This window comes from Clostridium sp. C8-1-8, assembly GCF_009928445.1.
GTDB lineage: Bacteria > Bacillota > Clostridia > Clostridiales > Clostridiaceae > Clostridium_AR.
On record NZ_JAABNO010000006.1, the window covers coordinates 1 to 57,671 of the forward strand.

Sequence of the window (57,671 nt, forward strand, 5' to 3'; positions counted from 1 at the left end):
GTTATTAGTGTGTATACCATCTCCTATTTTAAGCCTATGTATATCCTCTGGTAAGCCAAAGAAATACTCAGGACTATTTACATTCATCCCTTTTGTTGCAAACCAATCTTTAAATTTTTCTGACAACCCATGATGAATTTCCCCTGTTGAATCTGTTCCATATTTTCATCAAATCCCCTTCTTCAATTATGAACTTTTAAAACTCCATTCAAAAGGTCTTTCCTTACGTTTTGTAGTTAGTGTTTAATTTAACTTATATTACATAATTCATTTTTAAAACTTTGTTCTTTATTTACCTTAATGACTTACTCCTTTTTCTTAATGATCTAAAGGAACTTTAAAGTCACTTAAAGGATATTTAGTTCCATTATCATCTATAAGATCTACTTGATACTCATATTCCTTATCTGAGGCTATATCTTTATCTAAAAACAGATTTCCTTCTGCTTTTTCTACTACAGTCTTATAATTTCCCTCACCAACAACTCTTCTTGAAATTGTATAGAACTTTAAGAACCCTATCTTGTCCCAATCTAATTCTATACCTTTAGCCTCTCTTCTCCATCTCAACTTAACCTGAATGCCACTATTATCTTGCTTATTTTCTAAAGCTTTTAGATCTTGTGCTACTACAAGCTTAGTTACAGTCTTATCCTTATAAGAAGCTGTCAAGTAAGAGATACCAGTTCTCACAGCTACTAACTTTTTATCTTCTATAGTAAAATCCTTTTTATTACTAAACTCATATTTAACACCATCTTTTAGCTCTATAGTGCCTTTTTTATAAACACCATAGGTCTTTAAATCCACCTTATTACCTACATAGATATTCTTTGAAGAAAGTTCTATTTTCAATCCAACTAAATCACTGTCTTCAACCGCTAAAGCTGCCAAAACTAGTTCAGACACAGTTACAGTAGTTAAAACTGAGACTAAAAACATAATCACACAATTTCTTAAAAAACTTTTAAAGCTTTTCATAAAATCTCCTTAATAAAAATTAAATTATTTAACATCATATCCTGCTCTATCCAAAAATAGCAGACTTATTGTATCAAAAACACTTCTACCTTACAAGTTATTTTTAATTCAAATTATACTCTCATTAATAGTAAAAACAGCACATTGAAAGTCTTCTACTACTTTCAATGTGCTGCTCCTTATTAAACATTATATTTTCAATTAGCTTTCTATGGAATCAATATTATAAGCTAAGCTTACGAATAAGATGAAGTTAAACACTACTTTAGGTGAAAAGAATAAATCATCTACAAAATTCATAACTAAAAAGCTTACTACAGAAACAAAAAATCCAGCATAAAACTTATTCACTAGCCCTGTACACTTATTTCTTACAGAGAATAATTTTCTGAGTATCTCTAAACATAATATGATAAATAAAACTCCGCCTACAACACCTAATTCAGCAAACATTTTTATATAGCTGTTATGAGGAGGTATAGGTTCAGGCTCAACAATCTGAAGTTCAGGAAATCTTTTAACATAATCTTTAAAGTTAACTATAAAGTTTCCACTTCCCACACCAAAGATTGGATGTTCCTTTAGCATTTTACCTGCAGCACTCCATAATCTTTGTCTACCCAAGTTCATTTCTGCATTGCCAAACTGATTTATACGAGCCATTATATTAGGATTAAAAGGCAAGTACGCTATTGGTATTATGTAAACAAAAATAAACTTCCAATTATATAGTATAGCAATAAGTACAGCACCTAAAGCTAATGCAATCCAGGCACCTCTAGAAAAAGTCATACCTATGTTAACAACTATAAGGACAGATAAACCTGAGTATAGTATCCTTGTTAATCCCTTTGATCTCATAGCTATCATTATTGCGGGAAAAATTGCAAGTACTAAATATGCACCAAGTGTATTAGGATGTCCAAGAGTTGCCTTAACTCTTGCAGTAGTAAGTATGTATTGTATACTTTCATTAGGTTTATAATGCTGTATAAAGTCAGCTATCCCTAATAAAGAAACTATTAAAGCACTTATCATATACCCGCTTATTATACCTTCAAATAACTTCTTTTTATCTATTCTAAATCTTATCAACAAATAGACTCCGAAGTAATACACAAATCTTACAGCTTCTTTTAATGCACTTACACTACTTTTTGCATAAAGTGATGATAAAGTCATAAGTACAATAAGAGCTAGGAAAAGTAACGTAAATCGATCAAAAACTACGCCCTTAAATTTTTCTTTAAATTTCTTTCTTTCATCTTTCAAGAATAAAAGTTCAATTCCATAAATAAGTCCTGCTAATAATATTAATAAAATAAGCAACCACTCTATCTTTGAGTTAGGTGCAAGAGGAAGAAATATTATATATATTAAAACAAGAACAAGAATTAAAAAGTCATTTCTCTTCATATTATCCTCCACGTTTTTATAACTTTTTCTAATTAATTTTACACTCCTATACATTATAAAGTCAAATTAATTGGATGTTCATATATTTTTTATGTAGATAAGCTTTCTCAAAACATAGTATACATAATTTTATCTTGAATTAGTTATGGAAAATAAAGAAAAAATAAGACTCTATGTTAGAATCTTATTTTTATTTATTATATTAGCGCTATGTATCTTAGATTACTTTTCAATATAATTGACAACATGCTTAACCACAAGATTTATACTTCCATCACCATTTCTTTGTATTTCAAATCTTTGAGGATCATGATACGCATCTTCTGTTATGTATAAATCTATATCCTTGTCAATCTTAAGTCTAACCCTTTTAAGCTTTTTCTCAACCCACTGTTTATCTACAGCTATCTCTTCATCGAGGCCTTGCGCTGACACAAATTGACTAAAGCTTTCTTTAGTCTGAGGTTCTTCCTTAAAAAGTTCGTGAGATAGCTCTTGAACATTTATGGTATCTTCTTCTTTTAATTTTGCTTTTATGGTGGTTCTTATCTTTTCAGCCTTATCTGCATCTTCTGTTATATTATTTCTAGTCCAAGCTTCTGCAGCTTTTACAAAGGTTTTGGTCATATCTCTTTCATTGGTAACTATAGAACACCCAAGATAATTATTTATGAAGTAGTTGGATCCATACTCCTCTTCTTCCTTAGACTTCTTTTGCTTATCTATAACCATAAGATTAATAGCATTTTCATCTATTATAGGTTTTATAAACGCACATTTTTGAAGTCTTTGACTACTTGCTGGAAGCCCTGAAGCCTGCTCTATTATGTCTATTCCAATCTTTTCTTCTATAAAATCTATCTTGTGAGTAAAATTTCTTACATAATCCATCTTCATTATTGCAAGCATTGGCCCTTGGTCTGTGCTTATAGCTACTACTATAAGATCGCAGGATGGTATATTGCCATTGCCCTTCATAACTGCAAACATTTGCCTTGCCAGTTCCTTTGACACAGAAACAATGTCAGAATTAATTCCACTTAGATAATCTTGAGAAACTTCCTTTACTATATTTCTTTCTGCATTAAATACCGCATACTTAAGTTCTTCATCCTTAAAGGCTCTCTCGATATGCCTATATAAAAACTTATATGTGTCCTCATTTAGTTCAAGCCTATATTCATTTAATATAGGTTCGTCTCCATTTGTATCTAATATATGAATTACTGCTTCCACTATATTTATGTCATTTACGTATTCCATCTATTCACCTCTGGTACTAGTTTTTCTTTACCACCTTCGGATTGAATAAGTAACAAACATTTACAAAATCTTGATTAGGTGCAAAAACAAGCTGTGATTTTTGATTTCCTTCTGTTATTACAGCCACATAAACCTTATCTTTGTTCCCTTCTGGTATTGCATTTATTATCTTCGAAGGCTTATTATTTAGCTCCTTATATTCGCTACCGTCATATGGAGCCAAAAGCGAAACTTCCTTCATACTAAAAGACAATTTTCTTTTTCTTGTCTTAGTTTCGTATATAACATCAACGTCTACATCACCGTTAGTTATAACGTACTCAAATTCAGTATAGAAGAATCTTTTCACATAAAAAAGTATACCTGTAATTAATGCAAGTAGCAACCCTATTATAATGTTTCCAAGCATTAAATATAATAATGCCATAGCACCAGTTATGAACATAAGTACCTTTACTATTTTGTATTTTCCTACATTTTCTGCTTTGACTAGTTGTTCTTTAAATTGATCCATATAACTTCCCCCTAAACCGTTATTTTTCCTTATCTCATTATAACACAAAATGTAATCCTTTCCGTAAGGATTTTTATTTTGTGCAAATTAACTAAAATCTAAATTATTTCTTATATATTTCATACAATAGCATTTTTCTCAAGCATTGATATCACAACCTAAAAACTATATTTACTTTGGTATAATACTTAACCTTAAGTCTAAAACATATAAATTAAGATATAACTAAAATCAAATGACTAACCGCTTAATTTAAATATAGAACCTTATAATAGCCTATTTTTTTATAATTATCTCATAATCAACATTGAACTTTATACGTACTTTGATAAACTATATATATGTATTTTTATATTTTACAAATATAAACTTAGGAGGCAAACATGCAAGAATTAGAAACAAGAATTTTAGATATTAATGTTGAATACATAAAAAGAAAAATGGTAGATTTGGGAGGTTACAAGGTTAAAGATGAAGACCAGATAAACAAGATATTTGACTTTACTGACAGAAGGTTACTTTCTGAAAAGGGGTATGCTAGAGTTAGAACAGTTAGCGACAAGCTTAACAATAAAATAGTGTATTTCATGACCACTAAGAAGATGCTATCTCAAGAAAAATATAAGATAATGGAAGAAAATGAAATAATCGTTGATGATGGTGATACTGCTGAAAAGCTATTTTTATCTTTAGGCTTAACCCTAGTTGAAACTATAAAAAAATCTAGAGAAAGCTATAAATACAAAAATACTTTAGTTGAAATAGATATAAATGATAAAAGCTATTGTCCTTTTCCATACATAGAGATCGAAACAGCTTATGAGAATGAGCTTAAAGAAGTGGTTGAAGCCTTAGGTTATAGTATGGAAGATACTACTTCTAAAACAATTTATGAGATTTTAGAGGAAAGAGGCCTTTCTAAAGGAACTCAAAAAGGATTATAGAATATATTACCACACTATAGTTATCCAACTTCACCTGTTAATTTATGCATTACCATTGATTCCAGAAGCCAGTATTATCAAAAATGTATAAATTAAATTTTCATAAAAAATATATATTGTAATTGCGACAATCCAATTTAAAAAGATATAAAAAAGGACAGGTAAAACCTGTCCTTTTTTATATTAATTACAGGTGTTTTTTGTGGAAGACATAATTGTTGCATGAGTCTTACGGAGTCCGTGAAATTTCTATTTTACCAATAATGTCATATATGACACCACCATTGTAAATTGACCTACGCAATGCACTAATATTCCTAATTTTAGAGAGTCTTTTTTATATACAAAATAGCATAATGGTAACATCATAGCAATCTTTGTAATAATAGCCCAAGGTGAATAAAAGTGGTAAAGTGAAAATAATATTACATTAAATAAAACACTATATTTTCCCATCCACTTCATTCTAGCTAGTAAAAATCCTCTGAAGTAAAGCTCCTCAATAATTGGTACTATAAGTGTAAAAATGAAGAAGCTTACTAAAATTGCTATGATGATATAATTTTTACTAAACAGACTCAGATCTTGATCAAAATTATACCAACTTGGAATCCAACTAAATACAGTTTTTAACAAGTAATTTTCAAGTGGCTTTACAGCAATTAAAAGTATCAATCCTACTATAATCGATAAAAGAAAGTAAAGTATAAATACTTTAGACTTCAATTTACCCTTTAAACCTAGTATTTTAAATATATTAAAAGTTCCTTCTTCCTTCTTTGATACATAAAATAGATATCCAAGTTCTATGGGAATTGTTGAGAAAATTATAGAAAATCCTAATACAACTACCCTGGGATATTCTGCTAAAACTCCCGCCTTCGAAAAAAATATATACATAATGCTTAGCGCAATTCCAGGGAACAAATGAAGAAATATAAGTTTCCCTATGTTTCTTATTTCTTTGTTTTTATTCAACATTACTCCTCCTTAAAGTTTTGAAATTTAATGGTTAATATTTCATAATTATATATTTCTTAAATACTATAGTCAATAAATTTTGAAATATTATATATATTATTTCAAAACATGTTATAATAATTATACAAATTACTCAAGAGGAGCTTTTATAATGAACAAATTCGAAATAAGAACCAACAAAAAAAAAGAAGCTATTTTACAAGCAGCTCTGGATTTATTTCGTATAAACGGTTTTGTAAATACAAATATAAAAAATATCGCCGCTTTGGCAAAAGTATCCCAAGTCTCAATTTATAATTACTTTGGCAGTAAAAACCTTTTAGTCAAAGAAGCTATATCATCCTTAATGGATGATATGATTAAAACTGCAGAGGAGATCCTCCTTCAGCCTCTCTCCTTCAATGAAAAAGTAAAAAAGGCTCTTTCACTTTGTTCTGAAGATATTGGCCACTTAATTGAGGAATTTTTTTCAGTAGCTGCGTTGGAAGATCCTCAGATGGTGCAAGCTATAGTTGACACCCTTAAGGACAAAAAAAATCAACTTTACATGAAATATATCGAGCTCGGAAAGGCGGAGGCCTGCATAGATACCTCGATACCCACCGAAACTATTTTAAATTTTTTAAATGCTATCGATTATGCAAGTAATACTACAGTTAATCCTGACCACAATGCAAATAATCGGGATGATATGTTGAAACTAGTATTACATGGGTTGTTAATACATAAGGATTTAAGACAACAATGAGCATAAAACTGCGAACTTACTTCAACAGGCACAGCTAAACTTAACTTAATACAAATAATTAAAAGCCCCTCATATAAAACCTTCTGGGGACTTATTTTAACCTATAAATAATCAAATAATAATGGCTGCAACACCCATTATATACAAGGATTTCAGAAATGATGCTGTGTACAATATGCTTTTTATAATGCGTAGATCTATAAAAATAAAGGTTGTGTACACACCATCGTACACAACCTTTTATACTAATATTACCGCTTTTATGGTTTATGCTAATTAGACAAAACCTTTGAAAGCCTGATATAATTCTATGCGAAATATCTTTCTAATAAGCCCTTGAAAGCTTTTCCGTGTCTAGCTTCATCTTTGCACATTTCATGAACTGTGTCATGGATTGCATCTAAGTTTAATTGCTTAGCTAATGTAGCTAATTCTTTCTTACCAGCAGTTGCACCGTATTCAGCTTCAACTCTTGCTTCAAGGTTCTTTTTAGTATCAGCAACTACTACTTCTCCTAATAATTCAGCAAACTTTGCAGCATGTTCAGCTTCTTCGAAAGCTATTCTCTTATAAGCTTCAGCAACTTCTGGGAAACCTTCTCTATCAGCTTGTCTGCTCATTGCTAAGTACATACCAACTTCTGTACATTCTCCAGTGAAGTTAGCTCTTAAGCCTTCTAGTATTCTTTCGTCAACGCCTTGAGCAACACCTATTCTGTGCTCATCAGCCCATACTAATTCTCCGCTTTGTTCGTTGAATTTTGCAGCTGGTGCTCCACATACTGGGCATTTCTCTGGAGCAGCTTCTCCTTCATAAACATATCCACATATTGTACATATAAATTTCTTCATTGTAAAATCCTCCTCTTAATATATATATATTTGAAATATTATTTGATAACTTCCTTACAATCCATATTATATAATAATTATTATTTGTTGTAAAGACTTTTTCCAGAAATTTTTTCATTAAATAATAAACATAACCAATATATGAAATAAAAACACTAGAGTTTTCTATGTAAACCCTAGTATTCTAAACACTTATACCACATTTCCATATTAATATTTTTTAATTCACTTATAGATAATTATTTTCAATTGATAATTAATATTACCATTTTAATAGTTATTATTTCTTAAAACAAGTTTTATATTAAACAATATAACTATAAGCTGTTCAAGCAAATTGCTATTCATAATATATATAAGATTAATGCACAAAATTCTTTTCCTTAAATTCTTGAGGTGTTATTCCAGTTACACTTTTAAAGGCCTTGGTGAACTGCTTAGAGTCAGAGTATCCAACAGCCTCTGCAACCTCATAGACCTTAAGTTCATGGTGCTTCAATAATTGCTTTGCCTTATTAACCCGTATGTTTCTTAAGTAGGTTATAAAGTTTTCTCCTGTATGTTCTTTAAACACTTGTGAGAAATAACTATAGTTAACAGAAACTACATTTGATACTATAGTTAGTGATAAATCCTTATCATAGTTACTGTTTATATATTCTATGGCCTTTCCTATAAAACTTTTATCACATAAGGCTCTTCTCATCTCAAAAAGCAACTCATCTAGATAAATAACTATATCCTTAAATTCATAATAAAAGTCTCTATAGCTGTCAAAAGCTAATATATTATTTACACCTTCAAGCTTATTCTTAAGCTCTATGTTATGCAGTAACTGCTGCTCTAAATATATATTTATATGCTTTAATAAACTCTCACAGGATTTTTCTAAATATACTATCCCATGATGCCTAACTACTTCTTCTCCAAATATAGTGTGAAAAAGCTCCAATATCTTATCTACTTTTTTAGTTCCTATTAAATTAAATAATTTTTCTATTTTATCATTAGGTAAAATTAACTTATCTTTCTCTAGAATAGAATCATATATTATGACTTTTTTATTCTCTTTATATAATATGTTGCTTTTTAATGCAATAGTAGCATTTCTATGACCTACCCTAAAATTAATAAAACTATTAAGTTCATTACTTACACCGCAATAAAAACTGTACTTTCTATTATTGTTTACCCAACCTCTTATATCATTAATTATACTTAGATCATTTAATATAATATTTAAACAGCCTTGATTATCTACAAATGCACGTGCTCCTTCTTCATCTTTAATTATAGTTTTAATGAATTCATCATACTTTTCATTTCTCTCAACTTCAGGAATCTTCATAAGATCTTTATTAAACAATGTAGCTAAGTGATAGGATTTTTCATTAATACCTTCACATAAGCTAGACATTTCAGTTCTAACCTCTTCATCGCTAATCCTTTTGTTTAAAAGCAATATATTAAACCTATTGTTCACATCATTTATAAGAGTAATATTCTTGCTGTTGTACTTTTCAATAGACTCAGAATACTCTTTTTCAATCTTTTCTATACAATCATACAGCTCATCCTTCTTAATAGGCTTTAGTAAATAATCTCTTGCCCCGTATCTCAAAGCCTCCACAGCATAATTGAAGTCATCGTAACCACTAAGCATCAACACCGGAACTTTTCTGTCTTCTTTACTGAGGGTCTTAAGAAGCTCAATTCCATCGTACTCAGGCATCCTTATATCCGTAATCACAAAAAATATCTCTTCATTCTTAAGCCTTTCATAAGCTTCAAGCCCGTTAGAGCATAAAATAGTCTCATACTCCTTACCATATCTTCTATTAATTATTGATTGCAATCCAGTCCTTATAAGCTTTTCATCATCAACTATCAAAACCTTTTTCAAATACCTCGCCACCTTATCTTGGTAATTTTAGTATTATCTTAGTAAAACAGTTCTTTCTACTTTCAATATCTATTCCATAACATGGCCCATAATATATCTTAATTCTCTCATAAACGTTCTTCATACCTAGTCCATGTTTCTTATTTTCCTCGCTGCTATCTAAGAAACCTTTTAGTTCTTCAAGTGATTTTTCATCTATACCACAACCATTATCAACAATAGTTATGTAAGTGAACTCCTCATCTTCTTTACCTTCAATAACTATACTGCCATCTTCTTTTCTAAGCTTGTTACTAAGTCCGTGCTTCACTGAATTCTCAACTAATGGCTGCAAGGACAACTTTAAGACTTCCTTGTCCATTAGCTTTTCATCTATATTAATTTTTAGATTTATATTATAATCAAATCTTATTGCCATGAGAGAAATGTAATTTTTAATATGGTTTATTTCTTCAAACAAAGGAACATAATCACGCTCCCACTTCATATTGTACCTCATCATTTCTCCAAGGCTAGCCAAGGAATCAGATACAGTATAGTTCTCTTCAATCTCAGCCATCATCCTTATATTCTCTAAAGTATTGTATAAAAAGTGTGCATCTAGTTGGTTCTTTAAAGCCTTTAACTCAGCCTCTTTTGTTATTGTCTTTTTAGTTATACTATCTTGTATCAAAACATTTATCTTATTTACTAACTGCCTAAAATGATGAGCTAAAAGACCTATCTCATCATTGCTATACACAGGTATATCCACATTTAAATCTCCACCACGTACCCTCTTTAAGGACTTAATTATTATATAAAGTCTTCTTAGTATTATATTTGTTATATAATATATTATTAAAGAAAGTATGCCTATTAATAATATGACTCCAAACACTACTAAATTTCTAGTATATTTTATACTACCATTTACCTTATCTAGGGCTATTATACTTACAATATAGCAGCCTTCTAAAGGTGCCTCTTTATATACCGCTTTGTAAGTACTAAACCCCTCATTAAAGGATATTATCCCACTTGTTCCTTCAATCTTATCTTGAAAAATCTTAAAGAACTTATTTTTATTGAAATTAGTATTTTGCTCAAAAGCATTATCGTTGTTTCCGTAAATCTTTCCGCTTTTATTTACTAGTAAAATCTCATTGCTATCATCCTTTGGATTCTCAAACATCTTTGGAAAAAAGCTTTTCGAAAGCATATTTACCCTAATAATCCCTATGTGATTATTTTCTGGATACTTTAACTCTCTATTTAAGGAAACCACCAGATCTGGATTTCCATCTGTACTAGTAACCGCCTTATTGATATCGTTATCATAGTGATTTATATCCCAGTAAACTCTAGTTTTGTTTTCAAGAGTCTTTTCATACCAAGGGTTATCCTTTATTCTATTTTCTCTATAAATCAAAGGCCATATCTCATTTACATTATCATTGTCAGTGAATATGTTTATACCTTTAACTGTTGTATTATTGTTTTGCAGATTCAAAATCTCTTTATAGGTTGTACTATTGAATTTTACAAGCTCCTCAGTAGTGTACTCACGGTCACTGGCTATAAATCCAAGCATTTCTTTATTACTTATAACTATTTGCGCGATATTGCCCATTATATCCATGTTTCTAGCCATATTTTCATATTCTGCCTCTAGCCTATAATGGTTTTGTTTTATTATATCCTGAAGATTTCTATCTTGAATGGTTCGAAAAGAAACAGTAGCAAAAACTACTATAGGTATGGCAATTATTGTGACATATGAAATGAGAAACTTCTTTACCAGGGTCATATCGTTAAATTTGATTAAAAGTCTTTTTATCATCTGGCACCCCCATTTAAAGGTTTTCATATTAATTATATCACAATATTTCCATAAAAAGGTCTGTAAGGTGTCAGTCCAAACATAAAATTCAGACCAACACCTTATTATAGTTATTTAATTCCTAACTTTTTCTTGTTGTTTTCATATTGTTTTTGTTTGTAAGCCATTACCTTGTCAAAACCAGCTTCGTCTCTCTTCTTTTTGAAGTCTGCAAACATACTGTCAAACTCTGAATCTGATTTAGCCATCAATAACTTAGGAAGTGTAGCTCCAAAAAGCTGCTCTATCTTTGTGTTAGCTATTCCTTCAGCATTATCTCCTGTTGGCTTAGTATTATCAAACACCGCATAACTTACAGTTTTACCTTTTGTCCAATCCTCCATTGCCTTAATAGGTGCTGTTGATGGTGGTGTCCATTGTAGCTGTAAATTGGTATCCATAAGCATCCAATAAGTATAAGATGCACCATATTGCTTATCAAAGGCAGTTCTATCAGTATTTAATAGGTTAAGAACCTCTGGTTTAAACTGATCTTTACCATCTATAGTGTCATAAGTAACACCTTTTTCACCTAGGAATAAATCCTTATTTCCTTCTTCACTTATTAAATAGCTTAAGAATCTTATAGCTCTCTTAGGATCTTTACAGTCCTTTGAAATAAGAGTTACTGTCCATCCTGCCAAGCTGTCTCCTGCAAGTTTAGGAGTTTCTTTCTTTGAATTTTCTGGACCATCTACAGCTATATATATTGAGTTAGGGTCCTTCTTATATAAGTTCAATTGCTGTGTAGCCATATCTGATCTCTGGTATAACATAGCAAAATATCTACCTTGATTAATTTTCTCTTCCATTTGCGCTCTTTTATCTACAAATATATCTTTTGACAAAAGACCCATTTCATTAGCCTTTCTGAAGGTCTTAAGCCAAGTCACATACTCTGGATCAGTTTGTCTATCATAAAACTTTCCATCCTTCTCCATAGGTATAGCTAAGAAGTTTTGAATATAGGCATCTAAAGAATAATTTCCTGTGTCATTAAATTCATGTAAGCCTATTGGGATTAGCGGTTGTCCATTAACAGTTCCAAACTTCTCCTTAGCAGCTTTTAATGCGTTAAGGAAGCCTTCTGGAGTTGTCATATCTGGTTTTCCAAGTGCTTCATACATGTCTTTTCTTACTAAGAAGGTTTGATTAGATGGTTTCTTTTCCTTATATTTATCAAAGTCATCTAAAGATGAAGATGCATTTGGATACTCATATACATGTCCATCATCTTGCTTATACCAAGCAAGCTTCTGTGGATTTGCAACTTTGGTAAAATACAAATCATATTTCTTTGACAACTCATCTAAAGGTGATACCAGACCGCCTTCAATCATAGTCTTTATTGCAGCAGCTGATTCATTACAGTCTAAAGTCAGCATATCTGGAAGTTTACCTGAAGCAATCATAGTATTTACTTTTTCAGTTTCATTTCCAGCTGGTGTTATAAAGTTTATACTAACACCTGTTTTCTTAGTAACATACTTTGATACAGCATCATCCTGCCATTTTTTTGCGAACCAAGAAAAGTTCATATACCAATCAAGAGTTACAGGCGATGTATCTTCTTTCCAACCTGGCTGATCTGCTGTTAATTTATTAGCATCATCAGCCTTATCTGCTTTTTTGTCACCACAACCAGTAAATAGAGCTATGCTCATTACTGCGGTTAACCCAATGGCTAAAGCTTTACAAATTTTCTTCTTGACCATACTTATTCCCCCCATATATTTATAAAATTTATATAAATTTCTGATTATAGGATTTAGATGTTATGATAAGTTTAGTTGTATTTAATCAGAAATTGCTAACCCTTTACTGAGCCTAAAAGCATTCCTTTTACAAAATATTTTTGAAGAAATGGATAAACACAAACTATTGGGAAGGTAGTCACTACCATAGTTGCTAGTTTTATAGTTTGTTGAGTTACCGTTGTTGCACCTACTGCACCAGGCATATTTGCACTGACAGAATTGGCACCGGCCTGAGCTACAACTTTATAAAGATAAGTTTGTATCGGCTGTAAGTCATTCTTGTTTATATATATCATACCTGTAAAGTAGTCATTCCATTGATAAACACCGTGAAATAGAGCTATTGTCGCAATTACAGGCAGTGATAGCGGTATTACTACTCTTACAAATATCTTAAAATCACTGGCACCATCTATTCTTGCCGCCTCCTCTAAAGAAGCCGGAATCTGACTGAAGAACGATTTAAATATGAGTAAATCATAAAAGCTAAAGGCTGCAGGTATTATATAGACTAAAAAGTTATCTAAGAGTCCTAAGCTTTTAATAAGTAGGTACAGCGGTATCAATCCACCGCTAAAGAATAATGTTATAAGACCTAAGGTAGTATATATATTTCTTCCTATCAAATCCTTTTTTGATAAAGCATAAGCAACCATGGCAGTAAAGAACACATGAACTACTGTCCCAAGTACGGTTTTAGCTACTGTAACTCCTAAGGCCTTAACTATTCCTGAGTTGCTAAAAACAGCTACATAGTTCTGCAAGGTGAACTTTCTTGGCCACCAATATATCCCTCCACGCATGGCATCTTGTCCCTCATTAAAGGAATTTATTATGGTATACCAAATTGGATAGATAGTTATAAAACAGATTACAAGCATGATTAGTATGTTTATAGTATCAAATATAGCTTCACTTTTAGTTCTACGTTTCAAAAAATTTATCTTCATACTCTGCCTCCTAGAATAATGATGTATCATTTAACTTTTTACTTGCAAAATTAGCGCTCCAAAGTAGTATAAATGCTATTACTGACTTAAACAAACCAACTGCTGTTGCATAAGAGAATCTTGCCTGTTGTAGACCCATTCTGTATACATATACATCTAAAACATCACTGGCACTAGCATTCAATTGGTTCTTAAGCACCATTATCTGGTCAAAGTTTGCATTTAGAAGTCCGCTTACTGCAAGTATAAAGAGAAGTGCGATTGTTGGTTTTATACAAGGCAAAGTTATACTAAACATCTTTCTAAGTCTTCCAGCCCCATCGGTTGTAGCAGCTTCGTATAATTCAGGGTCTACTCCTGCTATAGCTGCAAGATATATTATGGCAGACCAACCTATTTCCTTCCACAACTCTGATACTACTGCTATCTGCCAAAAGTATTTTGGTTCTGCTAGATAGCTTATAGGTTCTTTTATTATGTGTAGATCTTTTAATATTGTATTTAATACTCCAACATCTGAAAGCCAATTCATCATTATTCCACCAAGGATTACCCAAGATAGAAAATGTGGTAGATAAGATATAGTTTGTACAAATTTTTTAAACTTTATTGAGGTAAGTTCATTAAGTAGTAATGCAAAGATTATTGGAAGCGGGAAGCATACTAACAGCTTAAATAAACTTATTCCCACTGTATTTTTCATTACATTCATAAAATTATCATCTGCTAAAAATTCTTTAAAGTATTGGAGCCCTACCCATGGAGCCTGTGAAATAGGTTTTATTATGCTGTATTTTTTAAAGGCAATAACCAACCCATACATAGGTATGTAAGAAAATATAATCATCCATATAACGCCAAGCCATGCCATAACTTGCAGTTGCTTTTGGTTCTTAAGCTTTAGTTTTAACCTATCAGACTTGCGTCTGAATGGTGTGTTATTTTTAGATTTATTTATTACTACTGCTACTCCTGGTTCCTGCATTGTTTCTCCCCCTTACTGCACCGTTTACAAGTATTATTCTACATTGGTTTTAACGTTTACATAAGTGATTGTTTTTTGTTTTTGGTGTCATTTTTTTGGTATCTATTTTCCTTATTTAAAGATATATCACTTCAATCTCAAATATATTTCAAAGGTTCCTTTCGGATCTGAGAGCATTTTTAAATATTAATTGGTACATATAATAGCACAAAATGGAGCTGTCAAAACAGCTCCATTTCTATTTCCAATTTATTTAATTGAGAATATATTTATGAATATGGTTAAAATAAGTGGTTCTACAAGAGATTTTACATGTAGAACAGTTATACTTCTCTATCTATATGCTGTAATAATATTTTTATCTGAATCCAAAATCTTAAGCTTATTTTCTTTAATTATCTTTTCAGCCTCATCATTATTATTAAGAAATATAACGCTATTCTTTTTTGATTTTAAGAATGCTTTCACTCCACCATTTTCAGCTCTTCCATCTTTATACATTTCTAAGGCTAAAATATTTCTTTGATTCCAATCCGGTCCTCCATACTGAAGAGGTGTGTATATATATACCTGGTAATCTTTTATAGATATTTTAGCATCTCTTATATATTCTTCTAACACATCTCTAGAAGAATTTCTTAATATGCTCAAAAGCTTATATTCATAAATTCCACCACAAGTAATAATAGCAACTATTAAGATTATAGGTATAATGCTTCTTTTAAAAGTACTAATACTCTCCTCGGCAAGAGCACCTAACAATATAGCTAAAGGTGGATAAATACTAACAATATACCAACTTAGTTTTGTCTTAGCTATAGAAAACATTAGCAACGGTACAATAATCCATAGTATAATACCAATATACTCTGAAAAGTTCGATTTTAAGCACAAGACAAATCCTCTAGAAGCTATCAAAATAAGTATAAGAATAAAGATAGTAATTATATAAATTATATAATTACTGTATAGCAGTTCTAAATAATAGTTCCAGGGCCCAATATGCCCTTCTAAGGCTGTGCTAGTTCTTGAAAGCAAATCATAATTTATCATTTCCTTAATAAATCTATACCCATCATACCTTACTCTAAAAGTGCCCCATAAAAATATAGGTGTAAAACTGCATAAAAAAAATATAATCCATTGTTTTAAATTAATCTTTATTATTAGCTTTGTTGCAAGCAAATAACATCCTACTACACCTACTATAGCAATTGAATGCCAGCTTTTATCTAAAAATGCCAAAGAAAAGGTTAATCCAGATATGTAAATAAACTCAAGTTTATGGTATGCATATATGCAACCAATTACTGCTATGGTAAAAAGCAGAACATATAAAGAATCAGCATCGGCTGACCTAGCGCAATGGGCTCTAAAAAACTGTACAGACGTAGCCATAACCCCTGACGATATCAAGGATGCTATTCTACCAAATCTTTTATAAGTAAACACTGCTACTAAAAATATAGTACATAAAGCACTTAACACTGAAAAGAATCTAAGTCCTACCAAATTATAACCAATAGTTTTAAATCCTATTATGATTGCCCAGTAGCTTAGCGGAGGTTTTAAATTATAATAATCATTTTCGTAGTTAAAGGTATTAACTATATAATTATTATTTTTTATCATCTCGTAGGCATTTATGCCATGCCGTGCCTCATCCCAATCATTTATAGGTTCCGTACCTATTTTATAAAATAGATTTATAATGATAACTGCAAATACCATCATTATAAGTACATAATAATATTTATATAAAAATCTCTTAAGCCTGTTTTCATAAGAATTACTATCTTTCTTTACGCTCACGCTATCACTCTCCACAGTATATATGCCATCGCCTAGCTTTAGCTTATTTAATTACTATAATTATAGTTATTACTATATATAGATTATTACCATAGATTGAAGCTTTGCTACCTATAAAATTTAATTTTCACCAATATCATATAATTACTTCAACCCCCGTATTCAGAAAGCGTGATATATTTAGATATTACCATTGAAATTAATTGGTTATACAGGATGTGCCATATGAGCTAGCTATTAGCGCAAGCATCGGATGATTAAACACTTAATTAGAATTCGATAATCTAAACCACAAAAAAATCACTAATTACAGATTAATTAGTGATTTTTTCTATATCTACTCTTTATTTTTTACTTTATAGAGTTAGGATCATAGTCTTCTTCGTATATAAACTTATGTAATGCTTCTAGATTAGGTTCTTTATCCCAGCCTAAGAAATATGTATTTCTTACATATATAGTTCCATTATGTCCATCTATAGGTAGTCTTAATTGGTCTACCTTACTCATCTTATTTAGCAATATATCCTTAGATAAACTTAATATATCACCTTTATCTAAACTTGTGTTTACATCCGGAAGTATTTCTCCTATTGCATTATTTAAATCCAATATATTCATCTTAGACATCTTTTCAAATACCTTTGTTAATACAGTTCTTTGTCTCTCTGTTCTTTGGAAATCCATATCTCCTACATGCCTTATTCTAGAATATCCTACCGCTTGTTTACCGTTTAACAACTGCATTCCTGATTTAGTAACATAAGTTGGGTTAACTTTTTCAATTTTAGCAACCTCACCCACATATCCGTTTAAATCACTCATTTCAGCAGAAGAAACATTAATCTCTACTCCACCTATTTTATCAATAATCTTCTCAAGTCCAAAGAAATCTACTTCCACAAAGTCCTTCATATTCATTTTAAAGTTTTCATTTATAGTTTTTAAAGTAAGAGCAGCACCGCCATATTGATAGGTATGATTTAATCTATCTTGGTTTAAACCCTCCATAGGCCCATGTCCAGTTGTAGTTACAATCATATCTCTCATTAGTGATGATAGTTTTATTTTATTATGCTTTTTATCTATAGTTGCTATCATCATAGAATCAGAACGAGAACTTTCATTAGGATCTCTTGCATCTACTCCTAAAAGTAGAATGTTTACATACTCTTCTTGAAGCTTTTTATTTTTTTCATTATATATATTTTCATCAATTCCTAAACCCTTATTGTCCGTTGGTAAAGTACTTACCTTAACTTTAGAAAACTGACTACTAAACATATAATATGGAACCCCTAGAATCAGCGCAATTACAACAATAAGAATTGTTAAAACTACTAATATACGCTTTTTCTTGCTGGTAACCTTCTTCACATTTTTCTTATCATGCTTCCCCATAATACTTTTCTCCTCTTGTATTAAAATGTCAATTAATTATAGCACAACTAAATAGTGAATACACTCTACAATAATTACATTTATGTATCATATTTATTACATTATGCAAAAATATATAAATTTATGACATCATAGATCTTTTTATTGCATTTATCCTTAAGAATATTGTTGAATTCGAGTAGTTATAAAAGAAAACAAACCATATTTACCTAACAAGTGTTTTGCCAACTTTAATTTAGAAATACATATAAAAAATTCGCTAAAGTCACTTTAGCGAATTTTTTATATGTATACTATGTAATTTCTATACTCTAAAGCCTGAGGTAATTTCTTTTAGCTTCTTAGACATCTCGAATAATTCATCTGTAGTTCTTTCTATTTCGGACATAGCACTTAGCTGTTCTTCTATACTTGCACTCATGTTTTCTGTTCTTCCAGCTATATCGTTTGAAGTTGAAGCTAGATTTCCTATTGCTTTTTCTATTTCTTTAGTACTTCTCGCCTGTTGCTCATTGGCGTTATCTATCTGCTCTATTTCAGTTGCAATACTTTGTATATTATCTATTATATTTTGTATTGTTTCGCTTACTTCAGTAGCCTTAGCTACTCCAAGAGCAACCTTACTTTCAACTTGACTTACTGATTCTACAGCGGATGCAGATTTCACTTGGTTATCCTTTACTAGCTCTGCTATCTCTCTAGCTGCATTGTTACTTTCATCTGCTAGCTTTCTTATTTCATCAGAGACAACATTAAAGCCTTTTCCTGCTTCTCCAGCTCTTGCTGCTTCGATTGCTGCATTCAATGCAAGAAGATTTGTCTGCTCTGATATAGAAGTTATTATCTTTATTATGTCTCCTATCTTCTTTGATGAGTTATCTAAATCATTTATTATGGATGAGACTTCCTTAGAAGACTTAGCAATTTCTGTTATAGAAGACACTATCTCGTTTACCTTATTCTCTCCATCTTCAGCTGCTTCTTTTGCTTTTCTACTGTTATTAGTAGTATTCTTACTTGCAGTAGCTGTCGCCTCTGAGAAGCTTGCAGCTTCTATTAGACTAGCTGTTGTTTCTTCTGCTGCGGCCGCACCATCTGCAGTTGAAGACGATATTTCCATAACTGTTCTTGATATCTCCTCAAGACTTTCAGTTGAGGTAGTTGTAGCTACACTTAACTGATCACTAGAGGTTGAAATAGTATCTGCTGATATCGCAACATCTTTTATTATTCCTTGAAGCTTGTCCATGAATAAATCAAAGTTCTTACTCAAGTCTCCAATCTCATCTTTACTAGCATAGTTGATTCTTTGAGTTAAATCACCATTACTTTCATTTATATCTTTAAGCTTTGAAGTAACCCTTCTTACAGGAACCGTTACTGCTCTTATTATAACTAGAGATAAGATAATGCTTATTAAAGCAGAAGCCCCTATTATTACAATTAGTACTGTCTTTGTATTTTGATAAACTACCTTGCTGCTTTCATATGTAGTTTTTGCTTCTGCTGCATGCTTATCTATTACTTTATCGAAATCTTTAATTAATATCTCTCTTATTGATTCAAAGTTTGTCATAGCTGTAGGAGGTCCTTGTGCCTTATCACCTTGAGCTCCTTGCTGTCCCAATACTCTTTCACTAGCTTGCTTTTCATTTTCTGTTATAAATGCAGCTTTGTCCTCAATAAAGCTTTTATAATCTGCTATTAATGTCTTAAAGTCAGAATCTGAGCTGTATTTATCCAAAGCCTCGCTAACAGAAGTCTGAAGCTTTTCTATATTTGCCTTTGTTGTTGTAATAACACTTCCATCTGTTTCATCTCTAAGAGAATTAGCATCATATCTTATTGCATCCACATCTGTCTTTAAATTCTCTAATTCTATTATAGGCGTAAGCCTTTCATCATTAAGCTCAATAATCTTAGAATTTAAGTCTGACAGCTTCACTATAGAAGTCACACCTATAATTGCAATAAAGATTAAAAAGCTAACAGTAAGTACCATCATTTTTTGACCTAATTTCATTTTGTTTAAAATTTTCAACCTGTCCACACTCCTCGATGACTTTTTTAATTAGTTTTATATTGTATAGACATATTTCTTAATAATTAAATCTATCAAAATAAAGCTTCTTAGATTCATCTACAGCTATATTTTGATTCTAAAGATTGAATAAGTATGTCTTAGTACATGTATCACTTCATAATAAAACTTATACTTTCGGTTTGAAATGTTACACCTTTATATATCGTAAAATAAAACAATTTCTTAACTTAAGTAAGTTAACAACTTAATACAACGCAATCAACTATTTCATCATATATGCTGGTAAAGTCAAAAGCGGAACATATACCAGCATATATAATTTAATATTTTTTGTTTCCTGCTTATATTTATTGTACATATAAATTTTCAGATTAATATCGAACAATTATGTGAAATATATGTGATTTGTATACAATCGTATATAAAAGGCTATTAATAAAAATATATGAATACAATAAATTATGATTATTGACTTACTAGCTACAAAACTGTATAATATCGTATAAATAAATATATTAAAGCTGTGAAATGTAGTAGTAGTATTAAATTCATCTTCAGAGAGCTGCGGGTTGGTGAGACGCAGTGATGTAAAGATATGAACTCGACATGGAGCATACCTGAAGAAAATCAGGTACGGTTTTTCCGTTATAATATTAAGTGAGAGCAGTAGATATTTAACTATGTATTGCTCTAATAAGAGTGGTACCGCGAACTATACCCTTCGTCTCTTTTTCATAGACGAAGGGTTTTTTTATTCTTAAAAAGACAGCTATGCAAATAAAATTCACTAAAGAATATTGCTTAAGCAATTATTTATTCTTTATGAATTTATATGATATTTCACTAAGAATTCTTTGATATCTTGGTGCTTTAAGGGAGGAAAAGTAATGGGAAAGTACAGTACAGCCACAGATAAAAAGTGGCAAAAGAAATGGGAAGAAACAAAACTATACAAATTTGACAAGGATAATTTAGATAAAAAGCTTTATGTGCTTGAAATGTTCTCATATCCATCAGGAAGCCAGCTTCATGCAGGTCACTGGTTTAACTATGCACCAGTAGACTCCTGGGCTAGATTTAAGAAAATGCAAGGCTTCAATGTATTTCAACCAATGGGATTTGATGCCTTCGGTCTTCCTGCTGAGAACTATGCTATAAAAACTGGAATACATCCTAAGGATTCTACTTATAAAAATATAGAAACTATGGAAGAACAGTTAAAAGCTATGGGCGCTATGTTCAACTGGGATAACGAAGTAGTAACCTGTTCTCCTGAATACTATAAGTGGTCACAATGGTTATTCTTAAAACTATATGAAAAAGGATTAGCCTACAGAAAAAAAGCTCCTGTGAACTGGTGTCCTTCTTGTAACACAGTTCTTGCAAATGAACAAGTAGTTGATGGTTCCTGTGAAAGATGTGGAACAGAGGTTACAAAAAAGGATCTTACTCAATGGTTCCTAAAGATAACAGATTACGCTGACGAATTATTAGAAAAACTTGATACTCTTGATTGGCCAGAAAAGACAGTTTCTATGCAAAAGCATTGGATAGGAAAATCAACTGGAGCAGAGGTTACTTTTAAAGTTAAAGATTCCGATATTAAGTTTGATGTTTTCACAACCAGAGTAGATACTCTTAACGGAGTAACTTATGTAGTTTTAGCTCCTGAAAATCCACTAGTTGATGAGCTAACTAAAGAGGAATTTAAATCTGCTGTTGAAAGCTACAAGGAAGAAGCTAAAAAGCAATCTGATATCGAAAGACAGTCAATAACAAGAGAAAAAACTGGTGTATTTACTGGCTCTTACGCTATAAATCCTATAAATAACAGAGAAGTTCCAATTTGGGTTGGAGATTATGTACTTGCAACCTATGGTACAGGTGCAGTAATGGCCGTTCCTGCTCATGATGATAGAGATTATGCTTTTGCAACTAAATATAACCTTCCTATTGAAAGAGTAATAAACTCAAAAAATGGTGAAGGTGCTGAACTTCCATATACAGAATACGGTGTTCTTGTAAATAGTGGAGAGTTTGATGGTTTAACTACTGAAGAAGCTAAAGTTAAAGTTGTTGAAAAGTTAGCAAAGAACGGAACTGGAGAACAAAAAGTAAACTTCAGACTTAGAGACTGGCTAGTATCAAGACAAAGATACTGGGGAACTCCTATTCCAATAGTATATTGTGAAAAATGCGGTACTGTTCCAGTGCCAGAAAAAGATCTACCAGTAGAACTTCCATACAATGTAGCATTTACTCCAGATGGAAAATCACCACTGGCAAAGAGTGACGAGTTTATAAACACTACTTGTCCTTGCTGCGGAGGTTCTGCAAAGAGAGAAGCAGATACTCTTGATACCTTTATATGTTCTTCTTGGTATTACTTAAGATACCCAGATAACAAAAACAGTGAAAAACCTTTTGACACAGACACAATCAACAAGATTCTTCCTGTAGACAAATACGTGGGCGGCCCAGAGCATGCTTGTATGCATCTACTATATGCAAGGTTTATCACAAAAGCACTTAGAGATATGGGATATGTTAATTTTGATGAACCATTCAAATCCTTAACCCATCAAGGCTTAATCCTTGGAACAGATGGGCTTAAAATGAGTAAATCAAAAGGAAATACAATTTCTCCAGATGACTATATATCTAAATACGGTGCTGATGTATTTAGAATGTACCTAATGTTTGGCTTTGCCTATACAGAGGGTGGAGCATGGAGTGATGATGGAATAAAGTCAGTTCATAGATTTGTTGAGAGAATAGAAAGAATCATAGAAACCTCTAAAGAATTGATTGACTCTGAAACCAACAAAAAGACTTCTATAGATAAGGCAGAAAAAGAACTTAACTATTGGAGACACAACTCAATAAAAGCAGTATCCGATGACACTGAAAAAATGCAATTTAATACAGCTATAGCTAGAATGATGGAGTTTATAAATGCTTTATCTAAATATACTCAAGAAATTGAGATAAACGCTACTTTCCTTAAGTCTGTATTAGATGACTATTTGAAACTACTTGCTCCATTTGCACCTCACTTTGTAGAAGAAAACTGGGCACTACTTGGCAACAACTTCTCAGTATTTAATGAAGCATGGCCAGTATTTGATCCAAAGGCGCTTATAAAAGATGAAGTTGAAATAGCTATACAAATTAACGGTAAGATAAAATCTAAAATAGTTATTCCAAGCGATTACAATGATGATCAAATAAAAGCAGCTTCCTTAGAAGATGAAGCAATAAAAAATGCTACCGAAGGAAAGACTGTGGTTAAGGTTATAGTAATAAAGGGTCGTTTAGTTAATATAGTAGTAAAGTAATAATAAAAAAACACACTGAATCTATTTTCTTCAGTGTGTTTTTTTATATTGCTAAAATAAGTCTGAGAACTCTATCTCTTTACTTTCACTATCTATAAGATTCTTCATGGAGTCAATACCTAAATCCATCTCTTTATTATCTGGTAAATATACCTTAAAAGTACTTCCTTCATTAACTTTGCTTTCCAATACAATTTTTCCATTGTGCATTTCTACAAGCTCTTTTACTAAAGATAGCCCTATTCCACTACCTTCATTTTCTCTTACAAGGGTGCTAGAAACTCTTGTAAACCTATCAAAAACTTTATCTTGCATATCCTCTGGAATACCTTCTCCATCGTCTTTTACGCTTATAACAATATACTTTTCTTCCTGTGATAAAGCTACTTCAATATTACCACCAGCTTTTGTATACTTAAATGCATTAGATAATAAATTAAGCATTATTCTTTCTATTTTTTCACTATCAAAAGCTAACATTTTCTCTTCAAAATCCGTATCAAATATTAATTGTATTTTCTTTTCATGCGCTGTATCCAGAGTCGATAATGTTAGTGACTCAATAAATTCAACAATGTCATAACTTCTTATATTCAACTTCATATAACCTGTATCTATTGCACTTATATATATGAAGTTATTTACAAGCTTTATAAGCCTTCTAATGTTTACTTTCATGCTAGATAGGTAATTTCTAACAGTTTCTTCATTTTCATTAAGGTCAGTATATTCAATTAACTGCAAACTACTATATAGAACATTTATAGGAGTTCTAAGCTCATGTGATATATTAACTATGAATTCATTTTTTATCTTATCTACCTCATAAGCTTCTTCTAACATAATGTCCTTATGCTCAACCTGACTTCTTAATTCCATAAGCTCCGTATTCATATTCTTTTTAGATTCCTCTATAGAAATAGCTATAAGCAGCAACGATAATATAAAACTTTGCAGTACATAGGCTACTAAATCTATTTTAAACCTACTTATATCGATGAATATATTTATTATATAATAAATGATTTGCAAACTTGAAAGACTTATAGCAACTAGTCCAAAAGCTCTTCTACTGACTATATGCCTATATTTCATGAATTGTATACCTATATATATGTATATTGACATCAAAAACACCTTATGTATAAAGCTACTTACTGAACTGCAATTATATGTAAAAAATACATCTATAAGCATAACTATCGTCATAATGGTTATGTATTTATTCTTTATAGGTTTCTTTGAAAACTCAAGTATTGCTATATAAATAATAAAATGGCAGGAAAAAAAGAAAAAAACAGCTAATCCTTTAGCCAAACTATTTCCATAAACTTCACTAAATAAAGTAGACACCGTAGTTAAAATACCTATAATATGACTTAAAGATATATATCCTAGATATTTCTTAGGCTCTATGATGTTATAAACCATGAATATCATGGCAAAAATAGCATACGATACAATAATTATAATAAAATAATTCAAACTTCCCATACTTCATCCTTTACTATGATAAAACAAAAAATTTTAATACTTTCAAATTATAACATAATACTAAAAAAAATTACATAATTGTGTATAAAATATAATATTTCATTTTTATGCATTTTAAAAAGGTAGCTAAAACTATTTTTTCAGTGAGCTTTTTTGCGCAAGCTCATCTAAGCATCGGATGACTGGCCACTTAATTTCAACAGTACTTTATCAAAACCTAAATTTTATACTACCTAGTACAGTAAAAAATCACCAATGTTATTTTCATTAGTGATTTTTCGATCATTTACACTTTTTTATAGTTTATTAAAGCACTTTTGAAAACTTATCTAATATACTCTCAACAAGTTTTTCATCTAAAGTTTTAAAACAACCTATATATCTAGAGTCATTAAACCGTTCAAATAGATCCTTAGCCATCTCCATCCAAACCTCTGGTATATATATCCAAGCTATTTGCTCTATTCTGCAGCTCAATAAGAAATGTTCCATTCCCCAAAACAAATAGTTTTCTATATTATGTAACTCATTAAATTTAATATAGTGTTCTACAACATCTTTTGATAACTCATATCCATAAATATCTACAAAGAAATAATCAAAAAACTCTTTTTCGGCTTCAAAGGCATCTACATTTATAATTGTGACCTTTTCATTCTTGCCAAAGTTAGACTCATATAAATTTATTATATCTTCATCTATTTCATAAACAATTATTTCTTCTACCTCTTCTTTATTTAATATTTCTTGAAGGAAATATCCCATTCCCAAACCTACAATACCGACTTTTCCTTTTACTTTTCTTATTGCTTCAAAAGATCCCTGAACTTCTTTAGGTGAAATCTCCATATAGGCTTTTCCATTATAACTCAGTTCTAATATGTTCAGATTCTCATCACTATAAGAAAGGCCATCCTCTAAGAAAAGATAACCTTCAAGTTTGCTTAGAAATTTTTCTTTTATTATCTTCCCATTAATGCCTGAACCATTTAATTTATCATAGTATTTCTTTAGTTTATCAATATAAAATCCCTCTTCAAATGGAATCATTCTGTCCCCTCAATTCTATAATTATATTTATATTGTATCATTTTTTCCAACATATTCAATAAATATAATAAAGTAAACCTATTGCAATTAATGGCTATTAGGTATATACTGAAAACAAGTTTTAAATACTATTTATTATCAAGTAGGTGATATTTATGGAAAAAATAACAATAAGCACTCCAGCTTACGAGGAATTCAAAGGATTTCTAGATGAAAATGAAATCGACAATTACAGTATTAGAATAAATCTTGCAGGCTTCGGATGCAGTGGCCCTGTGTTTAATATTTCTGTTGATGAATCACATGAAAATGATATTGTAGAAAAAGTTAATGATATTACTTTCCTAGTTGAACCTAATTTAGTTGACGAATTCGGCGGCTTCATAATACTATCAACAGAAGAAAATGATGGTAGAGGTTTATCTTTAAAACCTGTAATCGAATCTGAAGGCGGTTGTGGAACTTGTGGCGGTTGTCACTAATCCATAACTCTTTACCAAATAATTTTCCTCGTAAAAGGAAGAGATAAATGATATCTCTTCCTTTTATTTTTTACTATTTAATAAATTTTAATCTTACTATATACATTGAAGCTCGTACAAATTATAATGTTACGCTTTAAATTCAAAATTCGAATACTTGTTACTTATATTAAAAACATTATTCAACATATCTATCCAGTAGTTTTTACCTTCTAATTTATCTTTCATACCATCATAAGTTCCATCACTAGAATTTTTCTTTATGGTATTCTTGAAATAACTATCTAGCTCTTTTGAAAAATCATTCATCTTTTGAAAGTTTAACAAATCATTGGTTTTAAGTTCGATCTTATCCCCACTTAAGCTAATATTACTTTCAACAAATTTATTCATATATAATTTAATTTTACTAACAGTATCATTAGTTACATCATAATCTATATTTCCATCATCCTTAACCAAAAGCTTTTTGGAAGTTTTATAATAAGAATAATCATCCATCAACCCCCAAATTGAAAGATACAGTTGATCATATTGAGAAGACATTTTTACAAGATCTGTTTTCAGTATACACTTACTCTGAATAGAATTCGTTAAGATATCCTTTATAGTTTCATTTCGATGAACTATATCTTCAAGCTCGTCAGAAGATTTTTTACCTATTCTTTCCTTATATCCCCCATTATCAAAGCTTAAGAAAACATTTACAATAAAACTTATTAGTAAAATCATCACAATAAAACTAATGTATTGTGAATTTTTAATCTTGCCCATATAAATCTCCCCCCGAGTTTACAAGGTTTAAGACAAACCACCCTATATTATAAAGTCTCTTATTCCCCTACGTATCAACATCAACTCTATAAACTACATTTTATCACATCATATACCCTTCATCTATACCATGTAATAAGAAGATTATGAATTTTTTATTAATTTAGCTATATAAGGTTACATAATGTAACTTTATATAGCTATATGATAAATTATATTAATATATCACTTTATATTAAAATTTATAATCCATAGAAGTTTCCCATTAATGTATACAAAATCACCTTGCCCAGTCATGTATAACTTCTCTCATTGCTTGAAGCCCGTAATCATATCCATACTTTTCTGCTTCTCTCCTTGAAAGTCGCTTAATTACCCCGTAAGACTTCTTCAGACTAAGCTCTTCTTTTCCTGTAAGTACCCAAAGTATATCTTTATTTATAGGTTTAACTGAAAGCTCCACCTCTCCTACTCCATCAGTAAAATATATTAGAATATGATTTCTCATATTCTCTCTCTTCATATATTCAAATACCGGCGAAAATCTAGTAGCACCACTTTTATTGGAACGCTTTTTTATATCCTTTGGTGATGATAGCTCATATATTCTCCTTATATCACTGTCACACTCAATTACAGTTATATCGGCACTTCTACTCTTTGATATCGCCAGGATTTCAGTCATTATATTATTTACCTCTTCATCAGACATAGAAGCACTTATATCTATAGCAACTAAAATCTTTGGCAATATACTTGGAAGCTTACCTCTTAAATCTAGCCTTTCTGGCTGTCTTCTATCTTTTCTTGTTATGGTTTTCTTATAGCCACATCGCACAGATGGTATGAGTTTCTTTAGATAATCGTTCCACTGTATCTCAGGTTTTGCATCAAGCGATAATATATACTTTTCTATATTCTTAGGAGCTTTTCCTTTGTAAGCATTTAAGGCAGTCCGTTTCTTTATCTCTTTTAGAAGATCTTGAGAAACACTAACACTCTCCCAGGTATCATGAGCACTTTCTACATCAATACTTGTAACTATATTATCTTTAGTCTTTACTATAGCTTTCTTCCCTTTCTTAACTATGGCCTTTTGCAATTCCTCTGTATATTGCTCCATAGTCATATCCTCTTTCAGCTCAAGATCATACTCCAAATTTACTGTATATAATCTATCGCACCAAGATGGTAAATGCTCTATATACTGGTTAACCGCAATATCCATGGCTTTGCTTAATGCAATCCTAGAATACTTATCTCTTAAACCTCTTTGCCTTTCATAATGGCCAAGCATTATATGATATATCTCGTGTTTTAATAGAGCCTGTATTTCTTTTAGCTCACACTGAAGTAATAGCACTGGGTTAAAGTACATGTTGAATCCAGAAAGCGTGGGTTCAGTAGCTATAGGCCAAAATATATCCAATCTTATTCCTCTTTTAACCTGAATTAGAAACTGACCAAAAAAGTTATCTTCTTTTTCCAACATACTTAGTATTACTTGCTCCAAAAGCTCATTGAAGTTCCTTATAAAGCTTTCAGTTACATCTTTTTCACTTTCCCACTGAGTGGCTACTCTAAGTAATTCTCTTCTCCTTATATCGAAGTTCATTGATTATCACATCCCTACATAGAGAAACTTATTCGTATATATCAAAGAAAGCCTCTAAAAAATCATCAGTATCTAAAAACTCCTCATAAAGGCCATCGGAATAGTAATCGCTTTTTATTTCCTTCATTATTCCAAGTCTTAGATCTTTAGGATATACCTTTAAAAGCTCTGAAAAGACAGATAGCTTATTCTTCCTAGAGTCACTTATTCCTTGTAAAAATTCTAAGCAATTTTTAGCTATTATATATAACCTAGAATGGCTTTCATTTTTTATTCTCTCTTTAATTTCAAAAGACAACACATCATCCTCAAATATGTCCTTAGCTGTAATAAGCGGAGTTTTTAAACTGTTTATGAAATTAATAAAATCACCTGCGATATTAATTCCTACATTCCCCTTTACTACATTATAAAAGACATCAAAAGCTATGATATCTTTATGATTTAGATAAACCTTATATGCTTTAGATATTCTCTCCCAGCTTCTAGGCGTAGCCTTTATGCTATCTTTAGAGTCTGGTGTGTGAAGATATTCCGGGAAAGTTGATATAAATTGAATTATATCTCCGTGAACTTGTCCTTTTCTCATGGCCCATTTTATCCAAGACTTCACATCTGACTCCATATTAATCCAAACGAACCTATCTTCTTGGGCAGGATCCATATCTACAACTTGATAATCACTTTCTTCAAATCCATCATATTTATTGGAAGGATTCATTGCTGCTACAACATTAACCCTATCAGAAAGCTTGTAGCCGTTTATCTCTCTATTTAGTATTAAATTCATAAGTTCTTGCTGAACTGCATGTTCACATCTATTAAGTTCATCTATAAACAATAATACAGATATATTTGCTGCCCCCTCTAATGCATCGTCAACCTCAACTAGTTTTGAGTGAGTTGCATATATAGTAGTTCTCCTCTTAACCTTCTTGCCATTTATGATATAATCCCTGTCTTCAACAGTAGGCAGCCCACCAATTTCACCTTCCTTAAGAAGATTTGCATCAATATTAACCAAATAGTATTTATTTTCTTCACAGAGCTCTTTAATAAGAGAAGTTTTTCCTATTCCACTCTCCCCTATAATAAGAGGTACATCTCCCGCCTCTAGAACTAACTCTACTGTTTTTAATGCTTCTCTAAAATTCATTTCCAGTCACCTTCTCTACATAGATAGCTTATAATCAACTAATATTTTTTTTGCAGTTTTACTTCCATATTCACAAATAAATTTAACTTTATTCATATCTAAAATCTCAAGTTCTAGATAATCTCTTACATAAACCGGGCTTATATCCTCTTTCTCAAATTCCTCCATTAGCACTTCAACTACCATATCAACATCTATACTATCATGAATATACTTAACTACCTTTATATTGTCTCTTATAAATAGCTTTATATCTTCATAATCAAAGTTAGAAATATAGTTTATAGCCTCTTCACTGGACTTAACAGCAGCCCTTTTTGCATTAATGGTTGGATTATCTATAAACCTTATAGCTCCCCAGTAACTTTCTATAGCTTTAAGCTGAACTTCTTCAGAAGGATTCTTTATATACTTAATAGCATCATAATCCTTTGATACAGCTGAGAGTTGTAATTCTACATTAGGATTTTCTACAAACTGTATAGCCCAGCCTTTGGCTTTAACAGCTTCCGCCACAATCCTGTCAGTCTTCTTTCTTATAACCTTAAGCGAATTCCAAAGACTCTTTACAGCCATTATAGCTACGTCTTCCTGCACATCTTCAATATATTCTATTGAAAGAGGGTTGTTTTTGACGGCTTCGTATTGTACTTCATGTTCTGGATTTTTTATATATTGTATAGCGAACCCATTTTTCTTTACAGCAGCTAGTTTTAATTCTAAGCTTGGGTTCTCTAAGTTTCTTATGTAGATAGGGTTATCTAATACATTTCTTAATTCATTATCAGCCATAACTTAATTCCTCACTCTCTAAAATACATATACTTTAATTCATCTCTTAATGCAAAGTGGCATTTTTCCAATAAATTCTTAACTTTTTAAGTTTCTAAATTTTTAAGTTCTTAAATTCTTAAATTCTTAAATTCTTAAAAATCTAACACCATAAACTATAAAATATAGCCTAACAATAATATAAAACAGAAAAATTTATTTATATGCAAACTTTACCTTATAATATAACTATATATTACTTAATAGTAATTATCAAATATTTGTAATAAACTTACAATCCTTTTTTCTTTTCAAAAAGATCTATCCATATACTTTTTTATTGTTTCTAGTATAAACATGGTTTTACATTGAAAAAATACAACAGATGGATCCTTATCTGAAGCGTTGTGATTCATCAATAATATAACAATAGGAGGATCTTTATGAATCATTTAATAATTTTTGCACATCCAAATCAAAAAAGCTTCTGTAAAGGAATACTGGATACTGTAGTACAGACTTCTGAAGAAGCAGGCGCTGCTGTAAGGGTTAGGGACTTATATCAAATAAACTTTAATCCAGTGCTAAAGCCAGAAGATTTCGTAGCTTTTCAAAGTGGTAATACTCCAATGGATATTAAAGAAGAACAAGAACAGATAAACTGGGCAGATGTAATAACCTTTGTATTTCCTGTGTGGTGGGCATCAGTTCCGGCTATATTAAAAGGTTATATAGACAAAGTCTTTTCCTATGGCTTTGCATATGAATACGTAGACGGAGCTCCAAATGGTCTTTTAAAAGGTAAAAAAGTAGTTATATACTCAACAACTGGAACTTCAAATGAGATGTATGCTGCCAGTGGAATGCATAAATCCATGGAACAAACTATAGGTCAAGGTATCTTTAACTTTAGTGGTATAAAAGAGGTTGATCATACGTTCTTTGGAGCAGTACCTTATGTTACAGATGAAATTCGTAAGGATTATCTAGCAGATGTAAGAAGAATAACCATGCAAAATTTAAGATAATTATAAAGTATGCTCATTAAATCATTAGGCTAAAAACAAAATGAGCCCCTATAACATCAGCTAAATTTAATAAATAATGAAAAATAGAAGTACTAATCTGTACTTCTATACTTTTCTATATCTCTTTGGACCTGGTGAAGAAGACTATTCAACTCCCAGACCTCACCTTCTTCTATTAGTTTATTTAGCGAAACTTGATACCTAGATGCCTCAGCAAGCTTACCAATAGACATAAGGCTTAGAATATTATTCATTATAGTTGATATAAGGTCTGATTTTACTTCAAATAACTTTTGCGCATCCTTTATTTCATCCTTTATCTCAAGCATTTCTTCATCTAATCTAAAGGCCGCATCTGCTGCACTTTTAAGTTTTTGCTTTATCTCAGCAGGAATCTCCTGCTTATATTTATAATTTAAAGAATGTTCTATGGTTGCCCAGAAATTCATAGCCAAGGTTCTTATCTGAAATTCTGCTAATATGACCTTTTGTCCTTCGGCCATATTTACAGGATACTTTATTATCATATGATAGCTTCTATATCCACTGTTTTTAACATTTGCAACATAGTCTTTCTCGTACAATATTTGCATATCTTTTCTTTCTCTTATGATTTCCACAACCCTTTGTATATCATCAACAAACTGGCACATTATACGAACACCAGCTATATCCTCCATCTCATATTGGAGTCTATTCAAAGGAATGTTAAATTTATTTGCCTTCTCTAAAATACTGGAAACCTCTTTTACTCTTCCTGTAATAAACTCAATAGGTGAATATTCATTTTTTCGTCTATATTCTTTTCTTATACTCTTTAGCTTAACTTTTAATTCCTCAACAGCCTGTTCATAAGGTGTTAGAAATTCCTTCCAGTTTTTTATCGCCATAATATCACCTTTTCATAATCACTTTTATATAAAACAGTTTCAAATAGAGATTTTACTTAATCCATACATTTCATAGCAAACTAATACTTACTAACAAATTGTAATATTTACATAATTGCAAATGAAATCAACTTATATAATTATATCAAAATATAATTTATGTGTAAAAATTTTTATAAATATTACGATAATTAATTATACTCCAAGTAGAAAAGTATATAAATTTAGAGTAAAATTATATTAAACTTACGATTAAAATTTGTATTTTGTGAATAAAAAATAGTTAGCAAATCTTTAGCCCACAAATGCTGATTTTAAAGCACTTTACAAAATATGTCAACTATTTTTTAAAATTCACTTATATTAAGAGGTGTAACTATGGATAAGATTTTTTCAGGATTAGAGAACTTGGGATTTGATAACTTGAATAATATAGATTTGTATAAAAAAGAGGACAAACCAACTGGTTCAGTTATAAAAAGTAAAGAAATTGATCCCGCTTCTTTTTTATATGACAGAGAGTGCTTTTGCCCAGTATGTGAAACAAAATTCAAGGCTCGTTCCACAAAAACTAATGGTCCCAGAGTTCAAAGTAAGGATTCTGACTTATTTATAAGGTATTCTGTGGTAAACCCATACTTTTATGATGTTGTAGTTTGTCCAACATGTGGCTACAGTGCTATGAAGGCTGATTTTGATAAACTAAAATCCTATCAGATTGAAGCAGTTGTAAAAGGAGTTTCTACAAAGTGGAACAGAAAGAATTATCCTGCTATTTACGATGAAAAAATAGCTATTGAAAGATATAAGCTAGCACTGATAAATAGTGTAGTTATGGATGGAAAAGTTAGCACTAAAGCAATGATATGCCTAAAAATAGGCTGGATGTATAGACTTTTAGAAGATAATTCAAACGAAAAGGCATTTTTAACTAAGGCAGTTGAGGGCTTTGAAAAAGCATATATTTCTGAAGATTTTCCTATATACGGCATGAATAGATTTAGTCTTATGTATCTAATCGGAGAGCTTTATAGAAGAATTGATCAAAACGAACTTGCAATACAGTGGTTCAGTAAGGTTATAACCAGTATACAATGTCCTCAAAAAGTTAAGGATATGGCTAGAGATATGAAAGATTTAATCAAGGAAGAGCATTTGTAATTTTAGTGGTTCTTTTGTTAAATAATATAAAATCGCAGTTTATTTTTTTATATTTATGATATAATTATATTAAATATATTTAATATAATTAATTTTTTCATATTATAAACTCATCGTAGAAAAATACTTTAGCTAGGAAATATAAATTAAGTTTCTAACTCAACTATTTTTCATACGCTCTAAACTTGTAGGGATAGGGCAAATATAAATAAAATGTTGCTTTAGGAACCTTTATATAAAATCTATTTTAAACCTAAGACAAAGTATATTTTAACAAAATAATTTCGGTATACTTGCAATTACTTAATGTTGCAAGTATCTATGGACTTTATTTAATAAAATAACAGGATTAACATTAACTATTAGATCAGGGGGGTTCGCAATGGGATTATTTTCAAAGAAGAAGGAAATTCAAAATGAAATCGCAGTTACCCATACAGAAGCTGAAGTTACAAGTGCACCAATCAATAGTATTGACTCGGTTGTAATGGACAAACTAATTAGGCTTTCTGATAATGCTTCTAACGTTTCTCATAATATTGAGGGGATAACAGATTCTATATCAAACTTAACCGCATCTACAGAATCAGTAAACGAAGAATTACATACTGCTGACGGAATGCTAAGAGGCTTTAATGAATCCATGGAAGCTTTAGCAATGAATATTAACAATGTACATATTTCTGTTCTTGATACTGATGAATTGGCTGACAAAGGGATTGTGACTATAAATTCCTTAGATTCATCTCTTAAAGAACTTCAACAATCTTTCCAGGTATCATATTCTACAGTAAATGAACTTGTATCAAAGCTTGAATCTGTTAATATGATAACTGACTCAATCAGCCAAATAGCTAGTCAAACTAACTTACTTGCTCTAAATGCTGCAATAGAAGCTGCAAGGGCTGGTGAAGCTGGTAAAGGCTTCTCAGTAGTAGCTGGTGAAGTAAAAAAACTTGCCGAGAACTCAAAGCAAGCTGTACAAAGTATAACTAAAATTTTGGATGAAATAAAAGTAGATATCCTTAACGCTTCTTCTGCAATGACTGGAGGTAATACAGCAATAGTTGCACAACATGACACAATTTCTGAAACAAAGGAAACATTTACAAATATAAAGAACTCTATAGATGGAGCTACTACAGAAATCAGTGATTGCTTGGTTAACCTTGTTTCTACTGCTGAGCAAAAGGACAACCTGATAAACTTTGTAGGAAATATTTCCACACTATCTAAAGAAAATGCAGCTTTAGCTGAGGAGATAGCTGAAACTTTAAATAATCAGGTACATTCATTATCAGATTTTTCTAATAATGTTAAGGAAATCGAAAGAGATATAAAGAGATAGTAATGAAACACTTCAGCTTAAAAACTGAAGTGTTTCATTATTTTTATACAAATAAATTTACATTGGAATCCTCAGCTTCTCCTAAATAGTATCCAACACCGCCATAGTTTATTCCATCTAATAGTTCTTCTTTTTTTATTCCCATAACGTCCATGGACATGGTGCAAGCCACTATGTTAATACCATTATCAAGGGCAGCTTGTATCAGGTCTTCTAAAGATTGTATATTTTTATCCTTCATTACTTTTCTAATCATTTTAGCACCTAAACCAGCCATATTCATCTTAGAAAGTGTAAGTTTTTTACTTCCTCTTGGCATCATAATGCCAAAGGCTCTTTCTATAATATTCTTATTAGATTTAACCTTTTCTGGCTTTCTGAGTATGTTTAATCCCCAGAAAGTAAAGAACATAGTTACATTTCTCCCCATTGCTGCAGCACCATTTGCTATAATGAATGAAGCTATGGCCTTATCTAAATCACCTGAAAAAACCACTATCGTCTTTCCATCATTTACAACCTGATTACTTGTGATTGCTGTTTCGTTGCTTTCGAAAACACCCTTTCTAATAGAAGCTTCAATTATACCTTTAGACTTTCTTATATCTATAACTTCATTGTTTGTTCTTTTACTCCATGCCTTAATATCCTCATAAAAGCCAGGGTCTGAAGCTCTAATGTTAAGAACATCCCCTTTATCTAACATATCAATAGAAGCCTTAACCTTCATCAAGGGTCCTGGACAGCTAAGTCCACAGGCATCTAACTCTACAGTTTTACCTTTACCAATAAGACCTTCAGCTTCATCAGATATATCTAAATTACAGATTTGTTGCAATCCATCTTCATTGTTAAAACTTTTAGTTTCTAACAATTCTTCATCAACTTCATATTTCGATTGTATATAACTCTTATAGCCTCCAGATAAATTTTTTACTATAAACCCATTTTGGCTTAATATCCTAGATGCTACGTAACCTCTTATACCAACAGCACAATATACCAGAATTTCTTTATTCTTATCAAGTTCATTCAGTCTCTCTCGTAAAGTATCAAGAGGAATATTTCTTGATCCTTCTATTGCTCCATTCTCTACCTCGAGCTCTTCTCTAACATCTAGTAAAATCTGATTTTTATTATCAATTTTATCAAGTTCCTCGGATGAAACTACATTAGATAAGCCTCTGAGATTATTTTGAGCTATAAACCCAATCATATTTGCCGGTGATTTCGCCGAAAGATACGGAGGAGCATAGGCAAGTTCAAGTTCTGCAAGATCACTAACTTTTGCATTAAACTTTATAGCAGTTGCTATAACATCAATAAACTTATCCACACCTTCATATCCTAAAGCTTGCGCACCTAGTACCTTACCATCAAAATCATATAAAAGTTTTATTGAAAGCTGAGTTGCTCCAGGATAGTAGCTTGCATGAGACATAGGATGTGCATACACTTTATTATAGTTTATCCCTATTCTCTTTAGAGTTCTTTCATTGTTGCCAGTAGAAGCTGCTGTTAAAGAAAATATCTTTAAAATAGATGTACCTATAGTTCCATTGTATTCTGAACTTACTCCGCATATATTGTCAGCCGCTATTCTTCCTTGTCTATTGGCAGGTCCTGCTAAAGGTATAAAAGTTTCACCTCCATTAATATAATCCTTAACAGCAATGGCATCTCCTACAGCGAAAACTCCTTCCACGGAAGTCTTCATATGAGAGTCTACTAATATATGACCTCTTTCTCCTAACTTTATTCCCGACTCTTTTATAAATGCAGTGTCTGGAGAAACTCCTATAGCCAAAATAACCAAGTCTGCCTCAACTTTTTTACCGTCATTTAACGAGATTTCTACTCCTCTTTCATTATCTCTGAAGCATTTAACTCCATTATTCAATATTAGAGATAGGCCGCTATAGATAAGCTCCTTCTCTGCTATAGCTGCCATTTCTGAATCAAAAGGTGCAAGTATATGAGGAGCAGCCTCTACTAATGTAACCTGAACCCCTCTTTCAGTAAGACTTTCAGCCATCTCTATACCTATAAATCCACCACCGATAACAGCTACCTTTTCAGCACTGTTTTTATCAATAATAGCTTTTATCTTATCAGTATCTGCCACATTTCTTAACGTATATATCTTATCATTGCTAATCCCTTCTATATTTGGTCTTATCGGCTTTGCACCAGGTGAAAGAATAAGGTAATCATATGTTTCTACATACTCACTCTTATCATTACACCTCACTCTCACCTTTTTATTAGTAGTATCAAGCTCAATAACTTCACTATTAACTCTCACATCTATATTAAATCTTCTCTTCATCGCTTCAGGAGTCTGAACTAATAACTTTTCTCTCTCTTTTATAGTTTCTCCTATATAATATGGCAATCCACAGTTAGCAAAGGATATATGCTCTCCTTTTTCGAACATTATAATATCAGCAGTTTCATCTAGCCTTCTAATTCTCGCTGCGGCAGAAGCACCACCAGCTACTCCCCCAACTATTAACACTTTCTTATTCATCTTGCACCTCACTAATTTTATTATTTATAGATGTAAACAGTTAGTACTAAATCAACTTAATGCTAATTAGTTTTAATATATATAAAAACTTTTGCTAAATATAATGTTTTACTATAAAGCTAACTTATCAATTTGCATTATTGCTTTAACTATACTAGCTATCTTTCTATCACATACCCTATAAAACACCTCGCTTCCACTTCTCTGACCTTCAATAATTCCATAAGCTCTGAGTTTCTGAAGATGCTGTGAAACTGTAGATTGCGGCAAGCCTAAACATTCTTGCATATGACTTACGTTACACCCTTCATTCTCTACTAATCCTTTTATTATGCAAAGTCTAACAGGATGAGCAATTACTTTAAGCAACTCCGATATATCTTCTAGTTCTTTATAATTCATATCCATAAATATTCTTCACTCCATTTAACATTTGTATATTAATATATTTATATATTAGAATATTCTAATATACTTGTCAATAGCTTTTCTTTTATATATTTATTGCTAGCAACATCCCATTAATTCTTTCACTTTCAAACAGTAAGGTCAACCAGATATTATGACTTTATACTTTCCTATGCATAAAAAATTCGCTGAAGCAATTTTCTTCAGCGAATTTTTTTATTTTTTGTATAACCTATATCTTTCAGAGAATTCATAATAAATATCTTAAATGAAATCTAAGTTTTAGATCTATAGTATCTTTACGGGATTAAAATTTATAAAATCACAAGAAGTCATCACATATTCAACACCATCATGCATACCATTGATAACCCTAGAAAGTGCTGGACCATGTAGATGACCATATATAACTCTCTCCACCTTGTATTCTTTAAATATCTCTGTAAAAGCAGACTTTTCAAATTTTTCATTGGTAGGAGGATAGTGTATCATACATATAAATTTTTCGTATCCAGCCTTCTTTGCAGCATCTAGTGATAACCTTAATCTTATTTGCTCTCTGGAATAAATTTTTTCATCACGAGCAGAAAACTTATCACTTCCTGGACAAATCCACCCTCTAGTTCCACAAATTGCAAAGTCTTCATAAGAGAAGAAGTTATTCTGGATAAAATGCATGCCTTCATACATTGAATTGAGCTTAGATATACTGCTCCACCAGTAGTCATGATTTCCCTTTATGATTATCTTTCTCCCTGGAAGATTATTAATCCAATCAAGATCATCCTTACTTTCATCTGCAGTCATGGACCATGAAATATCTCCACCTATTAAAACCGTGTCTTCTTTACCTATTTTACTTATCCAGTTTTCTTTTATCTTTTCATCATGTTTATACCAATTCTGGCCAAAAATATCCATAGGTTTATCAACATTTAATGCAAGATGAAGATCCGAAATAGCATATAGCGCCATATTAAATTCACCTTTCGTCAATTAGTTTATCTATATCAGTTACATAGGCTATTACATGGGCTACAGCTTCATAAAGTTCATAGGGTATACTATCTCCAACATCCACATTTGATAACATATCTGCTAACTCTTTATTATAAACGACAGGTATTTTACTTTCTTCTGCCTTCTCTATTATCTTATCAGCAATTACACCAATACCTGCTGCAGTTACTATAGGAGCTTCCATATTACTTTCATACTTAAGTGCAGCAGCTTTTTTCCTTTGGTTCATATCATCACACCCTTTGCCTATTGCATCTATCGACATGTAACCTTACAGCCTGATTAATATTTATAGTTATAGAATAATTTATCTCATATATAATTATAACAGATAAATATATAAATTATATATATTAAACAGTGACATTTATGGCAGATATATTCTTATCATCGAAAAAGTTTCTACAGTTCACCAACGTAACTTCTTCAAGTTTCTTAGATACTACTATATTAGATACAAAACCCATATCTTTCAGTGCATTATTCAATTTAGCTTTTCCTAGCTCTAGAGGCTTAACAAATCTTTCTTCACACTTAATATCTACATTAAGTATCTTATTTTTAAGATTTAAGTATCCATCTATATTACCTAAATTAAATGTCTTTACAGTTACTACCAGCTTAACATTAGTAGAATCAACTTTTTTACCGTCTTTTCTATTATCCTTTATTATAAGCTTGCATGGATAGTCCTTTTCTCTAAGCTGTAAGGGAAGATCTAAGCAATAGTATTGATTATTTATACTATTAAACACCTTAAAATCATTTATATTATTCTTTAATAGTTCCATGACTTTTTCTCCAAGCTTTTCAGAAAATACTCCTTCAAGCTGGCTCTTTATGTTACTGTTGATTTTATCCAAAACCTTAGCTTTTGTATTTTCATCTAAGTTTTTTATCTTATCTCCTAAAAGCTTGTCCAAACCGTCCTTATTTAACAGGTTTTTAACTATATCAGTTTTCGAATCAATATCAGATAGATCACTTTTATTTGTATCTATAACTGTTTTAACATCATTAGCTCCAATGTCTACTTCTTTATATTGATCTTTTAGAACACTCTCAACTATATCATCTAGAGATTTACTCAAACTACCCTTAGAAACACTTGTAACGTCTTCTAATTTAGATAATATACTTTTAAGCATATCTTTTATTTCAACATTTCTTCCAGATATCTGATTTTTTATAACTTCATTACTAGAAAGCTTAGCTCCTACTTCTATTTTCCCATCCTGTTCAGAATTAGTTTCTGTCATAAAATCATTGTCAGTAACAATTTCTTTCTCTAAAACTGCAACTGCAGAATTATTAGTTTGAGAATCTGATAAACCCCTAGAGCTATTGTTATTATTTATTTTATTAGTAGAGTCGTTAAATTTATTGTTCTCTACCTTAGATTCATTAATAAGTCTTACTACATCTTGTAGCTTATTAAAATCCTTATTAGATATATTAATTCTTCTATCTAAAATCTTATATATAGCATCCTCAACATTTGCTTTAGTAACTTGTCCATGTTCGTTATCAGCCGAAACCATAGCTTCCTTAATTGTATTCATTATATCTTTATCAGAAAGAGCTGCTACCTTGTTATCTAATGTTTCATATTCGCCATTCAATACAAAGCTACTCTTATTATTAGATAGTACATCTCTCAATGTATATCTCAATATATCGTTGTCATTTGCAGTCATGGATTTAAGAAGCTGAAGTATGTTTATTTTATTATTTCCAGAAGAATACAGGGTGTTAAGCATCTTTGCTTTTACATTATTAGAAGCTAATTCGCTTGGCGTTGCCTCAGTGCCAAATTTAGCATCCGAGATGATTTTATCCTGCATTATTGCTTTAGGTGTGATTTGTTCCTTATAAGTTGAATTATCAGGTGATTGTAACTCTAAACTTTTAAGTTCAGTAGTTATACTACTTATGTCCTCAAAAACTTTAGAAAAATTTTGTGATAGTTTTTTAAAACTTTCTATATTATCCGAAGTTAAATCTATACCACTTTCCATCATCATCATCAATTCATCTTTATTTAAAGAATTAAAACCAACGAAAAAGTCTCTAAGAAGCTTTTGTGCCTTTTTACCCTCTTCACTGTTTTTATCCATTCCCTTTATAGCAAGATATCTTTCTATAAAAATATCTGCTTCTTTTGAATTGCCTTGAAGCTTATCTTTAAAATTCATAATGCTTTTAAGTCTTACTATGTTCTCTCTAGTAATGTGCATATCAAACTTTATCATAAGCTTTACTACATCCTTATCTTCTGGAGACAATCCTTCTGATTTGATAAAATCATCTATGGGATCAGATGCAGTGCTTCCACCTTTATCATCCCCACTTATAAGCTTAAGTTTTAACTTACCATCTACAAAACCCTCAACTTGAAATCTAACTAAACCCTCTTTCATTTCCTCTATAGGCGTATCAACTTCAGCGGCAAACTGCCAACCATCTACTAGTTTGACCATTACCTCTTTTTTGTCATCTAAAGCCTTTACCACTCTTCCAGAAAACTTTTCTCCTACTTCAAATGTAAGTTTTGAAGATAGCTTCTTATTCCCAGTGCTATATACATTATTTACATTCCAAATCGCTGGCATAAGCTAATCTCCCCCACAAAAATTATAACTTTTAACTATTTCAAACTACGAACTAATTAATTGCATTTTATACTTTATACCCTCCAAATAGCCCCACTACACTATTATTTTTTAAATTATTACAGCTCCATTCATAATTTTATTATCGAGTATAAGAGGAGCTTCCTTTAATAGTAAATAATGTCCTATATCCATAATCCTACTAACAATTTTTCTTTTTTGCTTTCTCCAATATGTACGGGACATCAACACATAATTATGCACAGCTTTATCTAGGATATAATTTTCTAGGAAAAAGACGAGGTTTTTAATTATACTTTTATCAGTGCTTTAAAATTCATGTGACATTCCTAAAAAATAAAAAACAACCACTTCAACACTAGATTTTTTAATTCTAAAAGTTTCTTATAGAAGTCTAAAAACATAAATCTAGATATGAAGTGGTATATCTTTATATAAATTTATTCTAATCCAATTTTATTGTAGTTTTTCTTGCCTCTTTTTATAAGAACCGCCCCGTCCTTAAAGTCTTCAGCAGTTAATTCTCTCTTAAAGTCTGTAACCTTCTCACCATTTATTGATAGGCCACCTTGTTGAACTAGCCTCTTTCCTTCAGCTTTTGAAGGTATTATTGCAGTCTCAGCCAAAACCTCTAAAAGTGATGTACCAAGCTTTTCTTTGGTTATAGCTACTGTTGGCACATTAGTCATATCACTTCCAGCTCCGAATAAAGCTTCTGCAGCACTTTGAGCTTTTAAAGCTTCTTCTTCTCCATGAATTAACTTTGTAACTTCAAAAGCAAGAACTTTTTTAGCGTCATTTATAGCAGCATCCTTTAAAGCTCCTAGTCTCCTTACTTCATCCATAGGTAAGAACGTTAATAAAGCTAAGCATTTTTCAACATCTGCATCTCCTACATTTCTCCAGTACTGATAAAAATCATAAGGAGAAGTTTTCTCAGGATCTAGCCATAAAGCTCCATTTTCAGTTTTACCCATTTTCTTTCCTTCACTATTAGTAAGTAAAGTACAAGTCATTGCAAAAGCTTCTTTTTGCGACTTTCTTCTTATTAGATCAACACCTGCAATCATATTTGACCACTGGTCATCTCCACCAAGCTGCATCTTACAGTCATACTTTGTATTCAGCTCATAGAAGTCATAGCCTTGCATTAGCATGTAGTTAAATTCTAAGAATGAAAGACCTTTTTCTAATCTCTGTTTAAAACATTCTGCAGTAAGCATTCTATTTACAGAAAAGTGTGTACCAACTTCTCTAAGGAAATCTACATAATTTAAGTTGAGAAGCCAATCAGCATTGTTAGCTAGAATAGCCTTTCCCTCTGAAAAGTCAATAAATTTCTCCATTTGCTTTTTTATGCAGCTTACGTTATGTTCTATTTGTTCCTTTGTAAGCATTTTTCTCATGTCAGTCTTACCACTTGGGTCCCCAACCATAGCAGTTCCACCACCAATAAGCGCTATTGGTCTGTGGCCAGCTTTTTGCATATGAGCCATAAACATCATAGCAATAAAATGTCCTACATGAAGACTATCAGCTGTTGGATCAAAACCTATATAAAAAGTTATTTTCTCTTTCTCTAATAATTCCCTAGTTTCATTTTCATGAGTAAACTGTTTTATGTACCCACGCTCCATTAACTCATCAAGCACTTGCGCCATTAAAATCCCTCCAAATCTTGAGACATAAAATTGTTTAATTATATGTCCATATGAAAACCAATAATTATAGTATATAAATATTCCAATTATTTATCAATTAAAAATTATTTAAAGTGAATAAAAAAGTAGCTGAAATACACTAGGATAAAATTGTAATTGACCTAGACAGTAAAAAAATGTAGCCATTATGTAGTACTATTACTAATTCTACATAACGGCTACCCAATATATAAAACCTTAATTGGCCACCAATTCATATTTATTGTACTTTTTAATAAAATCAGGAGTTTCATTTTCATGATTAATACTAATGTATACGTTTATGCCAAGTCTATCAGCAAGCTCTTCTAACCTATAAAACAAATGTGCCGCATCTTCTATCTCACAATTAACAATATTACATAGTCCATCTACATAGATGTTCTCAATATCGTAATCTTCTGAAATTATGCCGCACAAAAATCCATACATACTATCATAGCTCATCAGTTCCAATTCGCTAGTAGATATAAACCTTATTTTTTTGTCTAGTTGTAGCATGCATCTGCTATCATCATCGATAAAAACAGAATTACCTTTTTCGGTCAATACGTTTCTGTTTGCAAGACTTATTAGTTCCTTAGTTTTTCCAGAACCTCTCTTATTGCAGAATACCTGAATCATTAGAATCACTCCTTAAATTTTATTATAATTTGGCTCAAGATTTTTCATAACCTATCACTTCGCTAACTAAAAACTAGTAAGATTTTACGAAAAATCTTCAACTACTATTTAAGCTTATATAGATTATTAACCACAATTATCCAAAAAAATCATTATTTATTATGATACCTAAAAATTAATATAATATTCAGACTTCTTTAACAATAGTAATATATTTTTAATTATTTTAAACTAAGTAATAAAACTTATATATGTTCATTAATTCCTGGAAATATAACCTTAAATACATTCTCTTGCCTAGAATTGATAAACATTATCTTTCCCTTTCCTTTAAAGGCCTTTTTCATATTTGAGAAGCCATTATTACTTTTTAAAAATATTCCCTTTGTATCTAAAGTTATAACCTTCTCATATAGCCACATATTCCTTCTATTATACTCCCTAGTGTCGCCATTTCTTTTATTTGTTTTCATAAGCTCACCTGGGCTAGTAACAACTATAGAATTAAAACCTATATGAACCTCTATTATCCTAGAAAACTCCGAATATTCCCTATATAAAACAGCATTCTTTATTGCTTCTAATACTGCGGTGTAAGGATATCTTTCAGGAAGTATATCTTTTAGATGAACTTCGCATAACTCAATCATTTTTATTACATTGCCCTGTACCACAATAACTTCAGGTTTATTCTTATTTACCTTATTTATTATCTTTATCATATTGTGCGGTATATACATGCTATTAGTATCAGAAAACACTAATAGCCCACCTAGTGTACATATAGTTTCTCCTGTTTCTCTATCTCTAGAAGTAATTGAGCTTCTACGAAGTAAAAATTCAATATTTTCATTATTTATATCTATAGATTTAGATCTAAAATACTGATTTATTATACTCATATTTAAGGCACTTATATCACTTTTCAAAATCCCGCACCCTTCAATGTTAAGGTTTAGACTCTCTTCAAATGCAGCTACAAGTTCTTGCTTTCTCATAATATCTGTAGTAGAGCCTCTTCTTATATAAAACGCTCCACTTTCTCTTACCTGATAGGGTTTTTGATCCCAATTATAAATTGTTATTACACCTATATTCTTATCTTCTAGAGTTAAATACTCTACTGAAACAGGTATAGGAGGATCACATCTAGAAGCTATTATTTGCTGAATTTGCTCTTCACTAAATATATCTTCCTTCTTTAATCCTATAATCTTCTTAGTCTTGTCTTCTATACCTACTATTATATAGCCTCTTCCTCCATTGGAATTGGCAATAGCGCAAATATCTTTAGTCAATTCCTTCTTACCTGTCTCGCCACTTAGCTCTATTCGTAGTTTGAAGTCTAATTTTCTTCCTTCTTCCCTGTGAAGCAGGTTTAAAAGCTTTTTCTTGTCCATGGATAAATACCTCTCAAAGGTTAAATAAAATTTTACACTTATGTAACTGAAAATATTTAAGCTTTAATATATTATATTCCAAAGTCTATATATAAGATACCAAGAAATCTTTCTATACCATGTTTTTTTATTTTTTTACTGTTTACCCTAACTAGCAGTTATAAACCCTTGGCATCATTAGGTTTAGCTCGCAAAAAAATTTACTTTTCTAGACAGTAAAAAACAGCCTGGAGCACCACGCTGTTCTATCTAAATATCAATGAACTTATAACTCTATTTTTACCAGATCCCTTTGCCTTATACAAAAGGGCATCAGCAACCTCCACCACTGCGTCAACAGTTTGTCCATCAGCAGGATAAAAGCTTAACCCTATACTTGCTGTTACAGTCTTTATTATATTTTCTCTTATTACAGGACTTTGCTCCAGCATTCTCCTAGTCTCTTCTACCCTGACTTCCATCTCCTCTTCAGTTTCATTGCTTCTAAGACAAATTATTATTTCTTCTCCACCATATCTGGCTATTATATCTTCACTCTTCAAACAGCTTTGTATCACTGTTACTACATGCTGTAGAGTCTCATCACCGAACTGATGTCCAAAGCTATCATTAACCTTTTTAAAATTATCTATATCTATCATAACTATACCAAGACAATTATATGGATTTTCTTTTATCCTCTTATCTAATATCTCAAAAAAGTATTTTCTATTATATATTCCAAGCAAAGGATCTCGTTTTGATGCTTCTTGTATCTTAGTATATAAAATGCTGTTTTCAATAGCTATCGCTATCTGATTAGCTATTGACGCTACGAATTTTATATGAGCTCTCGTAAAAAATCTATATAAGGTATGTTCAACCATTATATAGCCAATATACTTTTCTCTTATTTTTATTGGGAAACCTATTACAGAATGTATGTCTCTTCTAATTTGTTGGTCAGTAAATATATTATCCTTCGAGTTCACTACAAATTCTTCTATATTTCTAATATATTTGTTTATACTATCGGGAAATATAACTTCTTGGGAGTTTGAGTTGGTTGCCTTAACTTCTAGCTTGCCATTTTCTACAAAATATATAGTAGAGTAGGTGCCTCCAAGTATACCCACTATCATATCATTGATCATAGGTATGAGATTTTCATCAGAAATATATGAGTTGATATACTTGCTTACTTCAACAATATTAGCAAGCGCATCTAAGTCTCGTTCTAACCTTATATTCTTTTCATTAAGCACCTGCAATTGCTTTTCAGCAAAATTTTGATAAGTTTCAAACTCTTCACGTATACGTTCATACATCAATCTGTAATCGTCCATAAGCAACTCTCCCAGTATATTCAATTTACTACACAACAAAAATTCTCTAAAGAAACTTCCTTTAGTGAATTTTTTAATGATCTGCCATATAAATTCCTAAATAATAAAAAAACAAGCCCTAATATGTAATTATTAGAGTCATAAAAAGCATTACAATAACTTATGGCATACAATATTATTTTATCTTATAAATTTTAATTTGTAAATCAAAAAAACAGTAACATTTTTACATTTTTGTTTTTATTCCACTAATTATTGCTTCTTATTGAATACATACGGTATGTCGACTTTTGCTATAAACTTATGCTATTGTTATTTTACATTACATAATAGATTAATTCAAGAATTTAGGGGGCTCTTTTATACATCTCCGCCCCTTTTTTTTACATCTTAAATACTTTCTTTAATTATTGTTAATATTAAGTAATAATTTTATTAAATATATGTACATTAGAATGTATGTTTTCTAACACTAGGTCCCTCTAAATTAACATTAACATTAAGAATTAAGTCAGTCCTCTCCATAATTTCTCCCTGTATCTTAGCATTAGGATATTTCTCTTCTAGAAGCCTACCAACCTTAAACAAATCCAAATCTTGAAGCTTATATCTATCAAATATCATAGTAAGATACTTCTTAACATTTTCTTCTTCAGACCTTTTTATATATCCTCTTACGTTATCATCTATTATAAGACGAGCTTGAGATTCTGCCAAGTCACACCTTATATCAATATTCTTATAAAGTTTTATTCTTTCTCCATCGTACCTTAAGTCCGTATTTGTTTTAGAATTAAGTATTTCTAATGTTATGTATTTATCAGGGTTTTGAGGATTATTTATCTCTAAAGTACCACTCTTAACATTATTACTTAAAAAACTATAACTAAGAGCCTCATCTATACTTAACTTTGTAGCAAGTTTATCATCCTTTAGAACTGCAGCACCTTTTATCTGCACTCTATCTTCCATTATATCTTTAACAACCTCAAGCCCTCCGAGTACTGCTATATTCCCACCATTTATTCTATTAGTTAGATAATCATTCAAGTTAGTAGCTATAGTTCTAGGACTAGACTTCATCTTATATACAAGTTGATCTAAGTAAATACCAAGATATTCTTCGTCTGATTTAACTGTTTTAAACAACTCTTCTACTTCACCAAATAAAACGAATACATAAGGCCTTATTAAAAATTCTTGATCTCTTGCCATTATATCTACGAACTGGCCTACACCTTCTTTTGCTGCTCTTTCCGAAAAAATATATGCTCTGCACTGAGTCATATTTATTTTAAAGCTTGAAAAATTGCTAGCATTTCTTATGGCTTCAAGTACAGTCTTTCCTCTACCTTTATAAATCACCCTTCTTCCTTTTTCAGAGCTTTCATTTGTGCTTCTGTATGGCATTACACAATCTAAATAAAGTATTGTATTTTTATTTTCATCAATATCATAGATTATACTTGTAACAAAGGTGGCTCTATTTATGTCTCTATAATTGAAACAACTTGTAAGACTGGAGGAAAAACATATAATTATTATAAATGAAACTACTCTATTTGCTCTTTTCATTAGTATCATCCCCACTTAAAAAATCATTTGATATCTCTTCTAGCGGTCCTCTCAAAATTATATCCTTCAAATTAAGCTTTTTAAGAGTTCCAACAGGAAACATATAATAGTATCCACAAGACTTTAGATTACATATATGTGCAAACAATACCATTACTGCGACAAAAAAGCCTGGAAGTCCCAAAAGACCGGACATAATCACTATAATTAAAGACCAAGCAGACATTGCCCCGTATATCCTAGGAATCAAAAAATAAGATAAGGAACTTATAGCAACTACCAATATAGTTATTCTAGATGCTATACCTGCACCAACAGCAGCATCTCCTAGTATAAGTCCTGCCACTATACTCATAGCTGCGCCTATAGGCTGCGGCAGTCTTAATCCTGCTTCTTTTATTAACTGGAAGAATATCATCATAACTATGACTTCTACTATAGTTGGAAACGGCACTCCAGCTCTCGATACTGCTAGTCTAAAAACAAACAACGATGGAATCACTCCAAAATGATAAGTTACTATAGCCAGATATAGTCCTGGTAAAAATGCGGCAAAGAAAAAGGCCAACCATCTAATAATTCTTGTGAAATTAGCGTAATATCTGTTCAGATAATAATCATCTTGAGCTTGAAAACTCTCTATAAAAAAATATGGTGCAGTAAGAACAAAGGGAGTTCCATCTACTATTACTGCAATTCTTCCTTCCATCAATTTTGCAACTACAGTATCTGGTTTTTCTGTATACCCTACAGTATCAAATATAGTATTTTCATCTCTTAGCTTATTCTCTATATAGTTTGTATCTAGTATAAATTCATAATCCAGCTCTTTTATTTGCTTTCTAACATTATCAACTAATTTTTTAGGTGCAGTATCCTTTATATATGTAAGACAAACTACAGTATTAGATTTTTTCCCTACATATATTGGTTCAAATTTAAGATTTGGATCTTTCACTCTTCTTCTTATAAGTGCTACATTGTCTACAAAGGCTTCTGTAAAGCCTTCACGTGGTCCCTTAAGCACTGCCTCTGCAACAGGGATTCCAACACCTCTTCTTACATATCCTTTAGCCTCACAGAATAAAATCTTATCAGTATAGTTATCAAAAACTATAACTACATCTCCCGATAACACATGAAGTACTGCATCATCATTGTCCTTAGCATAGCCTACAAGATTAATATCAAGAACCTTGCTTGCTATATCATCAATTGAATTTACATTAGACTTAATATTTTTAAGCGGTGCTACTATATATTCGCTTATAAATACCGTTCCACAAAGATCGTCAACAAATATTGCTGTAGCTCTACCTAATGCAGTATCTACCTCCCTTGCTTTTACATCAAAGCTATCCTTTAGTTTCTCATTAATATATTCTTTTGTATTTTTCATAAGCATCACCTAAAAATATTATCTTCACTAAAAATGTTTAATATTCACTTTTTAGAGAATAATAAATTAAGGAAATTATAGGATTTAAAAGAGGTGAATTTTTTTGGAAGGATTATCATCAAAGCATTTAATACTTTTTATCGCAGGGTCTATGATAATATCTATGACCACCTATTCATCAATTTATATAGAATTAGGAGGGAGAGACACTTGGTTTATTGCAATAATTTCAGCAGCTATTTTTATTTTCCTTATCTTATATATAATAAAAACTTTTATCAAAGCTGATAGCTTTGATTTTAGACAAATTATAAAAGGATCAATAGGCAAAAGATTTGGTGAGGTTTATTTATGGCTTTTTGCAATAGGTTTGTTTATAGTTGCTTCAGAAAGTGCAGCAGTAGAAGCAAGCTCCATACATGTAAATCTATTTATAGAAACTCCAGTTTGGTACATAATGTTATTCTTTATAGTACCAGCTATCTATATAGCTTCTAGAAACTTCAATAGTATACTTAATATAGTATTAATATCAATTTCCATAATGCTTATCGCTATCATCATAATAGAAATTTTAGTTCATAAGTATAAGAGCTTCGATTTTTTATTTCCTTTTTTAAAGAATCGCTCTCTCAAGGATTTTACAAACTGTTTTATCGAGTTTTTAGGGGGCTTTAGCTGTATAGCTATTATATTTCCTTTATTAAAGAACTTGGAAAGAAGTAAAAAACTTACTTTTCATTTTTTTATAGGTATTCTCTTGTCTCTAGACATTGTTTGTTTTTCAATAACCGGTCATATAACAAGCTTAGGGGCTATGAGAGCAAAAAATATACTCTTTCCAATATTCCGTCAGGTGCAAAGAATATCCTATGTTAACTTTATAGAAAATGGTGAAATCTTAGTACTACTAGTTTGTGTCCTTGGTTTTATGGTAAAGTATATATTAGCTATGAACGGGATTGTATTTCTATTCAGAGATAAGATAAAAAACAAGCTAGCTGTTGTAGCAATACTTTCAGCAGCATCTTATATATATGGTTTATTAATAGCAAATAACGCTTTTGACTTCATGAAAGTTTTAAATATAAACCAATACATATACATAGTTCTATTCTTAATAATGCCACTTATATTTTTCACAATTTATAGAGCAAGGAATTCTAATAAAGTTGAGTAAAACTAACGGCTAAGAAGCATTTTTCATATAAAAAAACCAGTTGAAAATTTACTAAAATATGCTATAATATATCTGTGAATATTATTAAAATGTTATAGGAAATTTTCTGTTTACTAACCTACCCTCTTAATACTGGTAAGGCAGTAAATCATCAAAATTGCCTATGAGTTTTAAAGGAGGTTTTTTTAATGGAAGATAAGAAGATAACATGTAAAGACTGTGGAAAGGAATTTGTTTTCACTGCTGGAGAACAAGAATTCTACAAAGAAAAAGGATTTGAAAATGATCCTGTAAGATGCCCAGAATGCAGAAAAGCAAGAAAAGCTCAAAAACAAAGAGACAGATTCTAAGCTTTTAAAATTTTGAGTATAACCTCTAACCCTATGGGCTAGAGGTTTTTTTATTCTGTACTTTAGAGTTTAAAGAAAACTACATACTAAGCAGTTGGTTATACCGTTAAAGAACTATGAGATAAAACTAAGCCCCACATATTATAATAAAAAGCTTGTTTTCTCAGTAAAAATTATGCAATACTACCTTTTTTCAGTTTTACCACTACTGCTGATAGTGGCAGTGCAACAACAATCCCAAAGGTTGCTTGAAGTATATTTCCTACTATATCCTTAGCAGAATTTATAAAGGCTCCTACTATAACGGTTTTTAATGCTCCATTTGTAGTAATAGCAGTTATTATTCCTCCAGCTATAAAATACCCTATTACCATAAAAACCCCACCTAATACAAAGCCTATAACATATACTATCCGCTTTCCACTTCCATTGCTTATTACAACAGCAGCTATATAAGCCATAACAAACTTAATAACCAAAGTAAATGGAGCCCAAATATAGAAACCTCCGACCATATCTACCAATGCCATCCCTACTGCAGCTGCAAGAGCGCCTCTTCTCTTTCCAAGAACAACAGCAGATAGAAATACCATACTATCTCCCATGTGAAGATAGCCTCCTCCTACAGTTGGTATCTTAATTATATTTCCTGCTATAAACACCAATGCTATCATAAGCCCTGTAAGAACCAAATCTGTGCTTTTAATATTGCTTGAACTTTCCAAAACAATCCCCCCATTAATATAGAAATAACTACATAAATGATAATATAATACAAAATTTCCACATGCAAATGTATCGATACAATATTAATGAATTATTATTGTATTTTTTACTAATACTATGTTATATGACATTCTTAATTTAGTTTTTATTTATAAAAAACATTATAATTCAGGTAAGAATTTATACATGCATAAAAGTAAGAATGCAAAAATCTATAATAAATTACGATTAAGAATCTTTTTCACAACTTAAAAGGAGGTGATCTTTATGGCTTTCTTAAGATGGATAGGCGGCATAGTTATATTCTTTTGGTTACTTGGAATAATCTTTAGAGTTGGCGGCTACTTTATTAATGCACTTCTTGTAGTAGCAGCTATTATATTTATTGTCGATTTAATATTTGGAAGAAAAAATAAAGTCTGAGTTGACACTTTACTATATTTGTCATATTATAGAATTAATAAAAATAATTAATATCAACAATCAAAGAAGAGAGATAGTATGCTTAAATCCACATTGTATAGAGAGCTGTAGGCGGTGAGATTACAGTAATGATGATTAAGTTGAATGGTTCTCAGAGATACTATGATGAAAGATTATTAATATAATAATCAAGTATTCTTAGTCGTGTTCTCACGTTATAGAGATAAGATATTATTGTATCTTATTTAGAGATGAGAAAATACTTTTCTCAAATATAGGTGGTACCGCGTAATTATACGCCCTATGGATTTTATCCATAGGGCGTTTTTATTTTTTAAGAAATTATATTTCAAATAAAGCTATGGATAAATATAAAAACTTTACTAATGAACACATCCTTAGTGAATTTTTATATTATACCAAATGTAGGAGGATAAAAAATGGATGACAAGAAAAAAGTAATATTTAGTGGAATTCAGCCTTCAGGTGAACTTACTATAGGTAACTACCTCGGAGCAATAAAAAATTGGGTTAAGCTTCAAGACCAATATGACTGCTTCTTCTGTGTAGTTGATTTGCATGCAATAACTGTAAGACAAGTACCTGGAGACCTTAGAAGAAGAACTCTAGAATTATTAGCTATTTATATAGCTGCTGGTATAGATCCCGATAAGAACACTCTTTTTATACAATCTCATGTACCTGCACATAGTGAAGCTGCATGGCTTCTAAACTGCAATTCTTATATGGGTGAGCTTGGAAGAATGACTCAATACAAAGATAAATCTCAAAAGATGGGTGACTCAATAATAGCTGGTCTTTTCAACTACCCAGTACTTATGGCTGCAGATATACTTTTATACAATACAGACCTAGTACCAGTTGGTAAGGATCAAACTCAACATCTAGAACTAGCTAGAGATATCGCTCAAAGATTTAACAATACCTACAGCCCAACCTTTGTGATTCCTGAAGGATACATTCCTGAGGAAGGTGCAAAAATAATGAGCTTACAAGAACCAACAAAGAAGATGTCTAAATCTGATGACAATCAAAACAGCTTCATACTTCTATTAGACCCTCCAGAGGTTATAAGAAAAAAGGTAAGTAGAGCCGTTACTGATGGAATCGGAGTTGTAAACTACACAGATGAACAGCCAGGTGTTAAGAACTTAATAAATATTATCTGTGCTATAAAAGGACTTAAACCTGAAGAAGTGGTTGAGACTTACAAAGGAAAAGGCTATGCTGAGTTAAAAAGTGATGTAGCTGAAACTTTAATAAGCGAGCTCGCTCCACTTCAAGAAAAGGTTAAATCACTTCTAAGTGATAAAACTTACCTAGAAGACATATATAGAAAAGGCGCTGATAAAGCAAACTATATAGCAAATAAAACCTTAAGAAAGATGCAAAAGAAGATTGGATTTATACCAAGATAAAAAAGTCGCTTTAGCGACTTTTTCTTCTAGTGAACTTTTGTCTATCTACCCCTACGAATTCATGTAAAAAAATATGACAGGCAAATAAGTTTTCTTTATTTATCTTTTTCTTCAAAGTTTATCTTTTCTTTTACTATATATAAAGGTCTATTCTTACTTTCATCATATATTCTAGCTATATACTCACCAATAATTCCAAGTGACAATAGCTGCACTCCACTGAAAAGGGTTATTACCACCATAAGAGAAGTCCAACCTGGCTCAGTTCTTCCCCCAAAAAGTTTAACTAGAATAGAGTATACAAGCATTATAAAGGATATCATTATAGTTATAGTTCCTATCAAGGATACAACCTTTAACGGTCTTGATGAAAACGCCACAATTCCATCTGAGGCAAACTTAAGCATCTTTTTCAAAGGATACTTAGTTGTACCTGCAAATCTTTCACTTCTATCATATTCTATATAGGTTTGGTTAAATCCAACCCAGCTAACCATTCCTCTAACAAACCTATTTCTCTCAGGCATGTTCTTAAGAGCTTCTACAACTGTTCTATCAATCAACCTAAAATCTCCAGTATCTTTTGGTATTTCAATATCAGACATACTGGCTAAAAACTTATAGAAATACTTTGCAGTTATTAGTTTAAACCAAGTCTCTCCGTCTCTCTTTCTTCTCTTTGCATAAACCACCTCATAACCTTCTTGCCACTTATTTACCATGTCAACTATAAGCTCTGGCGGATCTTGTAAGTCAGCATCTATTATTACTACAGCATCTCCTGTAGCATTGAATATACCTGCCGTTACTGCAGTTTGATGACCAAAGTTTCTAGAGAATCCTATCACCTTAACATTACTATCCACTGCTGCTATATCTTTAAGTATAGGCAAAGTTTTGTCCGTAGAACCATCATTTATAAATATAATTTCATAATTGTATTTATTATTTATCATAACTTCAGATATTCTTTTGTAACACTCTTCGGCAACCAACTCTTCAAAATACATTGGAACCACAATAGAAATCTTTTTATTAACCATTCTTTACCTCCTCAGAAAAAGTCCACATTCTATTTAAGAAGTAGTTAAGCACCATACATACACCCGTAACAATAATCAGTGCTATAAACTTGTTTAAGCCTACTTTATCTACAAAAATCATCATTAGACAAGTATTTATAGCAAGTATTACAAGGTTTATTACTAAGAACTTTACACCTCTTGAACCTTTTTTAGAATCTACCTTAAATACCCATCTACTATTAAAAAAATAGCTATTTACTACTCCAATTAGATAACTTGTTACATAGGCCGTAGTATATCCAATGCCTAATTTACTAAATATCCAAAAACATACAAAGGTAAGTAAGGTGTTCATTCCTCCAACTATACCAAATCTTATAAATCTAAATAATTCCTTCATCATCATCACCATTCAAATTAATCAGAATCTTAAATAATTCTGTATTATATTTAATTATTTTCCTCTTTGATTATTGCCATAAATTAAATTTAAATTCTAGGCTCTGTCAGGATACTGTGCTAAAATTAAACGTAGGCAAATTCTAAGTCTATTATATATATAAATTTGTTAAAAACTATGAGATTATTATGTGAACTTTTTGTGATTTAAGCTTATATATGTACGAAACATAAATCAGGAAGCTTCTTAAAACTGATTAGCAGTAAAAAATAGGAGTATATTTATATATCACCTAATAAAAGCTCATATTTCATGTAGTTCCCATTAAATTTATGAGAGCATTTAAAATATGTTTTCAATTAAAGTGGTACATACTAATAACCCCTATTTCTATATGCCTATGTTAAATTTTAAGAGTTTTCCCAAGGTCTGCTGTTAAGGTATTCTGTGAAAGTTTCTCTTAAATCATCTCTTCTAAGTGCATACTCAACAGTAGCTTGTAGGAATCCTAATTTGTCTCCAACATCATATCTATTTCCTTCAAAGTTATATGCATACATAGCTTCTTGCTTTATTAATGTCTTAAGAGCATCTGTTAGCTGTATCTCTCCACCTTTTCCTGGGTTAGTATTCTCAAGTATATCAAATATAGCAGGAGTTATTATATATCTACCAAGTATAGCAACATTACTTGGAGCCTCATCTACTGAAGGTTTCTCCACTAAATCCTTTACTTTATATACTCTATCTTCTATATGAATTCCATTTACTATACCATACTTATTAACATTCTCATGAGCAACCTCTTGAACACCCAAAATTGTAGTGTTATACTCACTATAGCAATCCATAAGTTGCTTTAGACAAGGTTTTCCATCATTGTAAACCACATCATCCCCAAGAAGGACCGCAAAAGGTTCTTTACCAACAAAGGCTTTTGCACAGTGAATAGCATGACCTAACCCCTTAGGCTCTTTTTGTCTTATATAATGAATATCTACTAAATCAGTTATGTCTCTTACCAGTTCAAGAAGTTCACTCTTACCAGACTTCTCCAACTCAACTTCAAGTTCAACAGATTTGTCAAAATGATCTTCTATACATTTTTTATTTCTTCCAGTTATTATAAGTATCTCTTCTATTCCAGAAGCAACAGCTTCTTCTATTATATATTGAATTGTTGGCTTATCAACTATGGGAAGCATTTCTTTAGGTTGTGCCTTTGTAGCCGGTAAAAATCTAGTTCCAAGTCCAGCAGCAGGAATAATAGCTTTTCTAACTTTCATCTTTAACTCCTCCAATTAATAGATTTACCATAATATTTTAACACAATGGCAAAAATATAACAATTTGTTTTGCTCAAATCAATTTATATTATTGTAACCTTTTGTAAGTTCATTCTATTATATTACTAGTTACTAAAAAAATTATAGAAACTATAAAAAAATATATTTTTTTCATATCCCTATTGTATATGTTAACCTTAATGTTCTAAAATATAGATATTAATCTAAATTTTATTATAACTCAAGAGGAGGCATAAGATGTTAAACTTTAATTACTACAATCCTACAAAATTAGTTTTTGGTAAAGATACTATAAAGACTATTGGAGGCCATGTTAAGAGCTTTGGTATTAAGAAAGTTTTATTTTTATACGGCAAGAACTCAATATTTAAGAATGGGGTATATGATACAGTAGTTGCATCTCTTAAAGAAAACAACATTGAATTTGTAGAAGTATCCGGTGTTAAACCTAATCCTGTACTTTCAAAGGTGCATGAAGCAATCCAAGTGGTTAGAGAAAACAATCTCGATGGTATAGTTGCTGTAGGAGGCGGAAGCGTAGTTGACTCAGCAAAAGCAATAGCTGCTGGTACTTTCTACGAAGGAGATGTATGGGATATATTTGAAGGTAAAGCACAAGTAACTAAAGCCTTACCTATATTCCCTGTACTTACTATATCAGCCACTGGTTCCGAAATGAACAACGGTGG

48 protein-coding genes and 2 other annotated features (1 of these 50 running past the window's edge) are annotated in these 57,671 nt (G+C 31.1%); of the genes, 12 read left to right on the forward strand and 36 right to left on the reverse strand.

All coding sequences use genetic code 11. The annotated features are described in order from the left end of the window. Window positions 1-318 precede the first annotated feature (318 nt). The 4 genes from GXK57_RS08100 to GXK57_RS08115 form a co-directional block, all read right to left on the reverse strand. Window positions 319-981, reverse strand: coding sequence for a hypothetical protein (locus GXK57_RS08100; protein ID WP_160674174.1), 663 nt, complete (start codon window positions 979-981; stop codon window positions 319-321). 201 nt (window positions 982-1,182) lie between these two features. Further along, the gene (locus tag GXK57_RS08105) at window positions 1,183-2,397 is read right to left on the reverse strand and encodes an O-antigen ligase family protein (protein ID WP_160674177.1); all 1,215 of its coding nucleotides are present in this window, start codon (window positions 2,395-2,397) and stop codon (window positions 1,183-1,185) included. A gap of 222 nt (window positions 2,398-2,619) precedes the next feature. Then, the gene (locus GXK57_RS08110) at window positions 2,620-3,660 is read right to left on the reverse strand and encodes a nucleoid-associated protein (protein WP_160674180.1); all 1,041 of its coding nucleotides are present in this window, start codon (window positions 3,658-3,660) and stop codon (window positions 2,620-2,622) included. Between the two features lie 16 nt (window positions 3,661-3,676). After that, the gene (locus GXK57_RS08115) at window positions 3,677-4,174 is read right to left on the reverse strand and encodes a hypothetical protein (protein ID WP_160674183.1); all 498 of its coding nucleotides are present in this window, start codon (window positions 4,172-4,174) and stop codon (window positions 3,677-3,679) included. Window positions 4,175-4,557: 383 nt separating this feature from the next. Between GXK57_RS08115 and GXK57_RS08120 the strand changes: the two genes are divergently transcribed. Next, window positions 4,558-5,118 (forward strand): CYTH domain-containing protein, encoded by a 561-nt coding sequence (locus tag GXK57_RS08120; protein WP_160674186.1) that lies wholly within the window; start codon window positions 4,558-4,560, stop codon window positions 5,116-5,118. A 249-nt stretch (window positions 5,119-5,367) separates the two neighbouring features. Here the strand turns inward: GXK57_RS08120 and GXK57_RS08125 are convergent, their stop codons facing one another. Beyond that, on the reverse strand, window positions 5,368-6,099 hold the full coding sequence (locus GXK57_RS08125) for a CPBP family intramembrane glutamic endopeptidase (RefSeq protein WP_243156392.1): 732 nt from the start codon (window positions 6,097-6,099) through the stop codon (window positions 5,368-5,370). Window positions 6,100-6,250: 151 nt separating this feature from the next. On the opposite strand from GXK57_RS08125, the gene GXK57_RS08130 reads away from it, so the two are divergent. Further along, window positions 6,251-6,847, forward strand: coding sequence for a TetR/AcrR family transcriptional regulator (locus tag GXK57_RS08130; RefSeq protein ID WP_160674189.1), 597 nt, complete (start codon window positions 6,251-6,253; stop codon window positions 6,845-6,847). Window positions 6,848-7,155: 308 nt separating this feature from the next. Here GXK57_RS08130 and GXK57_RS08135 read toward each other — a convergent pair whose 3' ends face one another. The 9 genes from GXK57_RS08135 to GXK57_RS08175 all read right to left on the reverse strand — a co-directional run bounded on the left by GXK57_RS08135 (window position 7,156) and on the right by GXK57_RS08175 (window position 20,408). Further along, window positions 7,156-7,698, reverse strand: coding sequence for an NADH peroxidase (locus GXK57_RS08135; protein WP_160674192.1), 543 nt, complete (start codon window positions 7,696-7,698; stop codon window positions 7,156-7,158). Between the two features lie 361 nt (window positions 7,699-8,059). Then, window positions 8,060-9,601: a response regulator gene (locus GXK57_RS08140; RefSeq protein ID WP_160674195.1), complete on the reverse strand. Its 1,542-nt coding sequence runs from the start codon at window positions 9,599-9,601 to the stop codon at window positions 8,060-8,062. A gap of 13 nt (window positions 9,602-9,614) precedes the next feature. Continuing rightward, complete coding sequence (locus GXK57_RS08145) at window positions 9,615-11,423, reverse strand: sensor histidine kinase (protein ID WP_160674198.1); 1,809 nt, start codon at window positions 11,421-11,423, stop codon at window positions 9,615-9,617. 110 nt (window positions 11,424-11,533) lie between these two features. Then, on the reverse strand, window positions 11,534-13,177 hold the full coding sequence (locus GXK57_RS08150) for an ABC transporter substrate-binding protein (protein WP_160674201.1): 1,644 nt from the start codon (window positions 13,175-13,177) through the stop codon (window positions 11,534-11,536). Window positions 13,178-13,272: 95 nt separating this feature from the next. Continuing rightward, window positions 13,273-14,169 carry a carbohydrate ABC transporter permease gene (locus tag GXK57_RS08155; protein WP_202127696.1) on the reverse strand — a complete coding sequence of 299 codons (897 nt, stop codon included), beginning with the start codon at window positions 14,167-14,169 and terminating at the stop codon, window positions 13,273-13,275. Window positions 14,170-14,179: 10 nt separating this feature from the next. Continuing rightward, complete coding sequence (locus GXK57_RS08160) at window positions 14,180-15,154, reverse strand: ABC transporter permease subunit (protein ID WP_243156393.1); 975 nt, start codon at window positions 15,152-15,154, stop codon at window positions 14,180-14,182. A gap of 333 nt (window positions 15,155-15,487) precedes the next feature. After that, window positions 15,488-16,966, reverse strand: coding sequence for a glycosyltransferase family 39 protein (locus GXK57_RS08165; RefSeq protein ID WP_160674204.1), 1,479 nt, complete (start codon window positions 16,964-16,966; stop codon window positions 15,488-15,490). A 351-nt stretch (window positions 16,967-17,317) separates the two neighbouring features. Continuing rightward, the gene (locus GXK57_RS08170; RefSeq protein ID WP_160674207.1) at window positions 17,318-18,367 is read right to left on the reverse strand and encodes an LCP family protein; all 1,050 of its coding nucleotides are present in this window, start codon (window positions 18,365-18,367) and stop codon (window positions 17,318-17,320) included. Window positions 18,368-18,671: 304 nt separating this feature from the next. After that, entirely contained in the window at window positions 18,672-20,408 is a 1,737-nt protein-coding gene (locus tag GXK57_RS08175; protein ID WP_243156394.1) for a methyl-accepting chemotaxis protein, read from the reverse strand. 517 nt (window positions 20,409-20,925) lie between these two features. After that, window positions 20,926-21,143 (forward strand) — a binding site (T-box leader). 155 nt (window positions 21,144-21,298) lie between these two features. On the opposite strand from GXK57_RS08175, the gene leuS reads away from it, so the two are divergent. Further along, window positions 21,299-23,749, forward strand: coding sequence for a leucine--tRNA ligase (leuS, locus tag GXK57_RS08180; RefSeq protein ID WP_160674210.1), 2,451 nt, complete (start codon window positions 21,299-21,301; stop codon window positions 23,747-23,749). Between the two features lie 51 nt (window positions 23,750-23,800). Here leuS and GXK57_RS08185 read toward each other — a convergent pair whose 3' ends face one another. Continuing rightward, on the reverse strand, window positions 23,801-25,243 hold the full coding sequence (locus GXK57_RS08185; protein WP_160674213.1) for a HAMP domain-containing sensor histidine kinase: 1,443 nt from the start codon (window positions 25,241-25,243) through the stop codon (window positions 23,801-23,803). Window positions 25,244-25,549: 306 nt separating this feature from the next. Continuing rightward, window positions 25,550-26,293 carry a hypothetical protein gene (locus GXK57_RS08190; RefSeq protein WP_243156395.1) on the reverse strand — a complete coding sequence of 248 codons (744 nt, stop codon included), beginning with the start codon at window positions 26,291-26,293 and terminating at the stop codon, window positions 25,550-25,552. Between the two features lie 155 nt (window positions 26,294-26,448). Here GXK57_RS08190 and GXK57_RS08195 point away from each other — a divergent pair, with 155 nt between their 5' ends. Beyond that, on the forward strand, window positions 26,449-26,775 hold the full coding sequence (locus GXK57_RS08195) for a HesB-like protein (protein WP_128215368.1): 327 nt from the start codon (window positions 26,449-26,451) through the stop codon (window positions 26,773-26,775). A gap of 129 nt (window positions 26,776-26,904) precedes the next feature. On the opposite strand, the gene GXK57_RS08200 is transcribed toward GXK57_RS08195, so the two are convergent. From GXK57_RS08200 to GXK57_RS08215, 4 genes are all read right to left on the reverse strand, one after another. Beyond that, window positions 26,905-27,549 (reverse strand): hypothetical protein, encoded by a 645-nt coding sequence (locus GXK57_RS08200; protein WP_160674216.1) that lies wholly within the window; start codon window positions 27,547-27,549, stop codon window positions 26,905-26,907. A 280-nt stretch (window positions 27,550-27,829) separates the two neighbouring features. Continuing rightward, on the reverse strand, window positions 27,830-29,164 hold the full coding sequence (locus GXK57_RS08205; RefSeq protein WP_160674219.1) for a VWA-like domain-containing protein: 1,335 nt from the start codon (window positions 29,162-29,164) through the stop codon (window positions 27,830-27,832). A gap of 28 nt (window positions 29,165-29,192) precedes the next feature. After that, complete coding sequence (locus GXK57_RS08210) at window positions 29,193-30,320, reverse strand: AAA family ATPase (protein WP_160674222.1); 1,128 nt, start codon at window positions 30,318-30,320, stop codon at window positions 29,193-29,195. A gap of 15 nt (window positions 30,321-30,335) precedes the next feature. Beyond that, a complete protein-coding gene (locus GXK57_RS08215; RefSeq protein WP_160674225.1) occupies window positions 30,336-31,112 on the reverse strand; it encodes a hypothetical protein in 777 nt (258 codons plus the stop codon). Window positions 31,113-31,534: 422 nt separating this feature from the next. Between GXK57_RS08215 and GXK57_RS08220 the strand changes: the two genes are divergently transcribed. Beyond that, window positions 31,535-32,119 carry an NAD(P)H-dependent oxidoreductase gene (locus tag GXK57_RS08220; protein ID WP_160674228.1) on the forward strand — a complete coding sequence of 195 codons (585 nt, stop codon included), beginning with the start codon at window positions 31,535-31,537 and terminating at the stop codon, window positions 32,117-32,119. 92 nt (window positions 32,120-32,211) lie between these two features. On the opposite strand, the gene GXK57_RS08225 is transcribed toward GXK57_RS08220, so the two are convergent. After that, complete coding sequence (locus tag GXK57_RS08225) at window positions 32,212-33,009, reverse strand: GTP pyrophosphokinase family protein (RefSeq protein WP_160674231.1); 798 nt, start codon at window positions 33,007-33,009, stop codon at window positions 32,212-32,214. A gap of 378 nt (window positions 33,010-33,387) precedes the next feature. Here GXK57_RS08225 and GXK57_RS08230 point away from each other — a divergent pair, with 378 nt between their 5' ends. Then, window positions 33,388-34,170 carry a DUF2225 domain-containing protein gene (locus tag GXK57_RS08230; RefSeq protein ID WP_160674234.1) on the forward strand — a complete coding sequence of 261 codons (783 nt, stop codon included), beginning with the start codon at window positions 33,388-33,390 and terminating at the stop codon, window positions 34,168-34,170. Window positions 34,171-34,552: 382 nt separating this feature from the next. Next, window positions 34,553-35,518 carry a methyl-accepting chemotaxis protein gene (locus GXK57_RS08235; protein WP_160674237.1) on the forward strand — a complete coding sequence of 322 codons (966 nt, stop codon included), beginning with the start codon at window positions 34,553-34,555 and terminating at the stop codon, window positions 35,516-35,518. A gap of 43 nt (window positions 35,519-35,561) precedes the next feature. On the opposite strand, the gene GXK57_RS08240 is transcribed toward GXK57_RS08235, so the two are convergent. The 11 genes from GXK57_RS08240 to GXK57_RS08290 all read right to left on the reverse strand — a co-directional run bounded on the left by GXK57_RS08240 (window position 35,562) and on the right by GXK57_RS08290 (window position 50,132). Next, window positions 35,562-38,048, reverse strand: coding sequence for a DsrE/DsrF/DrsH-like family protein (locus GXK57_RS08240; protein ID WP_160674240.1), 2,487 nt, complete (start codon window positions 38,046-38,048; stop codon window positions 35,562-35,564). A gap of 111 nt (window positions 38,049-38,159) precedes the next feature. Beyond that, entirely contained in the window at window positions 38,160-38,456 is a 297-nt protein-coding gene (locus tag GXK57_RS08245) for a metalloregulator ArsR/SmtB family transcription factor (protein WP_160674243.1), read from the reverse strand. A 288-nt stretch (window positions 38,457-38,744) separates the two neighbouring features. Beyond that, entirely contained in the window at window positions 38,745-39,431 is a 687-nt protein-coding gene (locus GXK57_RS08250) for a metallophosphoesterase (RefSeq protein WP_160674246.1), read from the reverse strand. A gap of 7 nt (window positions 39,432-39,438) precedes the next feature. Continuing rightward, window positions 39,439-39,705, reverse strand: a complete 267-nt coding sequence (locus tag GXK57_RS08255) for an EscU/YscU/HrcU family type III secretion system export apparatus switch protein (protein ID WP_160674249.1) — start codon at window positions 39,703-39,705, stop codon at window positions 39,439-39,441. Window positions 39,706-39,829: 124 nt separating this feature from the next. Beyond that, complete coding sequence (locus tag GXK57_RS08260) at window positions 39,830-42,088, reverse strand: hypothetical protein (RefSeq protein WP_160674252.1); 2,259 nt, start codon at window positions 42,086-42,088, stop codon at window positions 39,830-39,832. Window positions 42,089-42,549: 461 nt separating this feature from the next. Beyond that, a complete protein-coding gene (tyrS, locus tag GXK57_RS08265; protein ID WP_160674255.1) occupies window positions 42,550-43,770 on the reverse strand; it encodes a tyrosine--tRNA ligase in 1,221 nt (406 codons plus the stop codon). A 237-nt stretch (window positions 43,771-44,007) separates the two neighbouring features. Then, window positions 44,008-44,433: a hypothetical protein gene (locus GXK57_RS08270; RefSeq protein ID WP_160674258.1), complete on the reverse strand. Its 426-nt coding sequence runs from the start codon at window positions 44,431-44,433 to the stop codon at window positions 44,008-44,010. 245 nt (window positions 44,434-44,678) lie between these two features. Next, window positions 44,679-45,833, reverse strand: a complete 1,155-nt coding sequence (locus GXK57_RS08275; protein WP_160674261.1) for an RNA-binding domain-containing protein — start codon at window positions 45,831-45,833, stop codon at window positions 44,679-44,681. Between the two features lie 245 nt (window positions 45,834-46,078). Next, complete coding sequence (locus GXK57_RS08280; protein WP_160674264.1) at window positions 46,079-47,158, reverse strand: sensor domain-containing diguanylate cyclase; 1,080 nt, start codon at window positions 47,156-47,158, stop codon at window positions 46,079-46,081. A gap of 450 nt (window positions 47,159-47,608) precedes the next feature. After that, window positions 47,609-48,733, reverse strand: coding sequence for a Ger(x)C family spore germination protein (locus GXK57_RS08285; RefSeq protein WP_160674267.1), 1,125 nt, complete (start codon window positions 48,731-48,733; stop codon window positions 47,609-47,611). Continuing rightward, on the reverse strand, window positions 48,717-50,132 hold the full coding sequence (locus tag GXK57_RS08290) for a spore germination protein (RefSeq protein ID WP_160674270.1): 1,416 nt from the start codon (window positions 50,130-50,132) through the stop codon (window positions 48,717-48,719). Before GXK57_RS08290 ends, GXK57_RS08285 begins: the two co-directional genes overlap by 17 nt. Before the next feature lie 103 nt (window positions 50,133-50,235). Between GXK57_RS08290 and GXK57_RS08295 the strand changes: the two genes are divergently transcribed. Together GXK57_RS08295 and GXK57_RS08300 are read left to right on the forward strand one after the other, a co-directional pair. Continuing rightward, entirely contained in the window at window positions 50,236-51,312 is a 1,077-nt protein-coding gene (locus tag GXK57_RS08295; RefSeq protein WP_160674273.1) for an endospore germination permease, read from the forward strand. Between the two features lie 188 nt (window positions 51,313-51,500). Continuing rightward, window positions 51,501-51,662: a zinc-ribbon domain-containing protein gene (locus GXK57_RS08300; RefSeq protein WP_160674276.1), complete on the forward strand. Its 162-nt coding sequence runs from the start codon at window positions 51,501-51,503 to the stop codon at window positions 51,660-51,662. A gap of 173 nt (window positions 51,663-51,835) precedes the next feature. Here the strand turns inward: GXK57_RS08300 and GXK57_RS08305 are convergent, their stop codons facing one another. After that, window positions 51,836-52,387: an ECF transporter S component gene (locus GXK57_RS08305; protein ID WP_160674279.1), complete on the reverse strand. Its 552-nt coding sequence runs from the start codon at window positions 52,385-52,387 to the stop codon at window positions 51,836-51,838. A 268-nt stretch (window positions 52,388-52,655) separates the two neighbouring features. Here GXK57_RS08305 and GXK57_RS08310 point away from each other — a divergent pair, with 268 nt between their 5' ends. Both GXK57_RS08310 and trpS read left to right on the forward strand, forming a co-directional pair. After that, entirely contained in the window at window positions 52,656-52,811 is a 156-nt protein-coding gene (locus GXK57_RS08310; RefSeq protein WP_128215392.1) for a lmo0937 family membrane protein, read from the forward strand. A gap of 54 nt (window positions 52,812-52,865) precedes the next feature. Further along, window positions 52,866-53,118: a binding site (T-box leader), on the forward strand. Window positions 53,119-53,251: 133 nt separating this feature from the next. Continuing rightward, entirely contained in the window at window positions 53,252-54,250 is a 999-nt protein-coding gene (gene trpS, locus GXK57_RS08315) for a tryptophan--tRNA ligase (RefSeq protein ID WP_160674283.1), read from the forward strand. A gap of 95 nt (window positions 54,251-54,345) precedes the next feature. Here the strand turns inward: trpS and GXK57_RS08320 are convergent, their stop codons facing one another. The 3 genes from GXK57_RS08320 to galU form a co-directional block, all read right to left on the reverse strand. Continuing rightward, on the reverse strand, window positions 54,346-55,293 hold the full coding sequence (locus GXK57_RS08320; protein ID WP_160674285.1) for a glycosyltransferase family 2 protein: 948 nt from the start codon (window positions 55,291-55,293) through the stop codon (window positions 54,346-54,348). Further along, on the reverse strand, window positions 55,286-55,675 hold the full coding sequence (locus GXK57_RS08325) for a GtrA family protein (RefSeq protein ID WP_160674288.1): 390 nt from the start codon (window positions 55,673-55,675) through the stop codon (window positions 55,286-55,288). Before GXK57_RS08325 ends, GXK57_RS08320 begins: the two co-directional genes overlap by 8 nt. Before the next feature lie 410 nt (window positions 55,676-56,085). Next, window positions 56,086-56,961, reverse strand: coding sequence for a UTP--glucose-1-phosphate uridylyltransferase GalU (gene galU / locus GXK57_RS08330; protein ID WP_160674291.1), 876 nt, complete (start codon window positions 56,959-56,961; stop codon window positions 56,086-56,088). Window positions 56,962-57,219: 258 nt separating this feature from the next. On the opposite strand from galU, the gene GXK57_RS08335 reads away from it, so the two are divergent. Then, window positions 57,220-57,671: the beginning of an iron-containing alcohol dehydrogenase gene (locus GXK57_RS08335; RefSeq protein ID WP_160674294.1), read on the forward strand. The gene runs 709 nt beyond the window's last position; 452 of the gene's 1,161 nt are visible here — the first part of the coding sequence; it begins with the start codon at window positions 57,220-57,222; the stop codon falls past the right edge of the window.

Bases quoted from the DNA above. Each gene is read 5' to 3' on its own strand.
- GXK57_RS08240 (WP_160674240.1), bottom strand. From the start codon at position 38,048: ATGAATAAGAAAGTGTTAATAGTTGGGGGAGTAGCTGGTGGTGCTTCT.
- GXK57_RS08195 (WP_128215368.1), top strand. From the start codon at position 26,449: ATGGAAAAAATAACAATAAGCACTCCAGCTTACGAGGAATTCAAAGGA.
- galU (WP_160674291.1), bottom strand. From the start codon at position 56,961: ATGAAAGTTAGAAAAGCTATTATTCCTGCTGCTGGACTTGGAACTAGA.
- GXK57_RS08105 (WP_160674177.1), bottom strand. From the start codon at position 2,397: ATGAAGAGAAATGACTTTTTAATTCTTGTTCTTGTTTTAATATATATA.
- GXK57_RS08230 (WP_160674234.1), top strand. From the start codon at position 33,388: ATGGATAAGATTTTTTCAGGATTAGAGAACTTGGGATTTGATAACTTG.
- GXK57_RS08155 (WP_202127696.1), bottom strand. From the start codon at position 14,169: ATGAAGATAAATTTTTTGAAACGTAGAACTAAAAGTGAAGCTATATTT.
- GXK57_RS08255 (WP_160674249.1), bottom strand. From the start codon at position 39,705: ATGAACCAAAGGAAAAAAGCTGCTGCACTTAAGTATGAAAGTAATATG.
- GXK57_RS08160 (WP_243156393.1), bottom strand. From the start codon at position 15,154: ATGCAGGAACCAGGAGTAGCAGTAGTAATAAATAAATCTAAAAATAAC.
- GXK57_RS08205 (WP_160674219.1), bottom strand. From the start codon at position 29,164: ATGAACTTCGATATAAGGAGAAGAGAATTACTTAGAGTAGCCACTCAG.
- GXK57_RS08110 (WP_160674180.1), bottom strand. From the start codon at position 3,660: ATGGAATACGTAAATGACATAAATATAGTGGAAGCAGTAATTCATATA.
- GXK57_RS08260 (WP_160674252.1), bottom strand. From the start codon at position 42,088: ATGCCAGCGATTTGGAATGTAAATAATGTATATAGCACTGGGAATAAG.
- GXK57_RS08120 (WP_160674186.1), top strand. From the start codon at position 4,558: ATGCAAGAATTAGAAACAAGAATTTTAGATATTAATGTTGAATACATA.
- tyrS (WP_160674255.1), bottom strand. From the start codon at position 43,770: ATGGCGCAAGTGCTTGATGAGTTAATGGAGCGTGGGTACATAAAACAG.
- GXK57_RS08220 (WP_160674228.1), top strand. From the start codon at position 31,535: ATGAATCATTTAATAATTTTTGCACATCCAAATCAAAAAAGCTTCTGT.
- GXK57_RS08210 (WP_160674222.1), bottom strand. From the start codon at position 30,320: ATGAATTTTAGAGAAGCATTAAAAACAGTAGAGTTAGTTCTAGAGGCG.
- GXK57_RS08125 (WP_243156392.1), bottom strand. From the start codon at position 6,099: ATGTTGAATAAAAACAAAGAAATAAGAAACATAGGGAAACTTATATTT.
- GXK57_RS08250 (WP_160674246.1), bottom strand. From the start codon at position 39,431: ATGGCGCTATATGCTATTTCGGATCTTCATCTTGCATTAAATGTTGAT.
- GXK57_RS08200 (WP_160674216.1), bottom strand. From the start codon at position 27,549: ATGGGCAAGATTAAAAATTCACAATACATTAGTTTTATTGTGATGATT.
- GXK57_RS08320 (WP_160674285.1), bottom strand. From the start codon at position 55,293: ATGGTTAATAAAAAGATTTCTATTGTGGTTCCAATGTATTTTGAAGAG.
- GXK57_RS08285 (WP_160674267.1), bottom strand. From the start codon at position 48,733: ATGAAAAGAGCAAATAGAGTAGTTTCATTTATAATAATTATATGTTTT.
- GXK57_RS08325 (WP_160674288.1), bottom strand. From the start codon at position 55,675: ATGAAGGAATTATTTAGATTTATAAGATTTGGTATAGTTGGAGGAATG.
- GXK57_RS08170 (WP_160674207.1), bottom strand. From the start codon at position 18,367: ATGGGGAAGCATGATAAGAAAAATGTGAAGAAGGTTACCAGCAAGAAA.
- GXK57_RS08150 (WP_160674201.1), bottom strand. From the start codon at position 13,177: ATGGTCAAGAAGAAAATTTGTAAAGCTTTAGCCATTGGGTTAACCGCA.
- GXK57_RS08245 (WP_160674243.1), bottom strand. From the start codon at position 38,456: ATGGATATGAATTATAAAGAACTAGAAGATATATCGGAGTTGCTTAAA.
- GXK57_RS08290 (WP_160674270.1), bottom strand. From the start codon at position 50,132: ATGAAAAATACAAAAGAATATATTAATGAGAAACTAAAGGATAGCTTT.
- GXK57_RS08130 (WP_160674189.1), top strand. From the start codon at position 6,251: ATGAACAAATTCGAAATAAGAACCAACAAAAAAAAAGAAGCTATTTTA.
- GXK57_RS08300 (WP_160674276.1), top strand. From the start codon at position 51,501: ATGGAAGATAAGAAGATAACATGTAAAGACTGTGGAAAGGAATTTGTT.
- GXK57_RS08115 (WP_160674183.1), bottom strand. From the start codon at position 4,174: ATGGATCAATTTAAAGAACAACTAGTCAAAGCAGAAAATGTAGGAAAA.
- GXK57_RS08185 (WP_160674213.1), bottom strand. From the start codon at position 25,243: ATGGGAAGTTTGAATTATTTTATTATAATTATTGTATCGTATGCTATT.
- GXK57_RS08100 (WP_160674174.1), bottom strand. From the start codon at position 981: ATGAAAAGCTTTAAAAGTTTTTTAAGAAATTGTGTGATTATGTTTTTA.
- GXK57_RS08280 (WP_160674264.1), bottom strand. From the start codon at position 47,158: ATGGACGATTACAGATTGATGTATGAACGTATACGTGAAGAGTTTGAA.
- GXK57_RS08145 (WP_160674198.1), bottom strand. From the start codon at position 11,423: ATGATAAAAAGACTTTTAATCAAATTTAACGATATGACCCTGGTAAAG.
- GXK57_RS08235 (WP_160674237.1), top strand. From the start codon at position 34,553: ATGGGATTATTTTCAAAGAAGAAGGAAATTCAAAATGAAATCGCAGTT.
- GXK57_RS08275 (WP_160674261.1), bottom strand. From the start codon at position 45,833: ATGGACAAGAAAAAGCTTTTAAACCTGCTTCACAGGGAAGAAGGAAGA.
- GXK57_RS08190 (WP_243156395.1), bottom strand. From the start codon at position 26,293: ATGATTCCATTTGAAGAGGGATTTTATATTGATAAACTAAAGAAATAC.
- GXK57_RS08225 (WP_160674231.1), bottom strand. From the start codon at position 33,009: ATGGCGATAAAAAACTGGAAGGAATTTCTAACACCTTATGAACAGGCT.
- GXK57_RS08135 (WP_160674192.1), bottom strand. From the start codon at position 7,698: ATGAAGAAATTTATATGTACAATATGTGGATATGTTTATGAAGGAGAA.
- GXK57_RS08215 (WP_160674225.1), bottom strand. From the start codon at position 31,112: ATGGCTGATAATGAATTAAGAAATGTATTAGATAACCCTATCTACATA.
- GXK57_RS08270 (WP_160674258.1), bottom strand. From the start codon at position 44,433: ATGATTCAGGTATTCTGCAATAAGAGAGGTTCTGGAAAAACTAAGGAA.
- leuS (WP_160674210.1), top strand. From the start codon at position 21,299: ATGGGAAAGTACAGTACAGCCACAGATAAAAAGTGGCAAAAGAAATGG.
- trpS (WP_160674283.1), top strand. From the start codon at position 53,252: ATGGATGACAAGAAAAAAGTAATATTTAGTGGAATTCAGCCTTCAGGT.
- GXK57_RS08310 (WP_128215392.1), top strand. From the start codon at position 52,656: ATGGCTTTCTTAAGATGGATAGGCGGCATAGTTATATTCTTTTGGTTA.